This window comes from Cerasicoccus sp. TK19100, from assembly GCF_027257155.1.
Lineage (GTDB): Bacteria > Verrucomicrobiota > Verrucomicrobiia > Opitutales > Cerasicoccaceae > Cerasicoccus > Cerasicoccus fimbriatus.
This window is the reverse complement of sequence record NZ_JAPWDU010000008.1, coordinates 115,084-172,754: the sequence shown is the minus strand read 5'-3', so window position 1 is coordinate 172,754 and position 57,671 is coordinate 115,084. Positions and strand designations below refer to the sequence as shown.

The following is a 57,671-nucleotide window of genomic DNA, read 5'->3' as shown; positions in this document are numbered from 1 at the left end:
CGGGAATGAATCGCGTGAGCAAAATCAACGCCGGGCCGCGCCGCTTGAACCACTCTTCGGCGGCTTCGAGGTCCTGCTCTTTGAGGAACCACTTCATCGGCGCGCGATGGAGAGACGGGTGCCCGAGCCAGCGGCCCAGCGCGTAGAGCCCGACGTCTCCGAGGAAGATGCCGAGCAAGCTCGCAATGGTGGCCGACCAGAAATCGATCACGCCCTGCGAGGCAAGGATACCAGCAGCGATGCAAGAGAGGTCTTCCGAAATAAACGAACCCAGGATCAGCACGACGAAGTAAAACACGAGCGCGCCGCCACGGGCGGGGGCGGGCGGCGGAGCGTTTTCCTTGGCGGCGGCGAGTTGCTCGGGGCTGAGTTGGTTGCGCAGGGTTGCCTCGCCGCGTTCGACCTGGCCGACGAATTCGCCAATGCGGTTTGCTGTCCACGCCTCGTGCGTGAAGGGGATCATGTGGCCCTCGTCGGGTAAGGTTTGCAGCGAGGCTTGGGGCACCAATCGGGCGTGTTCGGTGGCCGCGGCAAAGGGGACCATGGCGTCCTTTTCGCCGTGAAGAATCAGCATCGGGCCGTCGTAATTTTCGAGCAAGCCGCGGAGGGGGCGCTGGTCGGTGTCGGTGAAATTGCGCGCGTAGGCAACATTCAGCAGCCCATGATCCATGGTGCCAAAGTGCGGGAAAAAGTTTTGTAGCGACCAGAGCCCGAGCCACTGCGCGGAGTAGAGCGCGTGGTTTAGCGTGTAGTCGCCCAGCAACTCCAGCTCCTGCACACCGATGGCGGACAGCATGGTGAGCGAGGCAACCTGCTGGGGCGCGAGGTCGGCCAGGTGGAGAATCACGCCGCCGCCCTGACTGTAGCCGACGACGTGGGCCTGCTCGATGTCGAGCATCGTCAGCAGGTCGCGCACATTGTAGGCGTGGGCTTCAACGGAGTGGTCGGCTACGTTGATCGTCGATCCGCCGAAGCCGGGCAAGTCGGGCACGATAAGGCGATACTTTCCTCGCAATTCGCTGATCAACTGGTCCATTGCCCGCGAGCCCATTGGGCTACCGTGGATGATGACCACTGTCGGCGCATCGGAATCGTTGGCTGGCAAGTCGCGGTAGGCGATTTGGATGTCGCGGCCTGTGGGTTGTGTATCGTTGTATTCGGGCAGCGTTATGCGCTGCTGCTCGGGCAGGAGTTCGCCCTCGGCCGGGAGTTGCCAACGCACCAGCGTCGACGCCGCCAACAGCATTAAAAACGCGATCAAGAACCAGCGCCGAATTGGGTGTTTGGCGGCCATTAAAAAAGGGTAGGGCGCAGTCTCCAGACAAGCCGCCACGTTGGAGTGAAAAACGTAGTCAACTGGACGCGGCGGCTTGTCTGGAGACTGCGCCCTACCTTGAGAGTCGTCGTCATGACGCTGGTTAGGCGACGCAGGCTTGGCGGCGGGGCAACTGGTGGCGGTGCGCGCGGTCGAATTGAAAGGCACCCGGAATGCGGGGCGCATATTCGAGCGTGATCGTTTCGTGATCCACCATCACGTGCGAAAGGCTGACGGTGCTGGCGTCACTGCGGGACATAAAGACGGAGTGCGCCGCGGTCTCCGGCGCGAAGTGCTCGTGGAAGGCGCGCAGGTCGTCGGGCGTGGGATCGCCGCCACGCAGGCGAATCAGCTCACCGAAGCGTCGGCGTCGACTGCGCAGGACTTCGTCGGGCAAGTGGCTGGACGAAGTGAAGGGCTGCGGCTGGGTAACCTGCTTTTGCGACAGGCAACGGGTGTCCCAGGTAAACGTTTGGCCGGCGTGGCCGGGCTGGACGGCGATGAGTAAGAACGCTTCGTAGCGGCAGAGGTCCGCGCCGGCGATGCGGCTTTTTACCTCGGCGATGTCCCGGCAGTCGGCAAAGCTGCGGACGAGCCGCCCCCGGCTGATGCGGTGAGCGCCGGGGCTGCGCGGGTTGTCCGGATATTGGTTGATCAGGCAGATGGTCAGGCCAAATTCATTGACGAGTAGCCAAGTGCCGCCGCCGGTAGGATCGAGCGGTGCGAGGTAGCGAATGCCATTGAGCAGTTCTTCGCGTGGTGGCAGGCCGAGGTCACGCGTCTTGAGCTCGTCGCGGTTAAAAAACAGCTCGTAGCCGTCTGCGCCGTTCCACCAAGTCGCCGTGCACATGCCTTACTCCGCGAGCTGGTGTTTGAGCGTGGACGGAGCGACGCCAAACTCGGCTGGCGTCTCGCAGCCCTGGATGCGGCGAATGGTGCTGATCAGCGCATAGTGGTGCACCGTATGGCTCAGCAAAAATTGCAATTCTCGCCGCACGGTGGAGTGCGCCGGGGTGGGGATCGCGGCACCGGAGTCCATCATCACAGTGACGGGTTTTTCCAGATCGGCCTCGCTGATGGTCGCCAGTTCCTTGGCCAGGTCCTCCAGTGCGTCGCTGGCGTAGGCGACATCGGTTTCCAGCCGCGAGTCGCGGGCGCGGGCGTCGTAGTCGATATTGCCGCTGGCGAGGCCCCGCAGGAAACAATAGGCGTGGTCGATATTGTGCCGCAGATGCTGGCCAATTGAGCTGCCAAAGCACAGCGTTTGGCCCTCGGAAAACGCGGCGTCGCCCAACTCCACTAGCAGCGTGACGCCTTGTCGCAAGCAGGCGATGTTGTCATCTACAATTTCTGGCATAATGTCTACGTTCGAGCTTGAGACGTCGGCCGCTGCAAATCCTTACAGAAACTTCTCTGTCCAAGGTGTGTTGAGCGCAACCATTGCCAAATAATATGCTTTTCGCCAACACCATTTTTGTATGATCTTCACGGTCATGGGACACCCCTTTAAACCCGGACAAACCATTCTCTTTCAAGGCGACAGCATTACTGACTGTGGTCGCGACCGTACCAACGTTAACTGCTACGGGCACGGCTACGTGCGCATCGTGGCCTCGCTGCTCGCCTCGCGCTATCCCGAGGCGAACCTGAAGTTCATCAACAAAGGCATTTCGGGCAACCGCGTGAAGGACCTCGCGGCCCGCTGGGACGAGGATTGCATCGATTTAAAGCCCGACTGGCTCTCGATCCTGATCGGCGTCAACGACTGCTGGCGCGCCTTCGACCAGAACGATCCGACCAGCGCCGAGCAATACGAGGAGGGCTACCGCGGCATCCTCGACCGCGTAAAAGACAAGGTTGAGCAGCTCATCATCTGCGAGCCGTTCCTGCTGCCGATCCCTGAAGACCGCAAGGCGTGGCGGGCCGATTTGGACCCGAAAATCCATGTCGCCCGTGAGTTGGCCCGTGAATATAAGGCGATATTTGTCCCGTTTGACGGCGTTTTTGCCCAGGCTGCCACCCGTCAGGAAATGGCCTATTGGGCGCATGACGGCGTGCACCCAAGCCCGGCTGGTCACGGATTAATGGCCAAGACCTGGCTGCAGGCGGCTCGCGTTTAATCGCGCTGGTGGTGGTTTTTCGCGTTGACCGTCGGTTGATCACCGCGCCATACTGCGCGACTTTGCTATGGAAGCTGAAAAACGCAAATTGGTAACTCCGCTCGGCGCCCTCATTGATGTGGTCGTCTGTGGCGTGGTGTTTTTATTCTTCTTTTTCGTCGTGATTCCGCCGCACGTGCCTTTCTACGAGGCTGGCTGGCGTTTCTTTTTCACGGCCTATACGTCTTTGGTCATGGCGGGATTCGCCTGGCTGGCGCTTTGCCTGTTCCGCGTGACGCGCGTTGACCAGATGCTGCGCAAGAAGGGTGCCTAAGCGGGCCCTCATCTCGCGGGGCGGGGGACTGTGTCGGCGGGATGGTCGTTTGAATTTTGATCTCTAACCAGAACCACTCTCACTATGTCTAATATCCCGGCCGACCTTAAATACACCGAAGAACACGAATGGCTGCGCGCAGAAGATGACGGCGCGACCATCGGCATCACCGATCACGCGCAAACCAGCCTGGGTGACATCACCTTTGTCGAGCTGCCCGCCGTGGGCGATGTGATCGAAAAGGGCGAAACCTTTGGCACGGTCGAATCCGTCAAGGCCGCATCCGATCTCTACGCGCCCGTCAGCGGCGAGGTGGTCGCGATCAACGAAGCCCTCGACGGCGAGCCCGAGCTGGTCAACAGCGACCCTTACGGCGAAGGCTGGATGATCAAGGTGAAGATCGACGACTCCGAAGCGCCTGCGCTGCTAGATGCCGAGGCTTACGCCAAGATTTGCGAGTAAGATAATTTAAACAGGAAGATCGGGAAGAGCGGGAAGTTTCGATGCAGTTGACTTTCCGTTCTTCCCGATCTTTCTGTTTTCAAAAAACCACTTTAAGCCATGAGCGACTGGATCGAAGTAAAGCCCTTTGAGGAAATTCTCTACCACAAGCTGCCCGGCGAGGGCATTGCCAAGGTAACCATCAACCGCCCGCATCGCCGCAACGCTTTCACGCCCGATACGGTGATGGAAATGATCGAGGCCTTCACCGATGCGCGCGAAGACCCCGAGATCGGCTGCGTGCTGCTCTGTGGCCAGAACCCGCAGACCGATGGCAAATACGCCTTTTGCTCCGGCGGCGACCAGAAGATCCGCGGCGACAAGGCCGGTGGCTATCAGGGCAAGGACGGCGTGCCGCGCCTCAATGTGCTCGATTTACAAAAGCTGATCCGCTCCATGCCGAAGGTGGTGATCGCGCTCGTCGCCGGTTATGCGATCGGCGGCGGCCATGTGCTCCACGTGGTCTGCGACATGACGATTGCGGCGGACAACGCCGTGTTCGGCCAGACCGGCCCCAAGGTCGGCAGCTTCGACGGCGGCTTCGGTTCCAGTTATTTGGCGCGCAGCGTCGGCCAAAAGAAGGCCCGCGAAATTTGGTATCTCTGCCGTCAATACGACGCGCAGGAAGCGCTCGACATGGGCCTCGTGAACAAGGTCGTGCCGGTCGATCAGCTCGAAGCCGAGGGCATTGCCTGGGCGCGCGACGTGATGCAGCACAGCCCCTTGGCCATCCGTTGCCTCAAGAGCGCATTCAACGCCGAGCTCGACGGACAGGCCGGCATCCAGGAGCTCGCCGGCAACGCGACGCTGCTCTATTACCTGACCGAGCAGGGCGAGGAGGGCCACCAGTCTTACGTCAACAAGCGCAAACCCGACTTTAAAAAGTATCCCTGGCTGCCGTAGTCTTATAGGAATAATTGCCTTTAAATTAAATTGTTCCTATCATAAATTGTAAGCATTCTCACATCATTAGATGAAGGCTTACATCGTTAAATTCTGGCTGCGCCTACAATCCATCCCTGACTTTCTAAGGGAGCTTGTCGTTGTGTGCTGGTTGCTTGGACCTATCGCAGTTTTTGCCTCAATGAGTCCGCTCTCTCAGGTGGACTCCGGACGGCAGATAAACGCTCAAGAACTTTGGTCAACCGGATACGGCGCTGTATTCTGCGCTATGGGTATCGGGATGATCATCCTGGGTAGCTTGATTTACAGTGCTTTGCCTTGGACCCGGCATGTATTGTTGGGAGCCGTTATTTGTATCTGTCTTTTCGGTTTTTGGGACCCAAAATTCGAGGATGTGCCCGGAAGTGTTTTGGCCTTTATGGTTTTGATTGCAGTGGCTATTGCGGTTTGGAATTTATATCTGAGGAGGGATGTTGTAGCTTATTTTAGGCAAGAGCACCCAGCTCAACGACCACGAGCTAAGTGGTAGTTCTATCCGCCTAAGATTGGCTACATCACCCGATCCACCAAGGTCTCGCCTTGTTCGAAGCGGCGCAGGTTGTCGATAAAATGGCGCACCAGCGTCATGTGTTCGCCGTGATGACCGCCGGCAATGTGCGGTGTGATGTGGCAATTTGGTAAAGACAGCAGCATGTGCCCGCGCGGTAAGGGCTCAGGGGTGGTGACGTCCAGCCAGGCGGCTTTGAGTTTCTTGAACAACAGAAACTCTGCCAGCGCATCCTGGTCGACAGTGGCGCCGCGGCCAATGTTGTAAAACACTGCGCCGTATTTCATCGTGGCGAAGCTGCGGGCGTTAAAGAAGTGGCGCGTGGCATCGCTTTCGGGGAGGATGTTGATCACGTGATCGGCGGAGGCCAGTGCGAAGGGATACTCCTTCTCGGTGACCATGGGGATGCCTTCGTCGCCGCGTGGACGCCGCCGGTAGCCTTTTATCTGCATGCCCAGCGGCTGCAGCAGCTCGACCAACCGACGGCCAATCGCACCGTGGCCAACGATCAGCACGCTGTCGCCTTCGAGTAAGGTCGAGCGCGCCCGGATGTCTGGCCAGCCAGGGCTGGAGTGCGCGACCTGGGTCTGCAGCGCCTCGGGCAGTTTGCGGGCCTCGGCGAGCATGAAGCTAAAGGCGTGGAGTGCGCAGGCGCGGTTAAACACCGTGGCGCTGTGGGTGACGGCCGTTTGCCGTTCCTGCATCAGGGTGCGGAACGCGTCGTTATCGTAGCGCGTCATCCCGGATGAGCTGATGCTGAGCCAGCGAAGGTTGGTCGCTTGTTGGACTGACTCGACGCTCGGCTGACCAAAGGCGATATCCGCCGTCTGAAATTGCGGGTCCGGCTCTGGCTTGGCGAGCACCGACGTCATCGGCTGCAATGGGAAAATCAACTCGTGCTCGCCAACGTTGTTTTCCAACCACTGGCGAGCATCGGGGGGCATCTTGAAGTCCACATAAATGCGCAAACTCATTGCGGCAATTTACGGGCCACCCGGTCCGGGTCAAACTCGCTTCGTCGCTTTCAGTAAAAGTCGCCCTTTCTGGATGGGCAGTTTAAAAATGCCTTTGCCTCTTGCGGACAACGGCTCGCCTGTCTCATCCAATACGTCCAATAATTTCCCGGCGGTTTAGGCTAAGCTCTCAAACTGAGCCTGCACGCTTTGTGTGAATTTCGTGAGGTAGCGGTTCACGTATTCAGCGGGTGAGAGATCGTCGTCCTCAATGAGTGGCGTTAGGTCGAGCGCGAAGGCGACGCGGTTGTGTTGGTCGACCGAGTGGGAATCGAAGAACGTCGCGTTAGCTAGGCGACGACCTTCCACCGCTAGGTCGTAGCGTTTGCCTCCGGAGATTTGTGAATCAAACACGCCGTTGAGCGACGCGGCGAGGTTCGGGTGCTTGCTCAGCGGGAGAATGGTTTTATCCTCGTCGTTCAGCCAATCAAGGGAACGCCACACTTCGCAGCCAATCAGTTGCTTGGGACGTGCTTCTTTGGGCAACGCTCGGATCGCTGCCACTGTTGCCAGAAACACGCCGATGTGTGTCGCGTGCTTGTCAGCGGGGTTGTGCGTGTAAACACAGTCTGGTCGCGCGGTTTCGAGAATGCGTTTTAAGTCGTCGATCACGGGCTGACGCAGGGCACCTTGTTTGCAGGTGCTACTGGGATGCGCAAGCTGAGCGATGAAGCTGTATTGGCCGATGATGGCAGCGGTGTTTTGTTCCTGCACGCGCACTTGCTTCATCTGCTCATCGGTGAAGTCGGCGTAGGGGCCGGTGCGCGCGCTGCCTGCGCCGTCGGTGCAGGTGACGCCGCCAAACCACTGGTCATCGCGCTGAAAGCACTGCAAAATTCCGTGCAGTGCCATGAACTCCAAGTCGTCCTGATGGGCACCGATGCCCAGGTGCGTGGTGCGGGAAATGGCTTCACTGCCAAGTGCTTCGTCGGGGATGAACAGCTCGGCTTGTTCGTGGGAAAGAGGGATCATCATTTAGGCTTGAATGGTTGGCAAACTGGCGGCGGCAATGGCCTGACCGTGGCGTTTCATTTTTTCGTCGGGCGTGCTGATTTTGATCTGCGCCGCGAGCTCTGGATGCTCCTGCTCCAGCACGTGTTGAGACTTATCGAGGAGGCGTTGTCCGCCTTCGCCTGAGCTCACGCGACCGAGGAACAAGATGTGGCGGTAGTCATAAAAGTCGGCGTAGTGCGCGAGCGCGTAGCCGAAGTAAACCCCGATGGTGTCGTAGATGTTGGCGGCGCGTTCGTCCCCCGTCTTCATCGCAGCTTGAACGGCTTCGAGCTTTTCCGGGAGTTTTAGGTGGTCGTCGATGTCCAAGCCGGAAGCCGGGATTAAGCGGGCAACGGCTTGCTGGGAGAAATACTGCACGCCGCAACCACCGTCGCCGCTCCACTCATCGATGGGCGCATTGATCCGGTAATCGATCGGCGCAAAGGCGAGTTCGTTCAGCCAGCCGAGGACTTCGCCTTGGGTGTCAACATACCCGGCCGCGAGGCTGGTGCCCATCGAAATGCCGAGCACTGCGTTGTCACCGAGTGACATCGAGCCGGCCAGTGCGGTGACGTCGCCGTCGTTGGCGACTACAAGCGGGACCTGCCATTCGTCGGCTAATTGCTTGAAAATGCCGCGGATCGAACGGTCGAAGTTTTCCGGATTCACCCCGCGAAAGAGCGAGGCCACGCGTGGCTCGTTGGCAATGTAAATACCGGCAGCGCTTCCGCCGATGGCGTCGACGCGGGGTAGGTGCTTGGCGGCGAGTTGCAAGCTGTCGCGAATGCCTGCCAAATGATACGCCGGGTCTTCCTGGAAATACGGATCCCACTTCACCTCCTCGGAGTAAACGACTTCGCCGTCGATCAGCGCTGCGCATTTGCGGTCACTTCCGCCGAGATCGAAGCCGATCCGGCAACCGTCGAGCTTGCGCGCATTGCTGGGTTTCGAGCTCGTGCCATGGTTCGCCGGAGCTTCGCCGATCTCGATACTGAGCGCCTCGCCAAAGCAAGTATTGCCCATGAACTCGTGGTCGAAGGCGCGCTTGCCATCGGCGCAGTAAGTCTGCCGAAGCATCGCGGTGATTTCGCGGGCACCGTTGATATAAATGCAACTGCCGCCCCAGGCCCAGAGAAGGAATTTTACCAACCGCTCAGCGTATAGCCAATTGATCTCCGCGTTTTGCGGCGTGTCTGGCAGCATGATTGTGTCGAAGGACCAGGCTTCTCCGGTTGGACGCGTGATAGTAAAGCGGACCTCACGCATGCCGGAAGACTGCCTTGCCAGCTCGCGGTAGCGGCGATTCCACAGCGAGGCCGGCATGAACCCGGGGTCGAGCGCGGGCGTGATTTTGGACTGAATGGAGAGGGGGTTAAGCATGGGGTTCGAACCGTTTGAAGCATTCGATGGCTTCGTATTCAGATAGTCCAAGTTGGTCATAGTAATTTGCGGTGGTGCGGTTTAACTCGCTGGCGAGATTCCAAGAATTTTCGCTTTGTCGGGAAGCTGACGGCGACTGGCTGCGCTGAGTCTGGTGTTGGTAGATGCCCTTGATTTTAAATTCCAACTCATCCGGAGAGAGAGGCACGGCCATGTCGATCTCATGCATTTCCCATTCCGCGCCCGGACCGCGATAGAGCCAGAAAAGGCAATCTTTGAGCCAGGCGCTGTCTTTGCATTTCTTGAGGGCGGACAGCAGGACATCGAAGCAAAGTGCTGGCGAGGAAAGCGGGTCCTGGCCCAAGCCAGTGGTAAAAATTTGGTGCGGTTGAATTTCCTCCAGCAGCTTTACCATGGCGGCCACATCTGCCTCGTCGGTTTTAAAGCGGCGGTAGCGGCCATTCTCGTAGAAGGGCAGATCGAGGAAGCGCAGTTGCTCTGGCGCGAGCTCCAACTGGCGGGCGGATGAGCGTGCTTCGCCGCGGCGAATGAGGCCCTTTAGCTGGCGTAGCTCCGGCGTGTCTTCGCCAAGCAGACCCTTTTCGTTGAGTTGTTGCTCTAACAGACGGGCGTGCTTTACCTCGGTATCGTCCTGGATGCTCTCGCCCATTTCGTTGATGAGCTCAATGGCGCGTCGGGCGTCGGGATCGGGCACTGCGAGGTTACCGGAGGTCATGTAGGCGACGGTGACATCGTGCCCCTGGTTGGCCAGCCGGTGAATAACGCCGCCGAGGCAAAATACGTCGTCCGTCGGCTCGGGGCTGAGCACCAGGCTTCGCTTGGGAAATGGCGAGGCGCGCTCGGGACGGTTGGAGTCGTCGGCGTTGGGTTTGCCACCCGGCCAACCAGTGATGGTGTGTTGGGTGACGTTGAAGATGTCGATGTTCAGATTGTAGGCGGAGCCCTTCTCGGTGAGCAGGTCGGCCATGCCATTTTCAGTGTAATCTTCGTCGGTGAGCTTGAGCAAGGCCTTGTCGGTTTTGCGCGCCAGCCAAAGCACGGACTTGCGGATCATGGCGCTATCCCATTCCACCGGGCCAACGAGCCATGGGTGGCGTTCGCGGGTGAGGCGGCTGGCGGCGGCCTTGTCGATGCAGAATGTGCAGTTCTTATGCAGCTGTAAAAAACTGGCGGGAATGCTTTCCGTTTGCGGGCCTTCGACGGACTCCGCCAGGACCGGTGCCTTGGACTCGCCCCAGGCCAACAGGAAAACTTTTCGCGCATCGAGGATGGTGCCCACGCCCATCGTGATCGCGTGGCGCGGGACGTTTTCCTCGCCGAGAAAATCGCGAGCGGCGTCGCGGCGGGTCAGCGAGTCCAGCGTGACCAGGCGCGTGCGTGACTCCGGCCCGGAGCCGGGCTCGTTAAAGCCAATGTGGCCGGTGCGACCGATGCCGAGGATTTGAATATCGATGCCGCCAGCGTCGAGAATGGCTTGTTCGTATTGATGGCAGGAGGCGAAGACGTCCGTTCGCGGAGCAAGGCCATCGGGCACATGGGTGTTCTCGGGCTTGATGTCGATGTGGTCGAAGAGTTGGTCCTGCATGAAGCGGCGGTAGCTCTCTGGGTGGTCACCCGAGAGGCCGTAATACTCGTCGAGGTTGAAGGTGATGACGCGCTCGAAGGACAGGCCTTCCTCCTGATGGCGGCGGATCAGCTCGCGGTAAAGGCGCACGGGGGTCGAGCCAGTGGCCAGGCCAAGGACGGTTGGCTTGCCGGCTTCGTTGCGCTGTTGGATCAGTTGGGAAATGGCGTCCGCCACGTAGGCACAAGCCTCGTCGGCAGAAGGGTAAATGCGGGTCGCGATTTGCTCGCGCTGGGTTAATTCGGAAAGGGCACTCTCGCTCATTTATCCAGTGTATCATTTCCTTGAATGTAGATTATTGCCATTATCGGAAATTTATTTGATCATTTCGGCAATTATATGGCTGACGTTGACTTCCCACATAAGCTGCCGACCCCGGAAAATTTCTATCATGGGGTGGGGGAGTCGCTGCGGCCCGTCAGCCAGAATGCGATCGTTTTCATGCGTAACGACCGCGCGTCGCTGCAGCAAACGCACTTTGCCAACCGCTCGCACCATCGCTTTGTTTTCATGCTAGTGCTGGACACGCCCGGCAGCGTGATTGTGGACGGCGCGGAGATTCCGTTGCGCGAGCGCGATGCATATCTCGTGCGACCGTTTCAGTTTCACCACTATTTTAATTTACAAAAAGACGCACTGCGTTGGCTGTTTATTACCTTCGATTTAGCGGAGGCGAGTGCAGGCATTGAAGACATTGAACCGCGTGCCATGCCGCAGGATGAGGCATGCTTGAGCCTGTGGCGAGAGATCGCCGTGTTGTCGCGAAGCAATGAAAGGCAGGCTCGCGAAGAGCTGTTGCCGGTGCTGGATCGCCTCCTCTTGCGGTTTATCCGGCAGGAGCGCGAGCGCCCGATTTTGGCGAAGAAACCTATGGCCAGTTCGTGGGTTCACGAGGCGCAAACACTGGTCCTGCAAGCAATAGTCGAGGGGTGGACGTTGGAGGTCGTTGCGCGAAAAATCGGTTTGTCGGAGCGGCAGTTTCGCAATCGCTTTGAGCAGGAAACCGGCGTGACAATTCGTTATTACCGCGCGAATTATCAACTTCATCAGGCCATGGCACTGATGCGGAGTTCGCGTTTGTCGCTGGCCGAAATCGCAGAGCGTGTTGGTTTCGGCTCGTCGGCGGCTTTCACGCGATTCATTCAACGGGAAATGGGCTGCACACCGAATGAACTGCGCCGCCGCCAGAATTTTAGTTTGGTTTTGCGGTAGGTGTGGCATGCATCGCCTTCTCCGCTAGCTTCGGCAAAAATCATTTCTAACAGGTGCTAGGAAATGTCATGCGTTAGAAGCATTTTGGAATGCCGTGGCGGATGCGGTATTGGCGCGGGGTGGTCTGGTGTTGTGTTTTAAAGAGCTTGTAGAAGTGGCCCAGGTTTTCGAAACCGCAGTCGTGAGCGATGTCGACAATTTCCTTTTGCGTCGTTTCTAACTGCATGGAAGCCCACTTGAGGCGAGCGCGGTTTACGATCTCACGCGGGGTTGTATCGAGCAGGCGTCGGCAATCACGGCTCACGTGTTCGTGGCTGCGGTCGGCGATGCGGACAAACTCCGGCACGCCTCCCACGAAATTCGGCCAAGTTTCGATGCGGCGGATGGCGTGGGTCAGCCAATCAGGCGTCGCGGGGTGGGGCGGCATTTCGCGGTCGTGGTTGTCCAGCATGGCGAGCACGCCGTGCAGGTAGGCGGCGGCGTTGGTTTCGTTCCAGCGACCTGCGGCAAGGTCATTGCCCATTTGGCGGAGGCGTTCGCGTTCGTCGATGGCGATCTGGTATTCGCGTTTCTCGATTGGCTTTAGATCAAAAAAGCAGGCTCTTTCCGCAAAGAAATTAGCCCGAATCTTTTCCCAAATCACGGAAGGGAAAGCGAAGTTGATCAGCCGTATTTTTCCATCTGGCTCCCATGCCGAAAACCCATGTGCATCGTCGGCGCGGACGAGGCAGAAGTATCCCGTTTCCATTAGCCGGCGCTCACTGTTTATCAGGTGGCATCCGCGCCCGCTCTCGATCCAAAAGAATTCGTGATAGTCCTGTGCGTGCACATGCGGCTCGGGGACAAACTGGTAGTTGTAGGCCTCGTATGTGCAGGCGTACGACTTGGGCCAGTCAAAGGTCGAGAGTTTGAACATCAAGCAAGCGTAATAAATTGTCGGTGGTTCGCAAGACTGCTCTGGATGCTTTCTGCTATACTTGTGGCTCTTCTATGCTTCCCAATCACCACCTTCCCCAACTGATCCCCAACCGGGTTAACGCCGCCATTAACCGCCTGTCGAAGTCGATCTGGTATGACCGTCATCCAGTCGATGTCGAAGCCTCGGAGGCACGGCCGGAGCAATTGACCTTAGCCGAGGGGCAACAGCTGACGCGCGCGGAGGTGAAACCTTGTTCGTTTTGGGGCCGGCTATTCGATCAACGCTGGTGCCTGGTGAAGCTGCCCGCCGCCGCCGATGAAAACACCTGGCTGGAGTGGAAAGACCAAGGCGAGGCGACGCTCTATATCGATGGCAAGGCATACTTTGGCTTTAACGTCGCGCATACACGTTGCCGCTTGCCCGCTGGCGTCAGTGAAGTCTGGGTCCAGTCGAGCTGTATTCAAAGCGCGATCTGGCACCCGAATGCGAATGGCATGGATGCGGCAGGGAGCTACTTCGAAAGCGCCTCGGTGATGAAACGAAACGATGAAGCTTGGGAGGCTTACCATGACCTGAAATGCCTTTTCGATTTAGCCATGGATCAGCGAAACCGCGAGAATTCGCAGGTTCCCATCGGCTTGAATGCCGCCGGTCAGCAAGCGCCGGTCGACAAGTTTTCGCCGGTCTACCGCAAGCTGCTCCGTGGTATGGAGAACGCCGTGAACGCGCTGGATCAGCATGGCGTTCCGGCATTGCGTGAAAGTCTGGGCGAGCTCTATCAAGCGATGCGCTCGGATAAGACGTTTGCCAAGTGTGTGCTGACGGGCCACGCGCATTTGGACTTGGTTTGGATTTGGCCGGAGCGCATGGGAGAGCTCAAGGCGATCAATATTTTTGCTACGGCGGACCGGCTCATGGACGAGTATCCGGAATACCGTTTTGCCTACAGTCAGCCGGCGAGCTACGAAGCGGTGGCCCGACGGGAACCGGAGCTTTATGAGCGCGTCAAGGGTCGTATCGGCTCTGGCAAGTGGCAGGCGACCGGTGCAATGTATGTGGAGTCGGATACATTGATTGCCTGCGGTGAGGCATTGTCCCGCAGCTTTACTCTCGGGCAAAGCGGTTTCGAGGCGATCAATGGCACGCCTTCAAAGCTCACTTGGCTGCCGGATGTCTTTGGCTACTCGGCTTGCATGCCGCAGATCATGCGTCAAACGGGCGTAGAATATTTTTTCACAACCAAGATGACTTGGAACGCGATTAACCGCTTTCCTTACAGTAGTTTTATTTGGCGTGGAAGCGACGGCTCAGAGATTCTGGCGCACGTGACGCAAGAGTCTGGCTACGTGACGCACATGGGCATTAATGACGTAAAAGCTCCCATGCACGCGAACCAACAAGCGGACATTCATGACGAATATTTGCTGCCTACCGGTTATGGCGACGGCGGTGGCGGAGCGACGGATGAAATGCTGGAGCGTGCCCGCCGACTGGGCGCACTACCCGGGATGCCGGATGTGGAATGGGATCAGCCGGAAAGCTTCTTCGAGCGACTCAACCAAGTGCGCGACGATCTGCCCGTCTATCAGGGCGAATGCTATTTGGAATATCACCGTGGGACATACACCACACATGGGAATTTGAAAGCGAGCTTCCGCAATCTGGAGCGAGCGATGCAGGTGGCCGAAGCCGTATCGGCGCTAACTGGAAGATCCTGGGACATGGAGACTTCCTGGAAGCGATTGGTCTTTGCGCAGTTCCATGATTATATCCCCGGCAGCTCGGTTTGGGATGTATATTTTGAAGGTCTGCCGGAGCTTGATCAGCATGCCGCAGAGCAGGTGGCTCAGGCAGAGCATGCGCTAGCGACCTCTGGAGATCGCTGCTATTTTAATCCCCATTCGGTGCCAGTTAAAAAGTGGGTGGATGGCCCAAATGGCGCGACGTATATCAGCTTGCCAGCATTGGCTGGTGTGCCGCTTTCCGCCGCTACTGAGGCGCAACCGAAGCCAGTTAAAGCCAACGGGCAAACGGTGTCCAACGGCTTGGTGAAGTTCCATCTGAATGACAATGGCTGGATTGATGAGCTGACTTGGGAAGGGGTAGAGGTACCTTTAACCGGGGCAATTGGGCAACTGATGCTTTACCCGGACCACGCAGCGAATTTTGATGCTTGGGACATCGACCGGCACGTGCTGAATATTGGTGAACTTTGCGATGCAAAGCCCAGCATCTCGCTGATTGATGAAGGCAATCATCAAGTAGGTTTCGCCGTGAAACGTGCGATTGGCAAGGACAGTGAGGCCACGGTTAAATTTATGCTGGAAGCGGGTAGCCCGCTCGTGCATGTCGAAGTGGAGCTGGACTGGCGTGAGCCGGAGACATTGCTCAAGCTACTTTTTCCGACAAAGTATTCGGCGATTAATGCGCGTTTCGGAGCGCCCTTTGGCAGCGTTTTGCGTAGGCAAATTCCGGATGGAGTGTTGTCCGAGGCGCAATGGGAGACGCCCTTTAGCCGTTATTTAGCAGTGTTCGATGAAGGCGAGCGCGAAGGCTTGTTCGTCGTGACGAAGGATAAATACGGCGCCACTGTCCGTGAAGGGGCGGTAGGGCTTAGCTTGGTGCGCAGTCCGCGGGTTACCGGTTATGATTCGCATTCGACGGCGTGGCCGCCGCATTTGACGCGGTTGGATATCAAGTCTCCCTTTAGCGATATGGGTGAGCATCGCATTCAATTGGCGATTGGGCGGTATGACGCAGAACTGCCACGTGAGTGCCAACCGGCGTCTTTAGCTGATACCTTGTTTACGGATCCAGTGGCTTATGTTGGCCAGGGAATCGAATCGCCCATTGAGTTGATCGAGGGTGGGGAAACGCTGATCCCGCACTGGGTAAAACCAACTGTGAACGGTGGCCTCGTGGTGCGCCTTCACGAAGTAGCCGGTCGTCGTGGAAAAGCAAAAATTCAGGTCAGGGACGGGTGGCAGACTTCGTTAACGGACCTTGGTGACAATACCTCCGTTGATTGCGAAGGCACCGTCTCCTTTGGTCCCTATCAGGTGGTCAGTCTGAAGCTGACGAGATAGGAGAACTGGCGTCAGCTGCTACTGCAGCTTTCGCCTTCCAGCAAGGCTCCTTCCGGTGAAAATGCATCCAGCTTCGTCCCGGCTAAAAACTGATACATCTGATCCGTCAGCGCTACGAGCTGATCATGCAGTGGGCAGGGGGCTCCGTTGCCGCACCAATCCGGCCCAAACGGGCACAGGCTCCGGTCTTCGACTTTCTCAAAAAGCGAAACAATTTCCAGCAGTGAAATCTCCGACGGATCAAGCGCCAGAGCATAGCCACCGCGCGGGCCTGGTGCGCCGTTTACCAAGCCTGCCTGGGATAGCACCACCAGCAGCTTGGCTACGAGCGGCTTTGAAATTGCTCGCTTGTTTGCAATATCCTGAGAGCTCAGGCGAGCGCCATCAGCATAGACTTCCGCCAGATAACTCATGGCGGAAACCGCATTTTGTGCCGTCTTTCCGTATCGAAACATTAACTAAAGCCAAGGTGGTTGTATCGCTGTTTACAGTGCATCTCAACCGACAAATTAAACCAATTCAAGAATAAAAGGTATTTATTTATTGATATGGAGTTTCAATCCGCTATGCTGGGCTCATCTTTGAACCAATAATATGATGACACACTATACCACCGATGAGATTCACGGCCACGCAGTTCTCCAAATGATGGACGAGTCTGGGCTCACCTATTCACGCGAGAGTTTGCTTGCCGCGATCAATGAAAAATTCGGCGAAGGCGCACGTTTTGGCATTTGCTCCGGGGGCAACATGACTGCCAGTGAGCTGATCGAAGCATTGGCCGCCAAGGGTAAATTTGTCGGTGAGCCCGATGCCTTCAAGTTCGACCCCAGCGCCATGTGCAACCATTAACAAATTCCAGGTAAGGATGACACGATGCAAGCGCAAGGCAGTCCCTCAGTCAGTGGAATCGGGCGGAAAGCGCCGGGCTACTGGAGTTTAGTCGCAGCGGGCGAACCCTATCGGCTGCTGTTTGCAGTCGGCACCGTTATGGGTGTGTTCGCTGTTGCGCTATGGCCGGCATATGTCTGGCAGCTTATCGATTTCTATCCGGGGCTAATGCATGCTCGGATCATGATCGAGGGCTTCCTGACTTGCTTCGTGGTCGGTTTTCTGGGGACGGCTTTTCCCCGGCTTCTTGATGTGCGACGTTTCAGCCTGGAGGAAAGCCTTAGCTGGACGACTGCGCTTTTGCTTGCGAGCGCGTGTCATCTGGCAGGCAACCACTTGTGGGGCGACTACCTGTTTACGCTTTCGATACTGCTGCTCATGGGCAGTCTCATGGCGCGGTTCCCAAGTCGTAAGGATACGCCACCGCCTGGGTTCACACTGGTCTTAATGGGGCTCGCTTGCGCGCTGGTTGGCGGCGCAACGCAGGTAGCCATGCATCTGGTTCCGGAATCGGTCAGCCCGTTTTTCGCGAACTTCTCACGGCTTGCGCTTTACCAGGGCTACTTGTTGCTGCCGGTAATGGGCATTGGTGCGTTCCTCATACCGAGATTCTTCGGTATGCCTAATCGTCAGGCTTTCCCTGAGTCTCGCAAGCTGCCCGCTGGCTGGATTCCCCGTGCGATCTTTGCTTTATTTTGTGGGTTGCTGGTGCTGGGCAGTTTTGCTTTGGAGGCCGGTGGGCAACTCCGCTGGGGGTATGCACTGCGAGCCGTTGGCGTGTTGTTGTATTTCTACCGCGAGCTTCCGATTCACACCGCCAAGTTTAAAAAAGGCGCGTTGGCGCTCGCCATGCGGATATCGCTGATCTCTATACCGTTGGGCTACGTCCTGATGGCAATTTGGCCCGAGCGACAAGCGGCATTCATTCACGTGGTGTTCATCTCGGGTTTTAGCCTGTTGACATTCACCGTGGCGAGCCGGGTTATCCTTGGCCACAGTGGCCAGTCCCATTTGTTTCGCGGGAAGCTTAAGTCTGTCTATGCTTTATTGGGGCTCGTTGGGCTCGCGATGCTCACCCGGGTGAGCGCCGATTGGTTGCCCGACATTCGCATGAGCCACCTTGGCTACGCGGCGTTGGTTTGGATTCTGGGTATCGTAATCTGGGCCTGCTCGCTCTTCCGACTACTAGGCCAGGAGGACAACGAGTAGCTCGGTGTTGAATCGCATTGCGAAAAATTACCACTCTGCGGCGGCCGATGCCCGGCTAGTTTCGCTGGTGTAGTCCTACTGTTTTAGGACTGATCGTTATGGCCTGAATTGTGTCCTTTGCCGTGGAAATTTAATCCCGATCAGACACCGCCAATAAAGATGAATAATTGGTCGGGGCGGAGGGATTCGAACCCCCGACCCTCTGCTCCCAAAGCAGATGCGCTAGCCAGGCTGCGCTACGCCCCGATCAAATGTAAACGCGAAATATGGGAAGATGAAGACAGCGGCGCAAGCCCTTTCTTGTACGTATTTTTTCCGTAAGAAATGGTGAGCAATTTAAAGTGTCTTACGAACCCATGGCGGCATCGTTCTCCTTGGGAGAAGGTGTCAATGGTTCGCTGGCGGTCTCTGGTGAGCTGGCCTCCATCGTTTCAACGGGTGGGCTGTCGGTGGATTCTTGCGCGGTTGGCGTCGCTAAATCTTGAGTCTGCGAGTCTGCTGCTTGTGTGGGCTTAGCGGCTTTATCGCCGGAATCATCTGGCCTGGGGCCTTGGAGTGACTCGTAGGTTTCCTCCGGAGATTTCTGGACGGGCGGCATGGCGGTGGGAGGGGCTTCGCGGACGCCAACGCGGATTGGCAGTTCCAGCGTTTCTTCGCCACGTTTCACGGCGACGGTAACGAGTTCATGCGGGCGGGTGTAAAAGAAGGCCGTGCGCAGGTTTTCGTCGGTTTTTATTTCGAAATCCCCAACTTTGATCAGGATGTCGCCAGCCTGGATGCCGCCCTTGCCGGCCGGACCGTTCGGGTCGACATCTTCAACCTCTACGTGGGGCCCGTTGGTGAAGTCCGGCTTTTGCATCGTGCTAAAACCAAAATGGGCAAAAGTGACCTTGCCGGAGAACAGAATATCGTCGCGAATGCGCTGCACGGCGCGGGCGGGAAGGATGAAGGAGGAGCGGATTTCCGGCAGGGCAACGATCATCATGCCGACGAGGGATCCGCTGATGTCGAAAATGGGCGAACCACCCTCACCGCCGTCGAAGGGGACGTCGGAGCGCAGGTAGATGGTGGGCAAAATGCGGTCGCCGTAGCGGGTGTTCCATCCGTTGATGAGGCCCATGGAAGGGCCAGGAGCCATGCCGATCTCACTGGTAAGGGCGACGACGATGCTGCCGATTTCGGGAGGGTTGGGCTTTTCGGTGAACCGCAGGTACTTGAAGTCGCTGGGGAGGGCGAGCGCTTTGATGATGGCCACGTTGGTGAGTGGGTCGCTGCCGATGTTTTCGGCGATGTAGCCTACGCCGTCACGCTCCACCCAGATGCGGTCCGCACCGAAGATGGTATTGGTATTGGTGAGGATATGCCCATCTCTGCTGATGAAAAAGCCGGTGCCGATGAAAAGGGCGGGTCGGCCGTCATCCTGCTCAGGATTGTGCGCTGCGTAAACGGTAACGACAGCGCTCTTATTTTCCTGATAAATATCGATCACCCGCTTTTGCAGGCTAAGGGCACCGCCATTGGCGTCCGCCTGACCGAATAGGGCTGGAATGGCTAAAAAAAAACAGCGATGAGCAATGCGCTCAGCTTATTGCCAATAAATGGGGGCATGGTCTGCAAGGTTGGACCTTAATAGAATGAGCGCACGGGGCCGGTGGCCATGGCCAGGGTGGTGTGTGATGCGGTATCCAGTGCGTTGGTGGCAAAGTGGACACCGTCACGCTGGCTGGCGGGCATGTAGTGGGTTGCGGCAACCGTCGTAAACGCAGGGTCTTTCGAAGATGTGGAAGAAAATGCGCCGACCACAAAGTGCTGGTTGGCTGATTCGGGCATGGCCTGGTTGGGTGCCTCTACTGCTGGCTCACTCGTGGCTGCAGGTGCTTCAACGGCAGCAACCATGGGCGCGGCTGGTGTGTCGGCTGGCGACAGCTCCGCCGTGGAGGTCATGGTGACGCCCCAGTAGCCGATGATCGCCAGCGTGGCGGTCGAAGCAACCGGGAGTGCCGGGTGCATGCTTTCCTGGACGCGGCTCCAAGCGCGACGCCACCAAGCAGGTTGCGCCACCATCTTCTGCCAAGGTTTGGCGTGGAGTTCACGTTCGAAACGCGCCCAGTAGGCGTCGTCAGGTCGTTCATGCTGCTTGAGGCTCAGAAGTTCCTCAAGGGTCGTCTTTTCCGCTTTTTGCGAATCAGGCTTTTGCATAATAAAAAATTCGGCTAACAGCAGGTGTTATTCCAAGTAGTCCTTTAGCGTTTCCCGAAGTTGTTGCTTTGCATAGTGCAAACGAGAACGAACGGTGCCTTCGGAAGTTTTGGTGATTTCCGCAATTTCCTGATGGCTGAGCCCCTCGATCTCGTAAAGAACAACAACGGTTCTGTGTTTAACAGACAACTTTTGTAGCGCATCGTTCAATTTTTCCTGAAGTTCGCGCATATAAGTTGGCTTATCGGTCTTGGCGCGGGAGGCGAGAGACTCCAGTTTGGCCGATGCCGGGCCTTCTTCGTCCATCTGCTCAAAGCTGAAAAACCGGCGTTTGCGGCTGCGCTTGAGGTGGGTGATCGTGGTATTGACCGCGATGCGGTAGAGCCACGTGAAGAAGGAGGACTTGCCCTTGAATTTGCTGATTGAGCGGAAGGCGCGGATGAACGCCTCTTGGGTGAGGTCGTTGGCGTCGTCGCGATTGGAGGTTAAGTTGTAAACCACCGAGAAGAGCCGCTCGCGGTATTTGCTGACGAGCTGGTCGAAGGCAGCCATTTCGCCCGCTTGAACCCGCTTTACGAGCACAGCGTCATCACTCGCCGAAGGATTCTCGGCGACTTGGTTGCGCGAAGCCACAACCGAAGATGAAGCTGTTGAAGCGTCAGCCATGCTGCATTAGGTTAATAACAGCCTAGGCAAATTTTCACCCTTTGCAACCGAAATCGTCGAACGCCAGCGTGAGCCAGCTTCGTCTTTAATAGCTGCCCCAGAGTGACTTACGATGCCGGGGCAATGCGGCCCATTTGCGTGCGGACAAATTTGCTCAGGGAGAGAAGGCGCTGGGCTGATGGGCGGTCCACATAGGGTGCCAGTGCGGCGTCACCCGCGGCGAGTTCGGCCTCGAAACGTTCGGAAACCTCCTCTTGGATACCCAGGTCGCGCAGGGCATTTTGGAGAGACTCAATGACGGCGGATTGGTCTGTATTGGCGTCCGTGGACTGCTTGGCGGCGTTAAGTGCTTCCTTAGCCTGGCCCTCGACGCGGTGCTGCAGCAGGATAAGTGGCAGGGTGTATTTGCCACTGGCGAGATCGGTGCCTAGCGTTTTGCCAATTTTGGTCTCATCGCCGAGGATATCGGCCATGTCGTCGAAAATCTGGTAGGCCACGCCGAGACGACGGCCAAACTCCGCGTAAGCCTCGACCACCGCAGGCTCAAAGCCGGCCAGGTGAGCACCGAGGAAACAGCTGACTTTAAACAGCTCAGCGGTCTTCAGGTCGATCACGTGGAAATAATCGTCCAGCGACAGGGCGGCGTTGCCGCGCTCGAAGGTTTGGCGGATTTCGCCTGCGCAGACGCGGCGGGTGGAGGCCGATACCGCGCGGCAAACCTCGACCGTGGGGAAATCACTGGCGAGATTCAGGGCCTGGGCGAACAGGGCGTCTCCCAGCAGCACGGCCACGTGGGGGCCCCACTTGGCGCTGACAGTGTCTGAATTGTGGCGGATATCGGCGTCGTCCAGGATGTCGTCATGGACAAGGGTGGCCAAATGTACGAGCTCCACGACTGCGGCTGCACGCACGGCGTCGTGGTTTACACTGCCATCGGCGGCCCAGTTGCTGAAAAACAGGAGCATCGGGCGGATGCGCTTACCTTGGTTGACCAAGCAGTAGCGCACCATGTCACGCACTTCCGGCTCAAAAGATTCCACTTGCCCGTCGAGAAAACGGGTCAGCGCCGCCATGTGTTCGGACACAGGCTCCATGATCGCGGCGACGGAGGTCAGCGCGTCAGAACGTTTCTGGTCGGTGGCGAGCATGGATAAATATAAGAATTTTGAATTTACTTCAAAAAGAGACTTTAAAGCCAAAGGGAGTCAACTACAACCACAACGAACTCTATGTCAAAAACTGGAGCGATTGTGCTTTTAGATTAACACCATTGGTCATCATGGCAATTAATTACCCTTATTCGATCTTTATACCTCTAGCAGAAGCCGCGCCGGATGCGGACAATGTTTCCGACATGCAGAGTGACCCGACGATGATCATTATCATGGCGGCGATTTCGATCTACGTGTTTAAAATGTGGCTCGACGACTTTCGCGCAGGTCAGCGTGGTGAGTCGGTTAAAGGCGGCTTCCCGGGCGCGACGCCCGCCCCGATGAAGGCTGTGTGGATCGCCATCATCGGCGCGCTCGTGATTCTGGGGCTCGAAACCGGTGGGGAAATCGCCCTTGGCATCTCCGGCGAGCAGTCGGACATTACCTGGCTGTTTTTAATCTCGATTACCACGGCGGCTTTCGTGGAGGAGCTGATTTTCCGCGGATTTCTGGTGGTGACGAACAAAGGTAAGGCCGCGTTGATCGGTAGCGCCGTCGGATTTTCCTTCCTGTTTACGATCCTGCACCCCTTTTTCTGGGAGCTCGATATGCCCGAGGACGCCGCAGGCTGGCAGGTCTGGCAAGGGACGCTGGTCTGGGATTTCTCGCTCAAACCGTGGTTCACAAGCGCATTTCTGTTCCTGAATTCGCTCTGGTTCTACCTGATGCGCTTCTGGGCGATAAATCCGCAGAAGTCGCTCATTCCCTGTATGGCGGCGCACTTGGCCAGTAACTGGGGCGTCTTCGTGATCAAGCTCGCCCAAGGGCACGTGGTGGCGCTGTACTAAGCGATGCCTCAGCCCGCGCTTTCCGTTATTTGAGGGGCGCGGCGGAGGGCGGCTTCGAGCTCCTGAGGCTTGAGGGGCTTGTTGAGAAAGTCATTCATGCCAGCATTGTAGGCGGCCTCGCGGTCCTCTTTCATCGCGGCGGCGGATAGGCCGATGATCCACGGCGTTTCTGTGTCGCCGGACATTTGGCGGATGCCACGGGTGGCGGCGAGGCCATCCAACTCGGGCATCTGAACATCCATCAGCACGAGGTCGTAGGTATCCCGGGCAAACATGTCGATCGCCTCTTGGCCGTTTTCGGCGTGGTCGACGACGCAGCCCAGACGGTTGAGGACGAATTGCACAACCTTGCGGTTAATGGGGTTGTCCTCGGCCAGGAGAATGCGGCCCTCGTAGTTTACGCGGCCCAGTTCTGGATTCTGCTTGCTGGTGAGCTTACTTGCGTCGGTGACTTCGGCGTTGACCGTGAAATGGAAGATCGTGCCCAACAGGCGTGAGCTTTCGCACCAGATTTGGCCGCCCATTAGCTCAACCAGACGCCGGCTGATGGCCAGGCCGAGGCCGGTGCCGCCGTGGCGACGGGTGATCGAGGTATCCGCCTGGACAAAGGGCTCGAAGAGCGACTCGGCCTGCTCTTTGCTGAAGCCGATGCCGGTGTCGGCCACGGAGAAATGCAACTGCACGGTACCGTCACCGATCTCGTTGGCTGAAACCTTGATGGTCACGCGACCGCGGTCGGTAAACTTGATAGCGTTGCTGATCAGGTTGACAATTACCTGGCGGATGCGCATTTCGTCGCCCAATACGGCGGGGGGGACGCGATTGTCGATGCGGTGAACCAGCTCCAGCTTTTTCTCCGCGGCGTGCGTGGTGTAAAGTGACAGGGCGCTGGTGACTACGGTGGCGATATTGATCGGGCGCAGGTCTAGCACGAGGCGACCTGCCTCGACCTTGGAGTAGTCCAAGATGTCGTCAATGATCGTCATTAGCGAGCCACTGCTGGACTCGATGATGTCGACGTAATCCTTTTGGTTGTCATCCAGGTTGGACTCCCTGAGGGCCTGGAGCATACCGATCACGCCGTTCATCGGGGTGCGGATTTCGTGGCTCATCATGGCCAGGAAGGCGCTCTTGGCGCGGTTGGCTTCCTCGGCCGTATCCCGCGCGGCAATGGCGTCTTCTTCGGCGCGCTTTTGCTCAGTGATATCCCAACTGCTGCCAATGATGCGCGCGGGCTGGTTGTCTTCATTTAGCATGACGAGGGCGTTGCCGGTGATGTGCCGGATGTCTCCCTCGGGCCAGCGGATACGGAAGTTGAGCCGGTAATTGCCACCGCGCTCGATGGCGGTCTCGAGCGTGGCTTGAAAATTCGGGTTGTCTTCGGGCAGCATCACGCGGGACCAGGCGTCCATCTTACCGGTAAATCGGTCGTAGGGCAGTCGGTAGATCTCAAACATGATGCTGTCCCACTCCAGGGTATTAGTCGCGAAGTCGAACTCCCAAATGCCAATGCGGGCGGAGTTGGTGGCCAACTGAAAGCGCTGGTAGAGCTTGGAAAGCTCGTCTTCGGCCTGTTTGCGTTGGGTGATGTCCATCGCCGCGCCGCGAAAGCCGACCATCTGGCCGTTGCGGTCATGCATGGGCACGCCGCTGATGCTGAGCCAAACGGTGCTGCCGTCCTTGCAGATGTTGGGCACCTCAAAGCCGGTAAAGGTTTCCTCCCGCCGGAAGTGGCCGAGCATGCGCGTGCTCAGTTGATCTTTGAATGAGGGCACGCAAATCTCAGACGGGTGCCGGCCGATGAACTCTCCCGGCGAGTAGCCGAGAACGTCTTTGACGCGGTCTGAGGCGTAGGTGAAATAGCCATTCACATCGTGCTCCCAAATAAACTCCCCGGCCGCATTGCTGATGTCGCGGAAGCGACGCTCGCTCTCTTCGATTCGCTCGCGGTCGAGCCGTCGGGTGGTGATGTCGTTCGAGATCGCAATGAAGTTTACCAGCTTGCCATTGACGTCGTGAATCGGCGTCGCTTCGACCTCGACCCAGAAGGGGACGCCCGATTTTCGGTAGTTTAAAATTTCGACATGGAAGCCCTGACCGGATCGCACGCAGTCGCGCATCTGCTTGGCAATGTTTTTATCCGAGGCGGAGCCTTGCAGAATGGAGCCTGGGGATTTGCCCAGGACTTCTTCCATGTAGTAGCCGGTCATTCTCTCAAAGGCTTTGTTGACCCAGGTCAGCAAGCCTTTGGCGTCGGTCATCACGACGCCCGTCGTCGTCTTGCTTGCGATCAGAGACAGGCGTTTAAAGGCCTCTTCCTGTTTTTTGCGCTCGGTGATGTCGGTATGGGTGCCAAGCATACGGGTGGGGGCACCGTCTTGATTAAAGATCGCCATGCCGCGTGAAAGTACCCAGCGCCAGTCTCCGTCCTTGGTCCGCATGCGAAACTCGGTGGAGTAGTGTTTGGTGCGGCCCTCCAGGTAGTCCGAAATAGCTGTAGTTGCGGGGTCGAGGTCCTGCGGGTGGATTAGCTGTGCCCAGGTATCGTAGCCATCCGGCAGATCATCCGTTTCATAGCCGAGCATATTCTTCCAGCGGTCACTGTAATGGACGTTGTTCGTTGTCAGGTCCCAGTCCCAAACACCGTCTTGGCTGCCCTCCAATGCGAGTTGCCAGCGCTCTTCTTTTTCCTTGATGACGCGCTCGGCCTCGGCGAGTTCTGCGATGTCTTGCGCGATGCCAAATCGCCGCGCCTGGCCGTTGGCCATGATGCCGATGTGTGCGCTGATGCGGAGGTATAGGCTGCCGCCTTGATGGGGGTCGATTCGGATGCGTGCGGTGCGGGTTTCACCCTCGCTGAGTGGGCCTGCTAACAGGTCATGGGCGGCAGATTTATGCTCCGGGGCGACACGCTCCAGGATGGCATCAATCGTCGGCGTGTAGTCGGGATCAATGTTGAAGAGTTTGCGCAGTTCGGGCGAGAGGGAGATGGTTTCCGTTTCCGGGTTGATCTCCCAACTGCCCATGCTGACGAGTAGTTGGGCGTTGGAGTAGAGGTTCACCCGCTGTTGGAGACGCTCGGCTTTCTGTTGGCTGGCGCGCAAGGCTTCCCGCAAACGATGGATTTCCTCGTTTACGTTGTCAGGAAGAGCAGCCCCGGGGGAGGCAGACGATGACCGTTCGTCCATAGGGGATGCTACTCAAAATAATTTACCGGGAAATGGCCATCACCAATTCAACAATCTTGTAACGAATCTGCGTGGCAGTTTTTTGTTTATCCAACGCCCCAATCCTGCCTAGTCTGCTGAGATATGGCTACCGTGTTGGAACAAATCAAGCAGGCAGGCGCAGATGGAAAGCTGCTGGCCTCTTCCGTGGAAAATCTTGAAGCCTTCGTCTCTGGCGGCTTCTTGCCTGAGTGGGCGTCGGCGTCGATCGAGGAACTCGTTGCCGCTGGCGAATGGGAAGAACTGAACGACCGCTTCTACCAGCAGATGAAGTTTGGCACCGGCGGCATGCGCGGGCGCACCATCGGCCGCGTATCCGCGAAGTCCGAGACCGGCACGCCCGGCCACCAGGACAGCCCGGAGCACGCCGCAGTCGGCACCAATGTGCTGAACGACTTCAATGTCGCCCGCGCAGTGATTGGCCTCTACCGCTACTGCGCCGAATACCTGAAGGAAGAAGAAATCTACGACGTGCCGAAGCTCGTCATCGCGCACGACGTGCGTTATTTCTCGCGCCATTTCTGCGAGCTCGCCGCGAGCACCTGGACCAAGCTCGGCGGCTTGGCGATGATTTTTGACGGCCCGCGTTCGACGCCGGCGCTGTCATTTGCCGTGCGCGACCTCGGCGCGACCGCTGGCGTGGTCATCACCGCCAGCCACAATCCGTCGCACGACAACGGCTTCAAGGCTTACTTCAACGACGGCGCGCAAGTCGTCTCCCCGCATGCCGAAGGCATCATCGACGAAGTGCGGGCTGTGGAGTGGAGCGAGCTGCCGGAGTTTCTCGATGTGGACATCAGCAAGGTTGTCACTCTGCCCGAGACGGCCGACGAGAGCTACCTCGACGTGCTCGAAGACAACGTCCTCGATCCCGACATTTTGGAAGAAATCCACCCGAAGGCCGTCTTCACGCCGATCCACGGCACCGGCGGCGTGGCCTCCGTGCCGTTGCTCAAGGAGTTTGGCATTGAAGTGATCGACGTGCCCGAGCAGTGGGTGATGGACTCGCGTTTCCCGTCCGTTAAGTCGCCGAATCCGGAAAACTCCGAGGCGCTGTCGATGGCCGTCGCCAAGGCCAAGGAAGTCGGCGCTGACCTCGTGCTCGCCACCGACCCGGACTGCGACCGCATGGCCCTGGCCGCGCCCGATAAGCATGGCGAGTGGACGCTTTTCACCGGCAACATGACCGGCTCCATGCTCGCCGAATACCGTGTGAAGACCCTCCAGGAAATCGGCATCTTGCCAGTCGAGGGCACTCAGCACGCTGCGCTGATCAAGACCTTCGTCACCACGCCTTTGCAGGAAAAGATCGCCAAGGCCAACGGCCTGAAGTGCATCAACACCCTGACCGGCTTTAAGTGGATCGGCGAAAAGCTCGGCATCTACCAGAGCGAGCTCGAGGAAAAGATGTTTGAGGAAGAGGGCATCGCGCTCGATTACGACCAGACAGACCTGTCTACCCGCGCCCAGCTACTCCTGGAATACAGCACCTTCTACGTGTTCGGCGGTGAGGAGTCTTACGGCTACCTGGCCAGCGACCGCGTCCGCGATAAGGATGCCAATGCCGCCTGCCTCATGATTTGCGAACTCGCCGCCTACCTGAAGAAGCTCGGCAAGACCTTCCAGGAATACCTCGACGAAATTCACCTGAAGTATGGCTACCACCTAGAGTCGCTGATCAACATCTACTTCGAAGGCGCGTCCGGCGCATCGGCGATTCAGAACATCATCACCAGCTTCCGCAACGATCCCCCGAAGGAAATCGGCGGCATCGGCGTCAAGGAGATGATCGACTTCGGCAAGGACGACTTGAAGGACGCCGACGGCAAGAAGATCCCGAAGGAGAACTTCTACTTCTTCACGCTCGAAAACGGCTACAAGTTCGCCGCTCGCGGCTCAGGCACCGAGCCTAAGATCAAGTTCTACTGCTTCGGCAAGGAAGACGTCGCCTCAGCGGAAGACTTGCCCAAGGTGCAGGAAGAAACCAAGGCCAAGCTCAAGGCCATGGAAGCCGCCATCGACGCCGAGGCCCGCAAGCGCGCCGAAGGCTAAATACGAATCAACCATTTCGAAAGAGTCGGCCCCGGGCCGGCTCTTTTTTTTGCCAGCTATACCGATCCTGTGCACGGACTGAATATTGCATAAGCGCTTGACCATCGCCGCCTTCAGGTAATGATTGTCTATGCTATGCGTATGCCACTGATCATCTCTTCCTGCCTGATTGTAGGCGCTGTATTCATTTCCGCCTGTGGCAATGAGCCGGAGCGCGATATCGAGGCAACCCCGGTTGGCTCTGTACTGACGGGTAAAACCACCACGACCGAGGACTATCTCGAAAAGGTCGAAGAGGGCAACAAAGCCCGCCAGCGTGAGCAATCCTACGAGTCGCCCTTCAACCGCGAAGAGCCCGGCCGCGCCGCCCTCAACGACGACCGCTACTAGGCAGCATCCCGTGACTCGACTGAGCTTGCCGAAGTCTGCACCGTCGGCGTATGCGGTTGGCTTCAGCCATCCGCAGGCAGGCATGGCATTTCCGTGTCAGGCTCTATCTTTACGGTCCTGTCGGTGACCCATTTACTCTAACTCAAAGCACCGCCAGCACGCTGCCGGGTGCACCGTTGGGCAGGGTGAAATCGCCACCCGCGCTCAGGCCAAGCAGCCGATGAGCCAGAGGGGAGTCCGCCGTAATGACGGTGACTTCCGTGCCGTCGAGCGTCAGCGTTTCGCCACCACCGCTGGGGGCGAAGAAAAACCATTCGGTCGCGCGACCCAGCTTGCACTGGACGAGGGCACCGCGCTGGACGGAGCTGCATGGGCGGGCCAGATCGCTGCGTTGGCCTTGCAGGATGCTCAGCGCTTCGGCGAGTTGTTTAGCTTGGCCTGCCTGGCCGGCGGCGAGGTAGGAGGCTTCAAGACCCTGGGTGTCCCATTTGCTCTCGGCGCGGGATTCCTCGTCGGTGGCGTAGGCTGCGGCATCGCGCGAGGCGTGGTCGGCGGCGACGAGCTCGGTGCGCAGTTTTTCGATCAACGCGTCGATGACCTGAGATTTTTCCAACATGGCGATCGTTTAAAATTTCGTTGCAATCTTGCCAAGCCAAAGCCGCTCGGTTGAAATAACTCCATGGAGATCTACACGCCACAACCTGTTACTAATCACGTCGCCCAATTGGGGGAAGGCCCTTTTTGGCATGACGGCATGCTGCACTATGTCGACATCGACAACAAAAAGCTGCGTCGCATTGAAGGCGATGAGTCTGTCCTCATTCACGAATTTCCCACGCCGATTGGCGTTGCTGCGCCCGCGCGCAACGGCGGCTTTATCTGCGGCCTGGAGAACGGCATTCATCATTTATCGGAAGACGGCGAACTGAGCCTGATCGTTGACCCCGAGGCCGGCAGCGACGCCAACCGCTTTAACGACGGCAAATGCGACCCGGTCGGCCGTTTCGTGGCGGGCACGATTTCCTACGCGCGCGATCCTGTCGGTGCCTCGCTTTACTCGCTCTCGGCCAGCGGCGACCATTGCGAAAAAATCTTGGGCGAGGTCTGTAACTCCAACGGTCTGGCTTGGACGCGTGATGGCCATACGCTTTATTATATCAACACGCCCTCGCGTCAGATTTGGAAGTTTGATTACGATCTGAACACCGGCCACTTGAGCAACAAACAGGTCGTGATCGAGATCCCGCCCGAGGACGGCAAACCCGACGGCATGTGCATCGACCAGGATGACAATCTGTGGATTGGGCACTGGGCCGGGTGGCAAATTGCCCACTACGATCCGCGCACCGGCGAGAAAATTGGCAAAGTCCAAATGCCCGCCGCGAATTGCACCAGCTGCTGCTTCGGGGGCAAGGATTACGACAAGCTCTACATCACCACCTCGATCAATGGGCTGTCCGACGAGGACCGCGCCGATCAGCCTCACGCGGGCAAGGTGTTTGTGGCCGACGTCAAAGCCAAGGGCTTTCCCACCAAGGCCTGGGGCTAGTCTCGGTCTCTTTATGTTGGAAGGTGGCGGCCGATGTCCTCATCGGCCAGAGGCGAGACAGATAAGTCAGCGTTGCGACAATAGCTTTAATTCGAGAATACGGCGTCGCGCGGATCGATTTTATCTATTCGTTGCATGCTCTGGCCGATAGGGATATCGGCCGCCACCCAAGGACCGTTTTGCTTTTTAGCGCAACGATTCTGTGGCGCGGCAATTAACGGTTTACGTCACCGGGCCAGCGGCTAACCTGTCAGCATGTCAGAGAAAAAGCACCTGCTTGTCACGAACGACGACGGCATCGACTCCTATTTTTTGCGCGTGCTCGTGGACGCACTCGTTAAGGATTTTCGCGTAACGGTCGCCGCGCCGATGGGCGAGAAAAGCTGGATCGGTCGGGCGATGAGCCGGCAGGGGCAGGTGCACCTCGCTGAGTATGAGAATTTTCCGTGCCGCGCATTTGCGCTCGATGGCACGCCGAGTGACTGCGTGAACATCGCCATGGGCCACTTGCTGGCCGATGACCGACCGGACGGCGTTTGCTCCGGTATCAACCTGGGCTTTAACTGCATGGCACCGTTGATTTTCTCTTCGGGCACGGTTGCGGGCGCTCTGGAAGGCGCGGCCTGGGGGCTGCCCGCATTGGCGTTTTCTCATCAGGTACCGGACTCCGCCTACGAGAAACTTCGGCAAAACCATGGCATGGCCGAGGGCGAGCTAGTCACCAGCCTGGAAGCCGCTGGTGACTGGGCCCGTGACTTCGCATCGCAAAGGTTAAAGGAGGGGCAGGACGGCCTCGTCGTCCACAATTACAATTTCCCCTCCCAGACAACCGCTGCGGCCAACATCGAGGAGACCGCGCTGTCGCCGTTTGGCATTAAGTGCCTCTTTAAGAAGAGCGGCCCGGCGTCTTTCGATTTCCAATATGCCGACGGCGAGCCGCCGACCGACGGCCCCTACGACTGGGCCTGCCTCCTGCGCGGTAACATCAGCTACACCCGCCTGAATTTCGGGAACGTGTCGGGCGTGTAGGGGGCTCGTTGCAGCAGTTTAAAGGTGGCGGCCGATATCCCTATCGGCCAGAGGATTGGCAAATTGGGCTGTGATTGAGTTACAGCTTCAATTCGTGGGTATGGCTTCACGCGTACAGATTCAATCTATCGGTTTCAGGCTTTGGCCGATAGGGATATCGACCGCCACCTCTGAAAAATCAGATTGATTGGGGCACAGGCGGGACGCCTATGCTACGAGCGGTGGGTGCCTCAATATACGAAGGCTGCCTGCGAGGCGTTGCCGAAATTGGAGGGAGTAATTACGGTGCGCTTGCCGGTTTCGCTGTCGAGGATCACCAGCTTGGTCGCTCCGCCGCGGGCTTCCTCAGTGTAGATGAGGTGGCGACCGTCGTTGAGCCAGACTGGTTCCATGGCATTGCCGGAGACACTGGTTAATGCCTTGGCGGCACCTTGGCCAAACTCATACAATGCAATTTCGTAGCCGCCGCCCATGTTGGCGGTGAAAGCGATCTTGGATGCGTCAACCGGATTCCAGTTGGCCTCGGCGCAATAGCCACTGATGTTGGTTGGCAGGCGCGAGGGGACGCCGCCTTGGCTAGGGATTTCGTAAAGCTGTGGCCCGCCCGCCATGTCACTGGTCACGATGAGGCGGCGGCCATCCGGGGACCAAGTGGGGTCGGCTTCCACGTAGCGATTGGTGGTGAGGCGCCGCGGTTTGCGCGATTGATTGATGTCCTGGATGAAAAGCTCGGAGTTGCCGGGGGAGGAGAGGATCAGTGCGACGTTTTGGCCGTCTGGGCTCACGGCACCGCCGGCGTTGGTGCCCTTGTATTTGGCAAAGACCGTGCGGCGACCGCTGGCGACGTCCTGCTTGTAAACATCAGAAAAACGATGCATGTAGCTGCGGTAGAAGAGGGTGCGTCCATCCGGCGTGAGGTAGGGGCGCTGGGCGTTGGCCTTGTCACTGGTGACTGGTTTGGCGGTGCGGAAAAAGACGTCGCCCATCCAGATTTCTTTGCCGCCAGTGCGATCGGCGACAAAGGCAATGGTGCCGGCGAAATAACCTGGTGCATTCGTCAGGGCTTTGACGGCCATATCGCAAGCACGGAGCGTGGCATTGTTCGCGCTGTCGCCGGTGGCGGTGTCTTGGAAGAGCACTTGTGCCGGGTTGCCAGAGACGACTTTCACGTTGCACTGGTTGCCTCCGACCGGGGTCAGTTTGATTACCGCGCTCGCGCTGCTGGGTTTGACCAAGCGGAAGGCACCATGGCTGTTGAAGGCAATTTTTGCCAGGGCTTCCGTGGAGCTGTCACTGCTGTCCACGGCGATCGGGGTGACCTTTTTATCGGTCGTTTTCTCGATGACATACCCCTGAGCGTGGGCGTTAAACTGAATGGCGAAAAGTAGCCCGATCACCGGGCACAAAAGTCGAAACAAGCGCATGGTCTAAAGACAATCATGACGTGGAAACGGTTCAACCGGATTTTCAAAAAATATGCCTCATGTCCTGAGCAGCTGAGGAGACTAAAGGAAAAAGGAAAAAGATTAAAGTGGTCAGGCACCTCTCATCTGGTGTTAGTATAGTCGTTTAGGTAGATTCGTTTGCTTTGGTAAAACGGACATGTCGATTTTACTTAACCTCACCCGCTGTCTAGTTAGCGTCTAAAAAACTTTTCCCTCACTCACATGGATACCACCCAAATTGAAGAAGCCTTGAAGGGCGTAAAATACCCCGGTTTCAGCCGGGATATCGTCTCCTTCGGGTTGGTTAAAAACATCGAATTTGCCAATGGTACGGCCAAGGTCGGCCTGGCGCTGACGACTGCCGATCCACGCGTGCCGACGCAGGTCAAGAGCGACGTGGAAAATACCTTGTCGCGTCTGGATGGCGTGACAGAGGTCGAGGTGAGCGTGGCCGTAAGCAAGCCGAACACACCGCCCCCAGCCGCAGGTGGCAAGCAAGTGACCGGTCCGGCCCAGCAAGCGCTCCCGGGCGTGAAGCACATTATCGCTGTGGCCAGTGGCAAGGGGGGTGTTGGCAAGAGCACATTTTCGGTCAATCTGGCCTGCGCGCTGGACAAGGTCCTCACGGAGAATGGCCGCAAGCGCCGAGTCGGCCTGATGGACTGCGACATTTACGGCCCGTCGGCACCGCTGATGATGGGCGTGAGCCAGCAGCCGGAAATTCGCGGCGAGATGCTGATTCCGGTGGAGAATTTTAACGTCCGCGTGATGTCGATGGGCCTCCTGATCGACGAGGAAACGCCGGTCGTTTGGCGCGGCCCCATGATTATGAAGACCATCCAGCAGTTCGCGGCCAACGTCGAATGGGGCGAGCTGGATTTTCTGGTGGTCGACTTGCCACCCGGCACGGGTGACGCCCAGCTCTCCCTGGTGCAGACTCTGCCGCTGCGCGGAGCCATCGTGGTGACCACCCCGCAGGCTGCCGCGGTGAACGTTGCCCGCCGTGGAGCCATGATGTTTGGCAAGGTGAACGTGCCTATTATCGGTGTGGCTGAGAATATGAGCTACCTCGAGGCGGCGGACGGCTCCCGCCAGTATATTTTCGGCCAGGGGGGTGGCAAACGGACTGCCGAGGCCCTGGAGACCGTATTTCTGGGGGAGGTCCCTCTGGAGCCTTTACTCCGGGAGGGGTCCGATCAGGGAATCCCAATCGTGGTGAGTGACCCGCAAGTCGTTGCCAGCAAGGTGTTTTTGGAGATCGCTGAACGGCTCAGACGTGAGTTTCCTGTTTGAGTTCCATGAATTATTTTGGCGTAAATCGAAACTAAGGTGCTTTACAAGTTTTAGTGATGTCTTTTTAATCCGATTAACCTAACTGAAACAACGCCCGTATGTGACACGGCGTGGATGCCCAATTCCACAACGTCTCCAGCATGAAAGCTCCAGAACGAAAAATCATCCCCGGCGGGGAAGATTTGGTGCAGCGCTCAAGCCTTTACCAAGAATTTTTGGCTGAGCGGGAAGAAATTTTGCGCCACAAGTGGATCGAGTCCGAAAAGCTCGGTTACGATATCGGCTTCGAACGTGCTTTGCTAGATTGGATTCGCAACCATCGTGACAAGTGGCGATCTGCGCGTCGTGATGCCCCGGATGAGCCGATTCGCTTCCCGGGGGCGAACAAAATGATCGCTCGAAAGCGCTCAAACACCCGCCCACCAAGCATTCGACGCAAAAAATAAGCCAGCCTCCGAGGAGACTGGCTTGTTGCTAAAGGCTATGGCCGCGATTAGTTCTTGATTTCGCGGTGCACCGTGTGGCGGCGAAGATGCGGATTGTACTTCTTCTTTTCGACGCGCTCGGTTTGGAGCTTCTTATTGCGCGTAGTCATGTAACGCGACACAGGCTTGTTTTCCTTGCGCGCTTCGGTGCATTCTAAAATTACGGTATCTCGTGCCATGGTTGGTTGGGTCTAAAGTTGGAAAAGCCGGTCAAAATGGACGGCTAATCCGCCCTTGGCAACTCTTAAATTTACCCGCCAATTTGCTTAGAACGGGACGTCTTCTTCCTCTTCGGATTCGGCGTTGTTGTCGTAGTAGTCCAGGGGCGGCTCATCGCTGCCTCCCTTACTGCCAGAGCCCGCAACGATTTTCCATGCGTTTAGGTTCACGTAGTAGTTGCCCTTCCACTCACGGCCACGCACATCGAAGCTGACGGTCACTTCGTCACCCTCGGAAACGCCATCGAGTAGCGAGGTTTTGTCCTTCACGGTCTCGAACTTGATGTCTTGCGGGTATTTTTCCTCTGCAGTGGTCACGACGAATTCGCGCTTGTTGAAGCCACTGCCGAAGGTTTGCTCTTCCATCACGAGCTTCACTTTTCCTGTTAATTCATACATGGAGGTCTTTCTAAGAGGATCCTGCTGCGGAGCGCAAAACTATTTCCGGCAACAGGCAAAATTCGCCGCGTAGTCGCCAAGATTGCCTTGCCCGGGGGTGGCACTTCGGCAGCATTACCCCATGGTTCGCTGGATTCACATTTGCGCCTGGCTGCTGATTGCTTTCGCCGTGCCGGGCGTGATTTATTCGCTGGTGGTGCTGGATTGGATCAGTCTGGTGGTTAATGCCGTGCTGATTGTGATCGGGGTCGGCGATTTACTCAGTTTGAAACGGGTGCGTGCCAATGATATTGCCGGGTGGAAGCGAATCATGGTCACGCAGTTTCTCCTCGGCCTGGTGATTGGCGTATCGTTTTTTTATGCCGGTCGCTACATGGTGAAGCCTGAGCATTGGGAGCTCGCGCGCGAGTGGATGGAGCTGGTGATGGGCGATGTCCCGGATTATTTATGGGCGGATGCAGTGGCGCGCTCGCAAATGGTGCTGAAGTGGGGTACTGCGATTGGCGGTGTGGCGATCTTTTTAGGGCAGTTGCAGGTGTGCTGGAAAATCAGCCACCTGACCAAGCCAATTCAGCCGCCGCCAATTCCGGTAGAAACTTCGTCTGAAAAGCGTTGACAGTTTTGTCAGAGCACTGTGTTTTTCATCCTTTCTTTGGCGATGGAGAGGTGGCTGAGTGGCCGAAAGCACATCTTTGCTAAAGATGCGAAGCGGAAACGCTTCCGCGGGTTCGAATCCCGCCCTCTCCGCCACTACATCAACGACTTACGGAATTCCTACCAAATTCCTATCAAAACGGGCTCGCGTTCGCGCGGCACACGGCAAGAGTCGGAAAGCGTTGGCAAACAAAGACCAGAGTCCACTTAAGGGGTGGGAATATTGGTCAGACATATTCTAATTTCTTCGAGTCTGCTTTTGATTGTATCTGAAATTGCTGGATCAAGATGTAAGGCATCGATCGAGATCGCCTTGAATTCTTGATTCAGGAATTGTTCTTCGTCTGCTTCTTGTTGAGCGCTACATTTTTCAATTTTAACATCATCAAGTTTCTCGAATTCAATTTTTTCGTTGTTCCTTCTGACGCGCCATTTGTCAAATGCTAGGTATTGATTGAAATTATCAATAAAGCTATCCAGATCTTCTATCCGGCCAATAAAATTTATTGGGTCAAACAATTTTCTGATGCATTTGTCGAGTTCGGGAGTGCCATTCAGTTTTTGCAGCTTATTATCGGTGTATATGCCTATCGAAGTGTGAAACAAAAAAAGTTCACCTCGCGCCATCTCCCCTAATGACGCGAGGTGCTGTTTTCCTGGCCTGGTGCTCTTATTGTGAGATTAGCCAGGGAAGATTTTAAATATATTGCAGCGTATATGCTGTCTCTTAATCACCGAGTTTGCTGGGCCGCTGGCTCCGGCAATGCGCCCAGTCAGTTGTATCTATGGTGATTTCTGCTCAATCAACGGTGAGCTTCCTGCTGCTATATCTGAGTTGGAGATCAGGGGTGGGGCGTTTTCTACTCAAACGACCCCGATGGGTGCCCCGGATTTTTTGGGACATGAACAAGGAGTCATTGGAATTAAGGGTAGTTGGATGATTGGAAGTTTGCGCGGCCTATTTATGGTAAAGCTTTTCGCCAAGGCTCATGGTCGACGAGTTCTTCTGCGCCTTGGTTCTCGATGTAGTCGTAATAACGCTTGGATATGCCCTGATGGTAGACTGGATGGCTGCCCATGTTGCAAGTTGGGCCGGTTTCGATGACGCGGTAATTCTCGAAGCCGATACTTGATAGCGCTTCTTCATCTAGTAACTGCGACCAAGACATCCCAGTGTGAGGTGAGAGCAACTCACCTGAGAGAGTTACAGAATCCGCATAGTCAACCAGGATTGCGCCATATTCCTGCAGTGCACGTGCAACCACTCGCGCGGCCGCTGAAAGACTGAATTGGTCCAAGTCCAGATCTGGGTTGAGTTGCAGTGTGCATCCTTGCGGGAGGCCTGATGGGTGCCAACCGTCGGTCCAGCAAACCGGTGGCGAGACGTGTCTTTGTAGCGCTGGCACTTGGCACGCAAAGGCGAGCTTGTGGGCGATGTGCCCACGTGTGATTTCCTCTTGGAGAATCAGGCCTGCGAGTAGCGGAACTCCACTTGCTCGACAGGGACCGTAAAAGTGAACGCTCTCGTCGTTCTCAATGCCTTCCAAGTCATTTTGTGTGAAGACTCCGGATCCGCCTAGCTCGTAAGCAATTGCTGAATTGGTGTGCCAGCTGCCGTCTGCTTCCCGGCGGCATTGCCATAGGTCGTAGACGCGACCATTGTCGGTGTCGACTATCGACATGTGTGCGTCTTGCTGGGCATCTGGAGCGGCATGATCTGGAATCGGGATCTCGATGTCCCGCACGGAATGATGGAGGCCAAGTGGGTGGGTGCCGTTGAGTTTTCGCTCACTGGCTTTGACGTGTCCTTGCGAGAGATGGCATCGCAGCAGCTTGGGCTTTAGTTTGTGGCGCGGCGTGGTGTTGTCTGCTTTAAAGACGGGGATGGTCCAATTCTCCAGGTTGATGTGCATTCCCATGCCCGGTCGGACTTCGCTGAGCAATTTAACCCAGTGGTTGCTGAAGTTGTCTGCTTTCGCGTTTGCTGGTATGGGTTGGTTCCAGTAGCTGTCTGTTGAAAAAACTGGTAACGGTAATTCGGGATGTGTGTCCATTGGATTGCGGGTAGGCATCAGGATGTAATGTTTTCAAAAAGAACAAATCGTGTCAATGCTTGAAGAATGCTCATGGTTTTTCTTGTCTTTGGTAAGCCTACGTGGCGACCGAAGATCGGTGTATTTGTAGATATGTTCTTAAAAATAACAAATAGGTTGACTGATTAAACGGCATGCGATTCTAAAGGGGGATGCGACTTCGCTGGCCTATTGAAACATTTTCGATTCTATCTTCAGTCTATGCTGTGGACAGTTGATTGCCAGCTACTCGGTTTGTGAAAAATACTTGATTTTGAATGATATCATGGCTGACAGCGTGAATACGGAAGTGTCCGAAGTTGGATTGGTCTTTAAGACGCATTTGGATATCGGTTTTACCGATTTCTCCAGGTCTGTTTTGAGGCGCTACATGGAGGATTTTATTCCGTCCTCGCTGTCCCTGGCAGAGAAGACTCGCGGGACTTCGCATCGGTTTGTTTGGACGACCGGTTCCTGGCTGGCTTACCACTATTTGGAGCATGCGAATGCGCAAGGTCGCCAGCGGATGGAGGAGGCCATTGCAGCAGGTGATTTTTACTGGCATGCCTTACCGTTCACTCCGCATTGCGAGCTGATGCCGGCATCGTTGTGTCGGCTCGGATTGAAGTTTTCTGAGGCTTTGGATCGTCGCTTTGGGCGTGTGACTCGGGGGGCGAAAATGACAGATGTACCCGGGCATACTATCGGTATCGTTCCCTTGTTGGCCGAGGCTGGTATTCGCTTTTTGCACTTGGGGGTGAACCCCGCTTCAGCATTGCCGCAAGTGCCTTCTACTTTCCTTTGGCGTAAGGATGGAGCAGAGGTTGTGGTTTCTTACGAAGAAAATTACGGTGGCGTTTCATTTTATCCCGGTGGGAAGGCGCTTTCAGTTAATCTGACTGGAGATAATTTAGGGCCACAGAATCCGAAAGAGATTGAGTTGGTTTATGCACGATTAGGGGAACGTTTCCCGAATGCCGTGATCACGCCGGGAGGGCTGGATGTCATCGAGCCAGCGATTTGGGAGGGCCGGGACCAATATCCGGTTGTGGAGTCAGAGATCGGCGACACTTGGATACATGGCGTGGGAACTGACCCGATGAAGGTTGCGCAATTCCACACGCTTTGCCGATTGAGGGAGGATTGGATTGCTAATGGCAAACTCGAAGAGGCGGGCGACGTCGATTTATCATTTGGTGAGCAACTCCTTCTAATTGCAGAGCATACTTGGGGGATGGACTTAAAGACGCACTTGCGCGATTGGCGTCGTTACGGGCCGTTGGCATTTTCCCGAGCTCGCACTGAAGCGAACTTTTTAAAATTGGAAAAGTCTTGGGACGAGCAGCGAGGGTATATTAACGCTGCGCTGACTAAGCTGCCTGAATCGTTAAAGGTGACGGCACTTGAATCATTTGAGCAGTTGAAGCCCAGTGTTGGTCGCAGTCGTGGCTGGGTTGAGGGTGATCCGGCGTCTTCGTTCAAACTTGATCAGTTTGAATTAAAGCTAGATGAGACGACCGGTGGTATCGTTAGTTTAAGGCATCCCCGTGTTGAGTATTCGCTGGCTTCGCCCACGAAACAGCTGGGAGTTTTTCGGCACCAGACATTCTCGAAGGCTGATTATGATCGCTATTATGATCAGTATATTCGCGGCAAGGCAGACTGGAATTGGAGAGACTTTGCAAAGCCGGGGCTAACCGCGGTTGCTAAGTCGGCGGTGCATGTTGCTAGGTTGGCGAATCTGGAGCTGAATGAGGACGGATGCCGTGCTCGTCTGCGACTGCAGTTGCCTGATGCATCCTTAAAAAGCCTGGGTGCCGGCGTTGTCTGGGTTGAACTGAAGGCCGATGGCGCTGAGCTTTTCATTCGTCTTGAGTGGCAGGAAAAGCAGGCTAGTCGGATGCCCGAGGCCTATTGGTACGACTTTGAGCCCGTTCTGCTGGACGGTGATTCGTGGAGGTTCAATAAACTGGGTTCGTGGATTGATCCGGCGGATGTAGTCCCGTGTGGAAATCGCAATCTTCATGCGGTTGAGCGTGATGTCCGTGCGGGGCGTGTTTTGCTTTCGGCATACGATGCGACTTTGATAGCCCCGGGTGGTGCCAGCTTGTTGGATTTTAGTCAGAGGATACCGAGTAATGCTGGTGTCATTTCGTATAATCTCTACAACAATAAATGGGGCACGAATTTTCCCATGTGGTATGAAGATGACGCCGTTTTTCGGTTTAAAATGACCCTCTGTTAATGGGTGTTCTGACGGAAAGTTGGAAGCCGCTTGGAATCGTTTTCCAGTAGGCACGGCTTGCTGCGGGCATTATTCGGCTGGCGCAGATATCAACGCGAGTTAGATGTGAACCTCGTTGGAGGACCGTTCGGTGAGGTACAAAAAAGCGACGCAGATGCGTCGCTTTGTAAAAGTGCAAGCTTGGTTTGCTCAGTCGAGGATCACGCTCACCTTCTGGATCCATGGGCTTGGGCCATTGGATTCACCGGTGCGCTTAAGGGTGATTCCGCTCCACTTGGTATCCGAGTATACGGAAAGTTCGACGTCTACGAAACTGTTGGCTGGGGTGTCTGCTGGAATTGTCAGTTCTCCCAAGGGCTCATGCTTGCCATTACTATCCAGGTAGACCGAGTAGGTTGTGGTTTCCTCACCGCTATTGTAGAGGCGGAACTTAATGATTGAAGTGCCCGCTGGCGTTGGAATGCCCATCCAGTAGGTGACGTAGCCCCAGCGTGGCATGCTAGCTGTGACGCGCGCGCATGTGTTGCCGTCAAAGGATTCGGTTTCCATCTTTTCTGCGGTCACTGCATTGTTGCTGCCACTGTAAGCTTGGGATCCCGAAGCTGATTGGTGCACGTTCGCAGTGGCGATGCTCAAGCTTGCTAGCAAGGAGATTACGGTAAGAACTACGTTTTTCATATGAATTAGGGTGGTTGTTTATGTTAAATCCAAGTATTTGTTTCTAAAAAGATCAAATTGCAAGATGGAAATGGCGCATTTACCGCAGCGCCGAGCTGTATATGGTCAGTTAGGCTCGATTTTTGCCTATTATATGTTCTATATTGGGTAAAATGGACAGTGATTTAGGGGGTTATGCTTCATAAATGTATTTTTACAAAACATATGTGTTGACGCGGCAACAATTTTGGAGGACTATCAGTTGATGATCCATTCTGTTTTCTTTGGGATTATAAATCGTTACCCCGAGCTTCATCCCCGTGTGTTTGCTCTGAGCATTTTGGCGCTTCTCGTCAGTTCACTGGCTGGTCATGCAGCATCCAATGTGGACACGAACGGTAGCGCTACCGGTGCCGGTGCGGCGATACCAAGCCACAGCGTGGCGAAGTCTTCGCAGACACCTGAGGATGCTCAGGAGCACGATTCCAACGAGATTGAGCCGTTGACGATAGAAGATGGGCATTTTGTCAATCCACAGGGAGAGGTTGTTCGTTTCTGGGGCCTCAATCTCGTTGCGTTGTTTCCCACCCATAAGCAGGCGAACACAATCGCCGACGAGTTGGCGGAGCGGGAGATAAACTTGGTACGGCCGCACCATGTTTTGCGAAGGAGCAAGGATTGGATTTATGGCATGGAGGCAGGTGCTCTGCTGACCTACGATGATACTTCGCGCAAGTTTGATTCGGAAGCGTTGGACCGTTTTGACTACCTGAATGCTAAGCTTCGTGAGAAGGGGATATATTTGGCATTTTCCACTCACTTCACGCGCTACTTTCTTCCGGGGGATGTTTCTATTCGGGAAACCGATGCTGCAGATGAGGCCGAGTGGTCAGCTGCCATGCAGGAATTGAATGACTGGCATTGGAAGAAGGCAATGGACAGCCGAAAGGCGCTTCCCGTAATCGATGAGCGAAGCGCACTGCTCTCGATTGAGTTTATCCAGAATTTGCTCCGCCATAAGAATCCATACACGGGTCTTACCTATGCGGAAGATCCTCAGGTTTTGACCATGGAAGTGCTGAACGAGTCTTCGCTCGAGTATGCCATTATCTGCGGCAACCGTTTTCCAGAATACTTCCAGAACAAGATGATTCAAAAATGGGAGGCTTTTTGCGCGGATGAGGGCTATGAGCCAGAGGACATTTATAAGGTGAAAGGCAATCTCAAGGATGTCCGTGCACGATTCTTGCGCAGTCTGGACGAGGAGTATTTTCTTAGAATGAAAGCAGCAATCGCTGAGGCAGGCTCGAGTGTTCCGGTTACCTACTCGAATCTTTGGCGTGGTGATAATGTTGGTGAAATGCATTTTGAGCACGCCGACTGGATTGAGAATCATAGCTATGCAGATCCTAGAATTGCGAAACGCCTGGAAGACGGAATTTATAAAGTATCGCGTAACGCACAGTATGGGAAACCCTTCTTTATCGGTGAACTGAATCAGGCTGAGGGAAGCGACAATATCCAACAACAGAAGCCTTACCGTACGATGCTCCTCGTTGGGATGGTATCCTATGGCTTGTTGCATGATTGGGATGGCCTGGTCTGGTTTGCATGGAATCATGGTGACCGCAACATGGGGCCGGATGGCTTGTCGAAAAATCCAGACCGCGACGCCCATTTGGGTGAGATGATGAGTGACATGATGATGCAGGACCATTTGCGCTCGCTAGGGTATGTTTTTCGCAACGGCTTGATCCGCCCCAGCGAGGACCCGGTGGTCGTGTGGATTGATGATCCGCTTACTGCCGGTGATTACCAGGGGTTGATGCATGGCAAAAACCAGGTGAAGGAGGGATGGCAGAACATTCATGCTATCCGAAAAGCCTATGGTCCAGAGCCGGAAACGCAGGCGATGTCGCCTTGGTTCCATGAGAATCCCAAGAACCCATTGGTCTCGGACACTGGTGAGATCGTTAAGGATATGCGAAGGATGCAGTTGAGCGTGTCGGCTCAGCAGACCGAGATATTTTCAGGCTATATCGATTCGGCTGATCCAGAAGGCTTGAGATGCTTACAGTTGGGAGGCGAAGGACGCTTCATGACAGTTGTCGTCGTGGCTCTGGATGGAAAGCCCTTGGGGGAGAGCCAGCATCTGTTGATGAGCCGCACGATGCTGGATGCCAATCATAGCGAGCTGGCAGATGTGGTTACGCTTCGAGATATGAAGCAGCCCGCTGATCATACCACATGGCAAATGCAAGTCACTCGATGGGTCGGAGATCCCGAACCTACGGAAGTGAAGGTCGTTCAGAATGCTGATGGGAGTCTGACTCTGCCAGCGGTGAATTGGGCTGAGTGTGAGTTACGTTTACAATAAAGGCTTATGAATATTTAATGGCTTACGGTCGATCAATCGAGCCAGTGTAATACCCCAAAGTCATGCCCCACATAAAACAGAAAAGACAGAAGACTGAAGGATTCGCGTTAATTGTGGCCATTAGTCTGATGGCTTTTATCCTGATGTTGATTCTAAGCCTGACCACCTTAGTTCGGATTGAATTAAACAGCGGGGTTCATGCCAAGGAGCAATTGCAGGCGCAGCAAAATGCTCTGCTGGGTCTGCACATGGCGTTGGGGAATCTACAAAAATACGCAGGTGATGACCAGCGTGTGAGCGCGGCGGCGGCTATCGATGATCAGGTCCCGCTGGAAAATGGGAACTGGACGGTTGTTTATGATTCGCGTTCGCCAAATGCTGCAGACTCACCGGTCTTCCTGGTCTCGGGGTTCCCGGGGCAAGTGGATGCAGCGCGTAAATACCAAACACCGGTTGATGGGGATGGCCGCAGCACAAGCAAAACAGATGTTCTGTTGGTCGGTTCGGGGAGTGTCGATGTCAGCAAAGATATCGACAATAATGGTAAGCCTGACGACGTAGTCGTGGTTCCCAAGGTGCTCATTGATGACGCCGAAGATAGGACTGTAGGACGCTATGCCTGGTGGGTTGGCGATGAGGGGATCAAGGCGCGCATTAATTTACCTGAACCGGAAGCTCCTTCAACAGATACACCTGCCAAGTGGCAGGCTATGGCGGCGGGACAGGTTGCTGATTTGCGAATGATCGACGGCATGCAAGATATTCCGGTAAATGACTCTCGTCTTCCTTTTGTGTCTGAATTGTCTGACCTTGCCTTGCTCGACAGTAACGTTGCGAATGTCAGCCCAGGCTATTTTCACTCTCTGACTGGCTATTCGTCAGGTTTGTTTACTAATGTACGGGATGGTGGATTTAAGAAAGATCTCAGTTTAGCATTTGAGATGGATGATGCTGAATTCAATTCATCCGCGTTCTTTGCCGGGCAGGAGAACATTCCGTATGCGGATCATCAGGCGGCGTATGTTTTCTCGGTAGAGGGTGACGATTATGTCGTCCATGGGCCCACATGGCATCTCCTTCGTAACTACTACCGGCAATACAAGGATTTAAATTTTTCAAGCTTGGGGCTTCCTTCGATCGGGTCTCGTGGCTATCTGCCACTGCCGACGAACTATTCATCGGACAAGTCCACTTCGAGTTTATTGAACTTGGGCTATAGTTATACCGAAGATCCATTGGGCAAGGACACGGAAGAGGCTGTTATTGGCACTCCATTGCTTCGTGCGACCGATGCGGCGCTATCGCCAATAGTAACCAATGTTCAATACCTTTACAGTATCCGTGTGCGGCCGGTAGATTCCGCTTTGGATGTCCTGCCGGCAGGGTCTGATCACACGCATGCGGTCGATGTTATTTGGGATCCGGTTGTGACGCTGTGGAATCCCTACAACGTATCCTTAGAGTTTCTTGGTATTAAGGTGAGAATGGCGACAGGGAAGTATACCTATCCGTTGCAGTTCGCATTTCATACAAAGGATCCCGTTGAGATTCGAGGTCTCGGAACCGGAACTGATTTTGACAAAGTGCGCCTTGAGCACTTGACCGACAGTTCCGTGAGCAACTGGTTCACCGGGCAAGGGCAGAGCTTCATTATTGGCAACGGGGGTGATGTCGACACGCTGGCTCCCGGAGAGTTGCGTGTCTATTCCCTTGGGAACTCCAGCCCTGTGATGTATTCCGAAATCGATTATGGAAATACTGGCTCGGACAGTGGGAATGAGCACGGTATCGAGGCCTTAGAGGGTTGGAATTATCAAGGTGGTGTCGCCATTCCGACGGGGATCACCGGAAAAATGGATCAAGAATTTAGCCTAAGGATTATGGACCTCTACTGGATGAGTGTCAGCGGCTACTTGATAACCGATTGGGATAAGCGCTGGAACTCGTCCAAAAGTGATTCATCGCAGCCAAGGTTATGGAGTTACAAGTTTTATGATAAGTTGGTTCCGTCGAGTTGGGAGCCTCAGGATTGGGTTGATGCGCCAATTGGCGGCGGAAAATTTCTTTTTGCGGACATCGGAACGAAGCGCCCCTTTGCGAGATTCGATTGCTACCTTATGCCGAACTCGGATGTCGATGCGTTGGCGATGCCAGGCCATGTTAATCCGCGTGGGCAAACGAGTGCCTTTCCTTTTCCGAAGAGACGCGTTCACACTGGCAATGCATCCGGGTGGAAACGTGAGTTGGAGCCGCTGTCTGCATTGCCAGGCGCGGTTGCGATTGGGCCGGATAATCATGGTTACTGGGGGCCAGATAATGCAAGTGGTGAATCGTTCGTGACTTTGTATGAAGTGCCTACGGCTCCCTTGTCTTCCATCGGCCAGCTAATGCATGCTAATGTGGGATTGCGTGGAGGCGATGCGATGCATCCGGTTGGCAATTCATTTGCATCGCCGATGATCGCTCGAGATAGTCTGATGGGCGCGGTTGAGCATGACCGTGGCGATAATGGGACTTTCTATGATGTTTATTATCCGGATTATAGCTATTTGCTAAACCGTGAGCTTTGGGATGGCTATTTTTTCTCAACGCTTTGCGACCAGGAGGTAGATGTGTTTGATGAGGAGAAGTCGCTGGAGGAGCAACTCCCGGGGCTGCTATCGGGGACAGAAACTTTGTTGAATCCCCAGGTGCGTCTCCATACGAACGATGGGGAAGGGCTTAATCAGATACAGGCGCGCCTCCTGGATAATGATGGGAAGCTGCGGGCTGATGCCTACGATTGGTCTGCGGCTAATTTAATGAATGATGGCGCTTTTAATGTGAACTCAACGTCGGTGGATGCCTGGGCGGTTGTGCTGGGGGGGCTCCGGGATTCTGTGATCCATTATTTAGATGGGCCTGAAGTTACATTGTCCACTGATGATGAAGCAGGTGCGCCTTTTGGAAAGTTTACTTTGCCCAATGGATCGAGCCTCGACGCATGGCGGGGATTTTCGCGTTTGTCCGATGCCCAGATCCGTGCATTGGCTGGCAATATTGTTGAGCAGGTGAAAGCGCGTGGCCCATTCTTGTCGCTTGGGGATTTTGTGAATCGCTCGCTGGCAACAGATGAAACCGGGCTGGCGGGGCCGTTGCAGGCTGCGATTTGGGCTACTGAGTTGGATGCCGAAGATCCAGTGAATACCCATCCTGATTTCTCGGTTGAGTCAGGAATCAATACCCGGCTGGATTATCTGGATTGGACCAATCTAGAAACGAGTGATGGTAATATGCAGAAGTTGGCCAACGGTATGCCGGGCTACTTGACGCAAGGAGATTTGCTGTTGGCTCTGGGGAGTATGTTGACGGTGAGGTCTGACACTTTTCGGATCCGGGCATATGGAGAATCTCTCGACATTTCAATGAATACCCTAGCTGAGGCTTGGCTGGAGGTCATCGTTCAGCGCGTTCCCGGGGCAGTGGAACCGAGCGGGTCGGATCCGACTCAATTGGACTACTTTAAACCACAACGGCCGGGCGATGGATATGGTCGCAGGTATAAAATCATTTCATTACGATGGCTCAGCTCAGACGAAGTCTAACCGTTTTTCTATTCGGTATATTTATTGGTTGTGGTTGCCTCAAGGCTGCTGCTGAAAATGCGAACGAGAACATACAAATAAAATTTCGTACGCTTGGTTATCAAAGCAGTCCCCAGGGATTGTTCTATAATTCAGTTGGCGAACCGGTTGAGATCACTGTGCCGCAGTCTTTTTGGTCAAAAGAATATGCCTATCTTGGGCCGTCGACTTTGACTTTCTACCGGCCTGCGGAAGTCGCAGGCGCAGAACCGGAGATCATCGATTCGGTAGAGCTTAGTGGTGATGTTAAGGAGTGGCTGTTGCTCTTTACCCAGCAGCCGTCTACTGGTGAAATTCGAATCTATGCGATGGATGTTTCATTGGAGGGCTTTCCATACGGAAGTTCGTGGTATTTTAACCTAACCGACCGCACTCTCGGCGTAGTATATGGAGAACGCAAATTTCGCCTAGATCCGAAAACCAGTGAGAAGGTTTCACCGGATATTGAACCGAATCAGAACGTTCAGCTACAGATCCTCGCTATCCGTAACGAGAAGTTGCAAGACATCTATAATAGCCAGTGGCCGCAAGAATCCAACGTGCGCTATTTGATCTTCATTGTCGAAAGCCTGCGGCGTCGAGAGCGGGTTGAGATATTCTCGGTGGCAGATTATCAGCCTGCAGTCGATGAGTAGATTGAGATGCGCACATTGTATTAGTCTTTAGATGGGACAGACATGCCTTGGGCGCGAATATGCGCACGGTGTTTTTCCTGTTAACAATGTGTGTCTGCGTTTGGGGAATAAGTAAGTGAATTCATCGATTAAAAATTACTATGTTTAAAGTTGAGTCATTCGAAACAAGGGCTGCACGCTTGCGCTCTAAGCATGAGAATTTGCTGAAACGCCGTAACTCGGTGGATGAGCGTTGGGACAATGGAGTGTATCTTCGCTTCCTGAATCCGGTGGTCACCGCAGATCACGCTCCACTGGAATGGCGTTATGATTTCGATCAGTCGCGCAATCCTTTTCTTTTGGAGCGTCAGGGGGTGAACGCCGCATTCAATGCGGGCGCGATTTTGTGTAATGGCAAAATTGTGTTGGCTGTTCGGATGGAGGGGAATGACAGAAAATCTTTCTTTGCTTTAGCGGAATCCGAAACGGGAATTGATGGCTTCGTATTCCGTCAGAAGCCTCTCGTCATACCGAGCGCCGAAAGATTGGACACCAATGTCTATGATATGCGTTTGGTGAAGCATGAAGATGGCTGGGTTTATGGGCTGTTTTGCACTGAGCGAAAGGACCCCAATGCTCCAGAAGGGGATACGTCCATGGCGGAAGCGCAATGCGGTATCGTTCGGACTAAAGACTTGGAACATTGGGAGCGATTGCCAGATCTGGTCACGCCTTCTCCTCAACAACGGAATGTCGTGCTACACCCTGAGTTTATTGATGGGCGATACATGCTCTACACACGTCCACAGGATGGCTTTATTGATGCAGGATCTGGTGGTGGCATTGGCTATGGTTTTTGCGACTCCATGTGCGCTGCAGTCATACACGATGAGCGTGTGATGGAGAGACGCGTTTATCATACTGTTAAGGAAGTCAAGAATGGGCAAGGGCCTGCGCCAATCAAAACATCAAAGGGCTGGCTGCACCTTGCGCACGGCGTCCGAAATACGGCGACTGGCTTACGTTATGTGCTCTATATTTTTATGACCGACCTGGTCGAGCCATGGAAGGTGATTCATTCTCCCGCAGGGCACTTCATCGCAGCTTGGGAAGACGAACGTGTAGGCGATTTGTGTAATATAACATTTGCAAACGGATGGGTGAAGCAGGCTGATGACTCCGTTCTAATTTATTATGCTTCCGGTGATACGCGAACGCATGTGGCCTACAGCACTATTGATCGGCTCGTAGACTACTGTGTTAACACGCCAGAAGACCCTTTTTATTCGGCTGAATGTGTGGCGCAGCGTATTTCGTTAATTGACGCCCAGCCAGGATCGTAAGGCTTTTTTATAGTCGCTGAGGGAATACATATTCCAGAGTCGGATCCGCTGCTATTCAATAGAAGATACTCTTCAGCTTAGTTGAATTAATGGACTTTCGGGCCACGGGATTTACCGCTGGGTATTGTGGCGGGCGCTATCGTACTGTGTGGTTTTCTTGCCGTCAATGAAGGCAGATGCGGCGGCTATGGTGCATGTGCATCGCGCGCGTCGTGAAGATTCATTAAGTGCCCTCTGTTACTGGCTTGTGAGCGCTGCATTCAAGTGTTCGATGGGCGCTGGTGGTTCGACGCTTCGAGGGCTCACGTTGCGTGCACTGTTGTATTGAACGCAAAAGCGGGTGGACGCTTTCGCATCCACCCGCTTTACAAAGTTCACCACCAGTATGTTAAAGGCTTTACTGGGAAAGGCTACTTGCGACGTTTGAGAAGCATTACCATGCCCAGTCCCAAAGCGCCGACAGCCAATGCATACGTGCTGGGCTCAGGGATCGCTGTGATTTGCATGGCGTTCAAATAGAAGAAACTGCTGCTAGAGTCGCTCGCAACTTTTATGTCGATCGTAATCTTGCCAGTGGCATCGGGTGAGATGGCGCTGGCAGTCGCAATGTTTGCGGTTGAAAAGGGCGTGCCTGCGGCATTGGTAACGATAGTGACTGAATCGCCGGTGAGTGTATACTCAGTGGTTCTGTTGGTAGTCGTATCGCGTGCAGCTACAAGATCAAAAGTGTATTTGGTATTTGGGTCGAGGCCAGTGATTTCGATAGCTGCGTTCGGATCCGCTGAGTCGCCGTAGAAGTAGCTGCTGAGGGACTGGGAAGTGAAGTTGCCATAGGCCGCAAAAGACTGTCCGCCGATGTCTTTAAAAGAATCTGTAATGGACAGGCTGAAGCCAGTATCAAGGCCTGTGGTGTAGTCAATGAGTGCAACATCGCTAGTGGCTGTTGTGAAATTGGTGATGTTATTCCACTCGGCGCCGGGTGCACTGGGAGAGGTGCTGTTAGTGCTGCTAAAGTTTACCATTACGACCTGAGCTAATGCGCTGCAATTAAGGCCGACTACAGCAATGCAAGTAGTGATGAGAGTTTTCATGGGTATTTACTTGGTGTGAGGAGTTTAGGGTTAGATTTTTCGAGAATTGAAACGAAGGTCGCCGATGAAATCAAGAAAAGAATTAAAAAAATACAAATATGAAATCGCCTCAACTAACCGGTAGAATGCTTTGCAGGTTTGTGATGGAGCGGATTGACCCAAGGTTTTGTTTTTTATTTGACTAATATGTAATTAAAAAGAACATAAAGTTGAATGTATCTCAACTGGCCCCTTGCTTTTATCAGGCAGAGAGTGCGTTTCCCTGTGAAACGGGGAATATTTCAACGACTCTCTGTTGTCGCTATCAGTGTCTTTTTCTACGCTTCGTCTAGTCCAGCTGCTCCGGCAACTGGTCTGCGGGTGAAGCCGCTAGCAGCATATGATACGCACAGTGCGGGTGCTTTTTCTGATGCGATGCTTGAAGGTCTCACACCAGCAAGTATTCGAATAGCGGGGGGCGAAGAGTGGATTGGCACGATGCAGCTTCCTGCGATGTTAGAAGGCGGCTTCATGACCTTTACCGCAACCATCAAAGACTACTTGGTTGAGGCGGAAGTGTCTTCTGATTCTCAGGACGGAGTCGATGGTAGCTGGAGCCCTTTGCCAATCACCCTTTGGCAGCAAAATGAGAATATGATCTGGCGGGCCCAGAAAGTAGAACTGCCTGTCATGGAAAGCTCGGCATGGCTTCGTCTGAGGATTACTGCGAATCCTTCCGTAAGCAAAATGGATATACGTAATTTAGAGCTGCATGCCTACGATAGGCTTGGGAGGGATGATTACTGGCTGATGATCGGGGCTTCGATCAGTAGTCAGGGCACTGATATGAGGCTGTTCAAGGAGCGGGTTCAGGAGCTGTACGGCGATACTTGGGACCCGGTTCTATTTAACCTGGGGATTAGTGGCACCTACAGTAACTCATGGTTACAAGGGTCGCCGAATCGACTAGAGCAGGCAATTGCACTTCACCCGCGGGCAAAGTATGCCTTTGTGCATCTTGGTGGTAATGACGTTAGCGCCGATCGGCCATATGTAGAGGGCTCTGAATCGAATGCGGAGATTGAGGCAAATTTGCGCCGCATCTACACGACGCTGATAGATGCTGGTATACAACCGATACCGATGCGACTTACGTTTCGTGATTATAAGGACGATCCTCCCGTGCTTGGTGGCATCAATGAAGGTAATGGATCATTGCCTTACAATCTGCAAATTGTTGATCCATTGGTTGAGGAGCTTGTGCCCAGCGCGTTTGATTCGGTGGCAAACAAGCCCATTGTCGATGCCTATGATTATTTCCTGAAAAATCAGCACACGCTTTCGGCGGATGGAATCCACTTGGGGACCGGAGGGCGGGCCGCTTGGTCTCAGGAAATCCTCGCTGGGATGGGTGCGGGGATTGTCTATGAAGGTGAAGTGCCACCTTTGCGGATTATCAAATCCCCCCGTGATGTTGCGGCATTTGTTGGGGAGCGCGTCACTTTTTCAGTGGAGTATGATGGCCTCGCCACACAAATCCGCTGGGATCATAACGGCGTTGAGCTAGTCGGGGAAGTTTCAGCTGAGTTGGTTTTGGATGCCGTTGATCTCAGTCATGCTGGAAAATATGAGGCAAGAATCTATGGTGAAGAAGGGGAGTCCTATATATCGAGTCCGGCAGCGTTGGTAATGACCAATGAGGTGCTGAGTCGGACTTGGCTGCTGGATCTGGGTTCGGCCGATTTATTGGCGTCGGTGGCTGATTCCGGTGGCCATTACTGGAATTCACTATCCCAAACGGCAGCTGGCTCTCGATTGGATGTGGTCGTCCTTAGTGATGGAACGACTCATCCGACAGCAGTTTCGGTCGAGGTAATCGATGCGTTCTCGGGGATTACTACAGCGGGCAAACAGGGCTCAATTCTCGCGCCGCAGGAAGTCACTAGTGATGCTTTTTATGTTAATGGTGGGGGCGTGGGGGCGTTGCGGATTGAAGGACTTGATCCTACCGCCATCATCGAAATGGATCTGTTTGCGTCTCGCAGTGGAGTTGGGCCGCGTATTACGCGCTACTCTGTGGGAGGTCAATCGGTTTACATCGATGTAGGTGATAACGTAGATGATTACGTGACTTTGTCCGACATCGTTGTCGATGACTTCGGTGGATTAACGCTCCTGGTCGAACCGTTGGATGCCGAGGGCGTTGAACAAGCTTATGGCTATATCGGCTTTTTAAGAATTAATGAGCAGATGCCCTATGCCAGTGATTTTGGTTTTTGGGCGGCCCGCCATGGGCTGGTTGGAGCAGATGCGGATGGCGAATCTGATCCGGATGGAGATGGCACGGCAAACATCATTGAGTTCGAGCTTGGGACAGATCCTTCTGCGCATTCGGCCGCGCCTGACATTATGCTACACCAGGATGGGGATGCGATTTATTTGATGGTCGATGTGGTTCGCAATCCAAGTGCCCATGGTTTGCTTGAAGCGCAAGTAAGTGGTGACCTGTCTGTCTGGAACCAAGGTGGACCGCACGTAACTGTCATCGAGGACTCGGCAACCAGGTATTGTGCACGAGACAATACTAAGCTCTCAGATGGCGCTCAGCGATTCATTCGGTTGTTTGTTCTCGAATGAGACCGGCATCACTCACTTTTATATTTAATATCAAATAAGATATAAAGTATATTCATATACGAAAATAATATTTAAAAGGGAAGTAATTATTTAAGTATTTTTGTCTGATTTTCTACTGCGCCGGAGCTGAGCGAAGGCGCATATCTACAACATAACCCCCAAAAATAAACTGCGATGATTATTTGTAATAAATCAATTGTGGGTGTCTTAGTATGCTTGTGTATTACCCTTCAAAGCATGACGGCAGACCTCCTCTACTATGAAGGTTTTGAGTACGGAAATGATCCGGATAAGCTAACAGCGGCATCGTCAGGAAACTGGAGTACTGCGTCTGTAGATGATGACGCACTATATCTGCCCACAGGTTTGACTTATGGCAGTCTACAAGTGAATGGCGGTTGTGCTAGCTCAACGACGAGTTGGGGAAGCGGTACGCGATCTTTGCTGGCTGATTTCAATGATATTGACCTGAGTGCGAAGTCGGAAGTTTGGGTCAGTATGTTGTTGAGGGCTCCCGGAGGAGTCAGCTCTAGCAGTGAATGTGGATTCGGGATTCGCTTGCAGCGTAACGCATGGGGCAGTGTTCAGAATTATGGAGCAGGTAAGAGCTGGAACAATGTCAGCAGCCATACATCTAAATTTCTGGGTAATATTCCCGGAGGCGAATTTTCGACGGTAGGTGCGGATGTGTTTCTGCTGGTTTATTGTTTTAAGCTAGGGAGCGCTGGAGAGCTATGGATTAATCCAGTTGTTGATGGTGTGACCGTCCCAACATCTGGCAGCGGTTTCAGTTTAAATGACAGTGCTAACACTGGACTGGTCAATATTTCTGAGGCCTATATTAGCTTTCGCGCTCATGAGCAGATGATGGATGAGCTACGTATCGGAGATAGCTTTTTAGATGTTGTTCCGCTTGGAAGTTCGTTGCCGCCCCAAGTTCCGCAATTGACCACGCTGTATATCGATTTTGGATCGAGCAGTTATCCAACCGCGGATGCTGGCTGGAATAATATCACTACTAGTGCGATCGGCGTAAATTACGATCTGATCGACTACGCGTCACATGTCGATAGTCATGTTGATCTCAGCTTCCAGAGTGGATTTGACGGAATCAATAGCAGTGGTAGCAATGCCGCAAACGGCGACTTTACTGCTGAGGCAATGAAAGACTCATTTTATGCGAATAACGGAACTCGGCCAGTGATTGAATTATCTGGCCTACATCCAGACCAATCCTACACGTTAACTTTTTCGGCCTCAAGGATGACTGGTAATGCAACGGATCCGTCGCGGACTACGCACGTTACTGCGTATGGTGAAGCAAAGACTACCGCGATATTGGATGCGGCGAATAATACATCTGTCATATCGGTTCTTTCAGGAGTGTTCCCTGACCATCTCGGTAAGATTCGTTTAGAGTTTCAGGAAGATAGGAGTTCGCGCGGCGACTGGTTTTACCTTGGTGCCCTCAAGGTTGAGTCTGATCAGTACGCTTGCATCGATTTTGGATCGACAGCCAATTTAACTACAGATTACGGGTGGACAAATTTCTCAGATGCAACGACTGGCGGTCCTGAGGTGTCGTTGGGCGATTTCTACACGGGCGTTGATACCGGTTGGACAGTGCAATTGACTGGAAGCAGTGCAGGACAACTGACTAGTGGCACAACTCCCGAAGCACCTTTGTCGCCAGATTTTGCCGACGCTGCAATCCAGGACGGATTTTGGTGGAGCAGTAGTGTGACGGCTACGTTCAAATTTAGCGGGTTTGATCCCGAAAAAGACTATTCCTTCACCTTTGTGGGAGCTAGAGCGGGGGTTTCTGATAATCGCACTGCTGTCTACACACTTGCGGGAGATACGGTTAAATCGACCACGTTAAACGCCTCCAGCAACACCAGCCGCTCTGCCACGATTCCATCGATACGGCCCAATTTATTGGGTGAGTTCTCATTGAGCATCACTGCAGATGGTGGTAATAATCAATACACCTACTTGAACGCGATGGAGATCACGACGAGCAACATCGGTTTCGCCCGTCGCCATGGAGTCGCGCCATTGTCGATAGCAGACGATCAGTATGTCGATGAAGGGCAACAGCCGGTAAAGTTCTGGGGGATGAATGTGGTTGCATTCTATCCCAGCCACGATGTCGCTGATGATTTTGCGGATCACCTGGTCGAGCTCGGTGTTAATTGTGTACGTTGGCATCATATGCTCCGCCGGAGCAACGATTGGAATTGGCAGAAAGATGGGTTGTCTGATTCTCATTCCAATCCTTTGCTGCATAGCACGATCAGTCTGGCGGCCTATGAGGGAACCGCAACTGATGGCGAGTCACGTGAGCCCAACGAAATTGCGTGGGATCGTTTTGATTACATGAATGCGAAGCTGCGTGAGCGGGGGATCAACGTTATGTTCAGCAACATATGGCTTCGCCAATACAGGCCCGATGATGTAGGTATATTATCGGTGTCCACTCAGGATGATCAGGATTGGAGGCAAGATATTGCGACCTTGAATACGCAAGGAGGCATGGATCAGCGCAAGGCTTTGGCTGTCTTTGATGAGCGGGTTGAGCTGATGAATCAGGAATTCTGCAGAGATCTTCTTGGTCGCGTAAACCCGTATACCGGACTTCGCTATGGGGACGATGATCAGGTGATTGCGTTCGAGCTCTCCAATGAATTTTCAAGTGAGTATACTTTTGTAAATCCGAACTGGTACGATGATGACGGAATGAACTACTTCCAAGCAAAGTTGCAGGCGAAGTGGGAAAGCTACGCGTTATCAGTTGGGCAAAGCAGTCCGGGGAGTATCAAGACGACTAGCTATAAGGAATTGCGATCCGATTTCTTAAATAAACTGGACGCAGATTACAGTGAGCGGATGAACGATTTTATCAATAGCTTGGGGTATGACGAGGTGCCAGTCATCTTCTCGAATTTATGGCGTGGAAATCGTCCATTTGAGCTTTTTGCCGAAGAGAATGATTACATGGAGCAGCATGCCTATGTAGATCCTAATATTTTTAGCAATGTGGAAGATTGGTTGGTTAAGGCAGGTAAAATGGCAGTGTATGGTAAGCCATACTTCATTGGCGAACTTGGCTTGCGCGAGGATCGAATTGAAATCTCTCCCAATGTGTGGGTGAGGCAATATGCGGATGTTGACGATCCTATTCGTAGCTTATTGCCGGCATCATTTATTACCTATGGCTCATTGCATGGATGGTCTGGACTTGCATGGTTTGCCTATAATCATGGCAATCATTCCGTTGAGACACGTCCCTCATACGGAAATGTTGGGGCTGCCTATGGGCCCCATGTAACTCGAGAGACGAGCGACTTCGGTGACTTGATCTGCGACGAGGTTATGCTGGATCATATGCTTACATCTGCAACTATCTTCCGCCGTGGGCTGTTTGCGCGTTCGGATGCGCCAATCACAATTACTTCGCCTGATAATGCTTGGTCTTCGAGTTATCATGGCACAGTGAATCAGTTGGAGGCTTATGCGCCGGGTTGGCAGAGTAAGCATGAAATTCGCCGTGTACTGGGGAGCGTCCCATCATCTCAGGCTGCTGAGCCTTATATGGCGGCGAGTCCAGCAGGGAATGTGCTGGTCTCGGATACGGGAGAGATTCGCAAAGACCTGACCCGCGAACAACTCACTGCAGCCGCGGATCAGGCAGAAGTATTCAGTGGTTTTTTAGATTCAAACGCTCCAGATGGCCTGCAGTGCTTGCAGATTGGAAATACGTCGGGCTTTGCTACGGTCATGCTTGTAACGGCTGATAATCTAAATCTCGACGAAAGCGAGCGCATGCTCTTGAGCCGGACCTACATCGATAGTTCTGGCGATGATCTACCTGGGCCGTCTTTGTCATTGCAAGGTGTGAAGGAGCCAACCGGGGAAAAAGTTTGGAAATTGCACAGCCGGGATGGCACACAAACACTCACTTATACAGCGGGTGAGTTGCTACTACCTGTGGGCGCTGATACCTGGCGTCGAGCGGAGTTAGTTTTGGAATAGGTTATTGGTTCAGTGAGATTTCAAACTCCTGCGATCCTCATATCATGAGGGTTGCGGGAGTTTTTATTGATATCAGCGTCGCTGTGGATAGTCGGCATATACCTTTGGATCAGCATTAAGTGCACAATCGACCAGCTAAGTTTGTGGCGTGCTGATACTAAGCCGAGGGGAGGATTGACACTGCAGCCTTCGCTATGTTTTTATAAGATACATATTTACGCAATTTCGAGGTCCATTTTTACGCATAGACAATTAAAACGCGAAAGCAATGAGCAGTTCAGATTATCAAGAGGAAGAGTTTATCCGTCAGTCAAATTTTGTTCAGTGTGATGATTCCACTCGTTATCAAGCTGCAAAATCAATGATCAGGCGAATGGTGCTGAGTGGTGAGGTGGGGCAAAGCCAGCAGCTAAAGCCCGAGCTTGAGATATGCCGCGATACGAACTTGTCCCGGACAACCGTTCGCAAAGCGATCGCGGATTTGGTTGAGGAGGGTTTGCTGGTCCGTTTTCGCGGACGAGGCACCTTTGTCAATATTGAGCGAAGCAAGTCCCAGCAGAAGCTACTCGCTTTGCTGGTTTCACACCATGAAGGGGTTTCAGGTGCGTATGATTTGATGATTCGTGGTGCTCAGGACGCTGCGGCTCGCCTCGGTTATCAGTTGATCCTCGCGAATGCCAGAAACGAAATGAGCACGGCAATGGATCAGGTAATACGCTTAAATGAGCTCCGAGTGGCGGGCACACTTGTCGTGCCGCTGCAAACTTCTGAAACTCATAAGCACACCAAGAGCATTGTGAATGCCCTTATTCAGACCGGGCAAAAAGTTGTGCTGGTCGATGATTATTCGCAAGATGGACACGTGAGTGTTTCGAGCCAGAATAAGGAGGCTATGGTGGACCTCACCAATCATTTAATCGATCAAGGATACCGACGCATTGCATTCCTAACGTGTCTTTCGACTGAAGTTGCCTGCGAGCGCGAGGCAGGCTTCCTTGAAGCGATGAAGGAACATGGCTTGGATTTACCACCGGAGTATTTCCTGACGGTTGGAAAGCGCGAGCCTGAGAAACAGGGTATTCAGGAAATTGATGTCTTTATGGCGATGCGTGAGCCGCCAGAGGCGATTATTTGCCTGCATGATATTATCGCTTTAAACGCCATGAAACGATGCAAAGAACGTGGCTGGCGCGTGCCTGAAGATGTGGCAATCGTCGGTTTTGATGATTTGCCTCAAGCGGCGGTTTCTTCTCCGCCATTGACTAGTGTGCACCAACCTTTGCGTCGTTGCGGCGCGCGCGCTGTGGAACTGATTGTGAAGCTCCTGGAAGGTGTCGAGATCGAGC

47 protein-coding genes and 2 tRNA genes (2 of these 49 only partly in view) are annotated in these 57,671 nt (G+C 54.6%); 26 read left to right on the top strand and 23 right to left on the bottom strand.

The genetic code is table 11. The features are described 5' to 3' along the window. From O3S85_RS19320 to O3S85_RS19310, 3 genes are all read right to left on the bottom strand, one after another. Positions 1 to 1,294 carry the 5' portion of an alpha/beta fold hydrolase gene (locus O3S85_RS19320; protein WP_269542722.1) on the bottom strand. Its footprint begins 1,295 nt before the window's first position, so 1,294 of the gene's 2,589 nt are visible here — the first part of the coding sequence; the start codon lies at positions 1,292 to 1,294; the stop codon falls past the left edge of the window. A gap of 124 nt (positions 1,295 to 1,418) precedes the next feature. Continuing rightward, positions 1,419 to 2,165, bottom strand: a complete 747-nt coding sequence (locus tag O3S85_RS19315; RefSeq protein WP_269542720.1) for an NRDE family protein — start codon at positions 2,163 to 2,165, stop codon at positions 1,419 to 1,421. A 3-nt stretch (positions 2,166 to 2,168) separates the two neighbouring features. Then, complete coding sequence (locus tag O3S85_RS19310; protein ID WP_269542717.1) at positions 2,169 to 2,672, bottom strand: DinB family protein; 504 nt, start codon at positions 2,670 to 2,672, stop codon at positions 2,169 to 2,171. A gap of 121 nt (positions 2,673 to 2,793) precedes the next feature. Here O3S85_RS19310 and O3S85_RS19305 point away from each other — a divergent pair, with 121 nt between their 5' ends. The 5 genes from O3S85_RS19305 (at position 2,794) to O3S85_RS19285 (ending at position 5,681) form a co-directional block, all read left to right on the top strand. Further along, positions 2,794 to 3,435 (top strand): SGNH/GDSL hydrolase family protein, encoded by a 642-nt coding sequence (locus tag O3S85_RS19305; RefSeq protein ID WP_269542714.1) that lies wholly within the window; start codon positions 2,794 to 2,796, stop codon positions 3,433 to 3,435. A 67-nt stretch (positions 3,436 to 3,502) separates the two neighbouring features. Continuing rightward, positions 3,503 to 3,748: a hypothetical protein gene (locus tag O3S85_RS19300; RefSeq protein WP_269542711.1), complete on the top strand. Its 246-nt coding sequence runs from the start codon at positions 3,503 to 3,505 to the stop codon at positions 3,746 to 3,748. 84 nt (positions 3,749 to 3,832) lie between these two features. Further along, on the top strand, positions 3,833 to 4,210 hold the full coding sequence (gene gcvH / locus O3S85_RS19295; RefSeq protein ID WP_269542708.1) for a glycine cleavage system protein GcvH: 378 nt from the start codon (positions 3,833 to 3,835) through the stop codon (positions 4,208 to 4,210). Positions 4,211 to 4,309: 99 nt separating this feature from the next. Next, positions 4,310 to 5,152, top strand: coding sequence for a 1,4-dihydroxy-2-naphthoyl-CoA synthase (menB, locus tag O3S85_RS19290; RefSeq protein ID WP_269542706.1), 843 nt, complete (start codon positions 4,310 to 4,312; stop codon positions 5,150 to 5,152). Between the two features lie 70 nt (positions 5,153 to 5,222). After that, a complete protein-coding gene (locus O3S85_RS19285) occupies positions 5,223 to 5,681 on the top strand; it encodes a hypothetical protein (protein ID WP_269542704.1) in 459 nt (152 codons plus the stop codon). Between the two features lie 20 nt (positions 5,682 to 5,701). Here the strand turns inward: O3S85_RS19285 and O3S85_RS19280 are convergent, their stop codons facing one another. The 4 genes from O3S85_RS19280 to nagB form a co-directional block, all read right to left on the bottom strand. Then, positions 5,702 to 6,673: a D-2-hydroxyacid dehydrogenase gene (locus tag O3S85_RS19280; RefSeq protein WP_269542702.1), complete on the bottom strand. Its 972-nt coding sequence runs from the start codon at positions 6,671 to 6,673 to the stop codon at positions 5,702 to 5,704. A 156-nt stretch (positions 6,674 to 6,829) separates the two neighbouring features. Further along, positions 6,830 to 7,687, bottom strand: coding sequence for a PIG-L deacetylase family protein (locus O3S85_RS19275; RefSeq protein ID WP_269542699.1), 858 nt, complete (start codon positions 7,685 to 7,687; stop codon positions 6,830 to 6,832). Then, positions 7,688 to 9,085 (bottom strand): ROK family protein, encoded by a 1,398-nt coding sequence (locus tag O3S85_RS19270; protein ID WP_269542696.1) that lies wholly within the window; start codon positions 9,083 to 9,085, stop codon positions 7,688 to 7,690. Next, positions 9,078 to 10,994, bottom strand: coding sequence for a glucosamine-6-phosphate deaminase (nagB, locus tag O3S85_RS19265; protein ID WP_269542693.1), 1,917 nt, complete (start codon positions 10,992 to 10,994; stop codon positions 9,078 to 9,080). The genes O3S85_RS19270 and nagB overlap by 8 nt, the downstream gene beginning before the upstream one ends. A gap of 75 nt (positions 10,995 to 11,069) precedes the next feature. Here nagB and O3S85_RS19260 point away from each other — a divergent pair, with 75 nt between their 5' ends. Then, the gene (locus O3S85_RS19260; protein WP_269542690.1) at positions 11,070 to 11,942 is read left to right on the top strand and encodes a helix-turn-helix transcriptional regulator; all 873 of its coding nucleotides are present in this window, start codon (positions 11,070 to 11,072) and stop codon (positions 11,940 to 11,942) included. Positions 11,943 to 12,015: 73 nt separating this feature from the next. On the opposite strand, the gene O3S85_RS19255 is transcribed toward O3S85_RS19260, so the two are convergent. Further along, positions 12,016 to 12,858: a helix-turn-helix domain-containing protein gene (locus O3S85_RS19255; protein ID WP_269542688.1), complete on the bottom strand. Its 843-nt coding sequence runs from the start codon at positions 12,856 to 12,858 to the stop codon at positions 12,016 to 12,018. A gap of 74 nt (positions 12,859 to 12,932) precedes the next feature. Between O3S85_RS19255 and O3S85_RS19250 the strand changes: the two genes are divergently transcribed. Further along, the gene (locus tag O3S85_RS19250; RefSeq protein WP_269542684.1) at positions 12,933 to 15,947 is read left to right on the top strand and encodes an alpha-mannosidase; all 3,015 of its coding nucleotides are present in this window, start codon (positions 12,933 to 12,935) and stop codon (positions 15,945 to 15,947) included. 11 nt (positions 15,948 to 15,958) lie between these two features. Here the strand turns inward: O3S85_RS19250 and O3S85_RS19245 are convergent, their stop codons facing one another. After that, positions 15,959 to 16,402: an RrF2 family transcriptional regulator gene (locus O3S85_RS19245; RefSeq protein WP_269542681.1), complete on the bottom strand. Its 444-nt coding sequence runs from the start codon at positions 16,400 to 16,402 to the stop codon at positions 15,959 to 15,961. 139 nt (positions 16,403 to 16,541) lie between these two features. Here O3S85_RS19245 and O3S85_RS19240 point away from each other — a divergent pair, with 139 nt between their 5' ends. Then, on the top strand, positions 16,542 to 16,799 hold the full coding sequence (locus O3S85_RS19240; protein WP_269542678.1) for a YecH family metal-binding protein: 258 nt from the start codon (positions 16,542 to 16,544) through the stop codon (positions 16,797 to 16,799). A 24-nt stretch (positions 16,800 to 16,823) separates the two neighbouring features. Continuing rightward, positions 16,824 to 18,047: an NnrS family protein gene (locus tag O3S85_RS19235; RefSeq protein ID WP_269542674.1), complete on the top strand. Its 1,224-nt coding sequence runs from the start codon at positions 16,824 to 16,826 to the stop codon at positions 18,045 to 18,047. Between the two features lie 168 nt (positions 18,048 to 18,215). Here the strand turns inward: O3S85_RS19235 and O3S85_RS19230 are convergent. The 5 genes from O3S85_RS19230 to O3S85_RS19210 all read right to left on the bottom strand — a co-directional run bounded on the left by O3S85_RS19230 (position 18,216) and on the right by O3S85_RS19210 (position 22,060). Then, positions 18,216 to 18,293, bottom strand: a tRNA-Pro gene (locus tag O3S85_RS19230). A gap of 100 nt (positions 18,294 to 18,393) precedes the next feature. Continuing rightward, complete coding sequence (locus tag O3S85_RS19225) at positions 18,394 to 19,536, bottom strand: S1C family serine protease (RefSeq protein WP_269542672.1); 1,143 nt, start codon at positions 19,534 to 19,536, stop codon at positions 18,394 to 18,396. Between the two features lie 137 nt (positions 19,537 to 19,673). Next, positions 19,674 to 20,246, bottom strand: coding sequence for a hypothetical protein (locus O3S85_RS19220; protein WP_269542669.1), 573 nt, complete (start codon positions 20,244 to 20,246; stop codon positions 19,674 to 19,676). A gap of 27 nt (positions 20,247 to 20,273) precedes the next feature. Continuing rightward, a complete protein-coding gene (locus O3S85_RS19215; protein WP_269542667.1) occupies positions 20,274 to 20,912 on the bottom strand; it encodes an RNA polymerase sigma factor in 639 nt (212 codons plus the stop codon). A 107-nt stretch (positions 20,913 to 21,019) separates the two neighbouring features. Then, positions 21,020 to 22,060 carry a polyprenyl synthetase family protein gene (locus O3S85_RS19210; RefSeq protein WP_269542665.1) on the bottom strand — a complete coding sequence of 347 codons (1,041 nt, stop codon included), beginning with the start codon at positions 22,058 to 22,060 and terminating at the stop codon, positions 21,020 to 21,022. A 131-nt stretch (positions 22,061 to 22,191) separates the two neighbouring features. Between O3S85_RS19210 and O3S85_RS19205 the strand changes: the two genes are divergently transcribed. After that, complete coding sequence (locus O3S85_RS19205) at positions 22,192 to 22,911, top strand: CPBP family glutamic-type intramembrane protease (protein ID WP_269542661.1); 720 nt, start codon at positions 22,192 to 22,194, stop codon at positions 22,909 to 22,911. An 8-nt stretch (positions 22,912 to 22,919) separates the two neighbouring features. Here the strand turns inward: O3S85_RS19205 and O3S85_RS19200 are convergent, their stop codons facing one another. Further along, positions 22,920 to 26,099: a PAS domain S-box protein gene (locus O3S85_RS19200; protein ID WP_269542657.1), complete on the bottom strand. Its 3,180-nt coding sequence runs from the start codon at positions 26,097 to 26,099 to the stop codon at positions 22,920 to 22,922. Between the two features lie 123 nt (positions 26,100 to 26,222). Between O3S85_RS19200 and O3S85_RS19195 the strand changes: the two genes are divergently transcribed. Together O3S85_RS19195 and O3S85_RS19190 are read left to right on the top strand one after the other, a co-directional pair. Continuing rightward, entirely contained in the window at positions 26,223 to 28,190 is a 1,968-nt protein-coding gene (locus tag O3S85_RS19195; RefSeq protein ID WP_269542655.1) for a phospho-sugar mutase, read from the top strand. Positions 28,191 to 28,331: 141 nt separating this feature from the next. Then, the gene (locus O3S85_RS19190) at positions 28,332 to 28,580 is read left to right on the top strand and encodes a hypothetical protein (RefSeq protein ID WP_269542652.1); all 249 of its coding nucleotides are present in this window, start codon (positions 28,332 to 28,334) and stop codon (positions 28,578 to 28,580) included. Positions 28,581 to 28,722: 142 nt separating this feature from the next. Here the strand turns inward: O3S85_RS19190 and O3S85_RS19185 are convergent, their stop codons facing one another. Next, on the bottom strand, positions 28,723 to 29,196 hold the full coding sequence (locus tag O3S85_RS19185) for a hypothetical protein (protein ID WP_269542649.1): 474 nt from the start codon (positions 29,194 to 29,196) through the stop codon (positions 28,723 to 28,725). A 63-nt stretch (positions 29,197 to 29,259) separates the two neighbouring features. Between O3S85_RS19185 and O3S85_RS19180 the strand changes: the two genes are divergently transcribed. Continuing rightward, positions 29,260 to 30,129 (top strand): SMP-30/gluconolactonase/LRE family protein, encoded by an 870-nt coding sequence (locus O3S85_RS19180; protein WP_269542647.1) that lies wholly within the window; start codon positions 29,260 to 29,262, stop codon positions 30,127 to 30,129. 255 nt (positions 30,130 to 30,384) lie between these two features. Continuing rightward, entirely contained in the window at positions 30,385 to 31,158 is a 774-nt protein-coding gene (gene surE / locus O3S85_RS19175; protein WP_269542644.1) for a 5'/3'-nucleotidase SurE, read from the top strand. A 230-nt stretch (positions 31,159 to 31,388) separates the two neighbouring features. Here surE and O3S85_RS19170 read toward each other — a convergent pair whose 3' ends face one another. Then, positions 31,389 to 32,582 (bottom strand): hypothetical protein, encoded by a 1,194-nt coding sequence (locus O3S85_RS19170; RefSeq protein WP_269542642.1) that lies wholly within the window; start codon positions 32,580 to 32,582, stop codon positions 31,389 to 31,391. Positions 32,583 to 32,825: 243 nt separating this feature from the next. On the opposite strand from O3S85_RS19170, the gene O3S85_RS19165 reads away from it, so the two are divergent. Beyond that, positions 32,826 to 33,896 (top strand): Mrp/NBP35 family ATP-binding protein, encoded by a 1,071-nt coding sequence (locus tag O3S85_RS19165; protein WP_269542639.1) that lies wholly within the window; start codon positions 32,826 to 32,828, stop codon positions 33,894 to 33,896. Between the two features lie 140 nt (positions 33,897 to 34,036). Further along, on the top strand, positions 34,037 to 34,342 hold the full coding sequence (locus O3S85_RS19160) for a hypothetical protein (protein ID WP_269542637.1): 306 nt from the start codon (positions 34,037 to 34,039) through the stop codon (positions 34,340 to 34,342). A gap of 47 nt (positions 34,343 to 34,389) precedes the next feature. Here O3S85_RS19160 and rpmG read toward each other — a convergent pair whose 3' ends face one another. Continuing rightward, positions 34,390 to 34,560, bottom strand: a complete 171-nt coding sequence (rpmG, locus tag O3S85_RS19155; protein ID WP_269542635.1) for a 50S ribosomal protein L33 — start codon at positions 34,558 to 34,560, stop codon at positions 34,390 to 34,392. 87 nt (positions 34,561 to 34,647) lie between these two features. Further along, positions 34,648 to 34,998 carry a DUF3127 domain-containing protein gene (locus O3S85_RS19150; RefSeq protein WP_269542632.1) on the bottom strand — a complete coding sequence of 117 codons (351 nt, stop codon included), beginning with the start codon at positions 34,996 to 34,998 and terminating at the stop codon, positions 34,648 to 34,650. A 169-nt stretch (positions 34,999 to 35,167) separates the two neighbouring features. Here O3S85_RS19150 and O3S85_RS19145 point away from each other — a divergent pair, with 169 nt between their 5' ends. Both O3S85_RS19145 and O3S85_RS19140 read left to right on the top strand, forming a co-directional pair. After that, positions 35,168 to 35,614, top strand: coding sequence for a hypothetical protein (locus O3S85_RS19145; protein ID WP_269542629.1), 447 nt, complete (start codon positions 35,168 to 35,170; stop codon positions 35,612 to 35,614). Between the two features lie 44 nt (positions 35,615 to 35,658). Continuing rightward, positions 35,659 to 35,748 (top strand) — tRNA-Ser (locus tag O3S85_RS19140). Between the two features lie 111 nt (positions 35,749 to 35,859). Here O3S85_RS19140 and O3S85_RS19135 read toward each other — a convergent pair. Continuing rightward, a complete protein-coding gene (locus tag O3S85_RS19135) occupies positions 35,860 to 36,279 on the bottom strand; it encodes a hypothetical protein (protein WP_269542627.1) in 420 nt (139 codons plus the stop codon). 335 nt (positions 36,280 to 36,614) lie between these two features. Next, entirely contained in the window at positions 36,615 to 37,706 is a 1,092-nt protein-coding gene (locus O3S85_RS19130) for a hypothetical protein (RefSeq protein WP_269542625.1), read from the bottom strand. 253 nt (positions 37,707 to 37,959) lie between these two features. Between O3S85_RS19130 and O3S85_RS19125 the strand changes: the two genes are divergently transcribed. Next, positions 37,960 to 39,969: a DUF5054 domain-containing protein gene (locus O3S85_RS19125; RefSeq protein ID WP_269542622.1), complete on the top strand. Its 2,010-nt coding sequence runs from the start codon at positions 37,960 to 37,962 to the stop codon at positions 39,967 to 39,969. A gap of 189 nt (positions 39,970 to 40,158) precedes the next feature. Here the strand turns inward: O3S85_RS19125 and O3S85_RS19120 are convergent, their stop codons facing one another. Further along, on the bottom strand, positions 40,159 to 40,647 hold the full coding sequence (locus O3S85_RS19120) for a hypothetical protein (protein WP_269542619.1): 489 nt from the start codon (positions 40,645 to 40,647) through the stop codon (positions 40,159 to 40,161). A 244-nt stretch (positions 40,648 to 40,891) separates the two neighbouring features. On the opposite strand from O3S85_RS19120, the gene O3S85_RS19115 reads away from it, so the two are divergent. The 4 genes from O3S85_RS19115 to O3S85_RS19100 all read left to right on the top strand — a co-directional run bounded on the left by O3S85_RS19115 (position 40,892) and on the right by O3S85_RS19100 (position 48,583). Next, positions 40,892 to 43,003 carry a hypothetical protein gene (locus O3S85_RS19115; RefSeq protein WP_269542616.1) on the top strand — a complete coding sequence of 704 codons (2,112 nt, stop codon included), beginning with the start codon at positions 40,892 to 40,894 and terminating at the stop codon, positions 43,001 to 43,003. A 62-nt stretch (positions 43,004 to 43,065) separates the two neighbouring features. Further along, positions 43,066 to 46,587: a hypothetical protein gene (locus O3S85_RS19110; RefSeq protein ID WP_269542613.1), complete on the top strand. Its 3,522-nt coding sequence runs from the start codon at positions 43,066 to 43,068 to the stop codon at positions 46,585 to 46,587. Then, positions 46,563 to 47,261: a hypothetical protein gene (locus O3S85_RS19105; RefSeq protein WP_269542610.1), complete on the top strand. Its 699-nt coding sequence runs from the start codon at positions 46,563 to 46,565 to the stop codon at positions 47,259 to 47,261. Before O3S85_RS19110 ends, O3S85_RS19105 begins: the two co-directional genes overlap by 25 nt. Before the next feature lie 140 nt (positions 47,262 to 47,401). Continuing rightward, entirely contained in the window at positions 47,402 to 48,583 is a 1,182-nt protein-coding gene (locus O3S85_RS19100; RefSeq protein WP_269542606.1) for a glycoside hydrolase family 130 protein, read from the top strand. A gap of 410 nt (positions 48,584 to 48,993) precedes the next feature. On the opposite strand, the gene O3S85_RS19095 is transcribed toward O3S85_RS19100, so the two are convergent. Next, complete coding sequence (locus O3S85_RS19095; RefSeq protein WP_269542603.1) at positions 48,994 to 49,674, bottom strand: PEP-CTERM sorting domain-containing protein; 681 nt, start codon at positions 49,672 to 49,674, stop codon at positions 48,994 to 48,996. 213 nt (positions 49,675 to 49,887) lie between these two features. Here O3S85_RS19095 and O3S85_RS19090 point away from each other — a divergent pair, with 213 nt between their 5' ends. The 3 genes from O3S85_RS19090 to O3S85_RS19080 form a co-directional block, all read left to right on the top strand. Further along, a complete protein-coding gene (locus tag O3S85_RS19090) occupies positions 49,888 to 52,290 on the top strand; it encodes a GDSL-type esterase/lipase family protein (RefSeq protein ID WP_269542600.1) in 2,403 nt (800 codons plus the stop codon). A gap of 237 nt (positions 52,291 to 52,527) precedes the next feature. Then, positions 52,528 to 56,325, top strand: a complete 3,798-nt coding sequence (locus tag O3S85_RS19085) for a hypothetical protein (RefSeq protein WP_269542598.1) — start codon at positions 52,528 to 52,530, stop codon at positions 56,323 to 56,325. Positions 56,326 to 56,593: 268 nt separating this feature from the next. Beyond that, positions 56,594 to 57,671, top strand: the 5' portion of a protein-coding gene (locus O3S85_RS19080) for a GntR family transcriptional regulator (protein ID WP_269542595.1). The gene runs 74 nt beyond the window's last position; 1,078 of the gene's 1,152 nt are visible here — the first part of the coding sequence; it begins with the start codon at positions 56,594 to 56,596; its stop codon lies off the right edge, out of view.

Excerpts from the sequence above, each read along its gene's own strand:
- O3S85_RS19315 (WP_269542720.1), bottom strand. The coding sequence starts at position 2,165 with ATGTGCACGGCGACTTGGTGGAACGGCGCAGACGGCTACGAGCTGTTT.
- O3S85_RS19310 (WP_269542717.1), bottom strand. The coding sequence starts at position 2,672 with ATGCCAGAAATTGTAGATGACAACATCGCCTGCTTGCGACAAGGCGTC.
- O3S85_RS19305 (WP_269542714.1), top strand. The coding sequence starts at position 2,794 with ATGATCTTCACGGTCATGGGACACCCCTTTAAACCCGGACAAACCATT.
- O3S85_RS19300 (WP_269542711.1), top strand. The coding sequence starts at position 3,503 with ATGGAAGCTGAAAAACGCAAATTGGTAACTCCGCTCGGCGCCCTCATT.
- gcvH (WP_269542708.1), top strand. The coding sequence starts at position 3,833 with ATGTCTAATATCCCGGCCGACCTTAAATACACCGAAGAACACGAATGG.
- menB (WP_269542706.1), top strand. The coding sequence starts at position 4,310 with ATGAGCGACTGGATCGAAGTAAAGCCCTTTGAGGAAATTCTCTACCAC.
- O3S85_RS19285 (WP_269542704.1), top strand. The coding sequence starts at position 5,223 with ATGAAGGCTTACATCGTTAAATTCTGGCTGCGCCTACAATCCATCCCT.
- O3S85_RS19280 (WP_269542702.1), bottom strand. The coding sequence starts at position 6,673 with ATGAGTTTGCGCATTTATGTGGACTTCAAGATGCCCCCCGATGCTCGC.
- O3S85_RS19275 (WP_269542699.1), bottom strand. The coding sequence starts at position 7,687 with ATGATGATCCCTCTTTCCCACGAACAAGCCGAGCTGTTCATCCCCGAC.
- O3S85_RS19270 (WP_269542696.1), bottom strand. The coding sequence starts at position 9,085 with ATGCTTAACCCCCTCTCCATTCAGTCCAAAATCACGCCCGCGCTCGAC.
- nagB (WP_269542693.1), bottom strand. The coding sequence starts at position 10,994 with ATGAGCGAGAGTGCCCTTTCCGAATTAACCCAGCGCGAGCAAATCGCG.
- O3S85_RS19260 (WP_269542690.1), top strand. The coding sequence starts at position 11,070 with ATGGCTGACGTTGACTTCCCACATAAGCTGCCGACCCCGGAAAATTTC.
- O3S85_RS19255 (WP_269542688.1), bottom strand. The coding sequence starts at position 12,858 with ATGTTCAAACTCTCGACCTTTGACTGGCCCAAGTCGTACGCCTGCACA.
- O3S85_RS19250 (WP_269542684.1), top strand. The coding sequence starts at position 12,933 with ATGCTTCCCAATCACCACCTTCCCCAACTGATCCCCAACCGGGTTAAC.
- O3S85_RS19245 (WP_269542681.1), bottom strand. The coding sequence starts at position 16,402 with ATGTTTCGATACGGAAAGACGGCACAAAATGCGGTTTCCGCCATGAGT.
- O3S85_RS19240 (WP_269542678.1), top strand. The coding sequence starts at position 16,542 with ATGATGACACACTATACCACCGATGAGATTCACGGCCACGCAGTTCTC.
- O3S85_RS19235 (WP_269542674.1), top strand. The coding sequence starts at position 16,824 with ATGCAAGCGCAAGGCAGTCCCTCAGTCAGTGGAATCGGGCGGAAAGCG.
- O3S85_RS19220 (WP_269542669.1), bottom strand. The coding sequence starts at position 20,246 with ATGCAAAAGCCTGATTCGCAAAAAGCGGAAAAGACGACCCTTGAGGAA.
- O3S85_RS19215 (WP_269542667.1), bottom strand. The coding sequence starts at position 20,912 with ATGGCTGACGCTTCAACAGCTTCATCTTCGGTTGTGGCTTCGCGCAAC.
- O3S85_RS19210 (WP_269542665.1), bottom strand. The coding sequence starts at position 22,060 with ATGCTCGCCACCGACCAGAAACGTTCTGACGCGCTGACCTCCGTCGCC.
- O3S85_RS19205 (WP_269542661.1), top strand. The coding sequence starts at position 22,192 with ATGGCAATTAATTACCCTTATTCGATCTTTATACCTCTAGCAGAAGCC.
- O3S85_RS19200 (WP_269542657.1), bottom strand. The coding sequence starts at position 26,099 with ATGGACGAACGGTCATCGTCTGCCTCCCCCGGGGCTGCTCTTCCTGAC.
- O3S85_RS19195 (WP_269542655.1), top strand. The coding sequence starts at position 26,223 with ATGGCTACCGTGTTGGAACAAATCAAGCAGGCAGGCGCAGATGGAAAG.
- O3S85_RS19190 (WP_269542652.1), top strand. The coding sequence starts at position 28,332 with ATGCCACTGATCATCTCTTCCTGCCTGATTGTAGGCGCTGTATTCATT.
- O3S85_RS19185 (WP_269542649.1), bottom strand. The coding sequence starts at position 29,196 with ATGTTGGAAAAATCTCAGGTCATCGACGCGTTGATCGAAAAACTGCGC.
- O3S85_RS19180 (WP_269542647.1), top strand. The coding sequence starts at position 29,260 with ATGGAGATCTACACGCCACAACCTGTTACTAATCACGTCGCCCAATTG.
- surE (WP_269542644.1), top strand. The coding sequence starts at position 30,385 with ATGTCAGAGAAAAAGCACCTGCTTGTCACGAACGACGACGGCATCGAC.
- O3S85_RS19170 (WP_269542642.1), bottom strand. The coding sequence starts at position 32,582 with ATGCGCTTGTTTCGACTTTTGTGCCCGGTGATCGGGCTACTTTTCGCC.
- O3S85_RS19165 (WP_269542639.1), top strand. The coding sequence starts at position 32,826 with ATGGATACCACCCAAATTGAAGAAGCCTTGAAGGGCGTAAAATACCCC.
- O3S85_RS19160 (WP_269542637.1), top strand. The coding sequence starts at position 34,037 with ATGAAAGCTCCAGAACGAAAAATCATCCCCGGCGGGGAAGATTTGGTG.
- rpmG (WP_269542635.1), bottom strand. The coding sequence starts at position 34,560 with ATGGCACGAGATACCGTAATTTTAGAATGCACCGAAGCGCGCAAGGAA.
- O3S85_RS19150 (WP_269542632.1), bottom strand. The coding sequence starts at position 34,998 with ATGTATGAATTAACAGGAAAAGTGAAGCTCGTGATGGAAGAGCAAACC.
- O3S85_RS19135 (WP_269542627.1), bottom strand. The coding sequence starts at position 36,279 with ATGGCGCGAGGTGAACTTTTTTTGTTTCACACTTCGATAGGCATATAC.
- O3S85_RS19130 (WP_269542625.1), bottom strand. The coding sequence starts at position 37,706 with ATGGACACACATCCCGAATTACCGTTACCAGTTTTTTCAACAGACAGC.
- O3S85_RS19120 (WP_269542619.1), bottom strand. The coding sequence starts at position 40,647 with ATGAAAAACGTAGTTCTTACCGTAATCTCCTTGCTAGCAAGCTTGAGC.
- O3S85_RS19115 (WP_269542616.1), top strand. The coding sequence starts at position 40,892 with ATGATCCATTCTGTTTTCTTTGGGATTATAAATCGTTACCCCGAGCTT.
- O3S85_RS19110 (WP_269542613.1), top strand. The coding sequence starts at position 43,066 with ATGCCCCACATAAAACAGAAAAGACAGAAGACTGAAGGATTCGCGTTA.
- O3S85_RS19105 (WP_269542610.1), top strand. The coding sequence starts at position 46,563 with ATGGCTCAGCTCAGACGAAGTCTAACCGTTTTTCTATTCGGTATATTT.
- O3S85_RS19100 (WP_269542606.1), top strand. The coding sequence starts at position 47,402 with ATGTTTAAAGTTGAGTCATTCGAAACAAGGGCTGCACGCTTGCGCTCT.
- O3S85_RS19095 (WP_269542603.1), bottom strand. The coding sequence starts at position 49,674 with ATGAAAACTCTCATCACTACTTGCATTGCTGTAGTCGGCCTTAATTGC.
- O3S85_RS19090 (WP_269542600.1), top strand. The coding sequence starts at position 49,888 with ATGTATCTCAACTGGCCCCTTGCTTTTATCAGGCAGAGAGTGCGTTTC.
- O3S85_RS19085 (WP_269542598.1), top strand. The coding sequence starts at position 52,528 with ATGACGGCAGACCTCCTCTACTATGAAGGTTTTGAGTACGGAAATGAT.